This window comes from Actinophytocola sediminis (genome assembly GCF_054779715.1).
In genome coordinates this window covers 1-55,151 of sequence record NZ_BAAGXS010000073.1, presented here as the reverse complement: position 1 = coordinate 55,151, position 55,151 = coordinate 1, and the positions used below count along the sequence as shown (strand labels likewise).

Sequence of the window (55,151 nt, the reverse complement as noted above, 5' to 3'; positions counted from 1 at the left end):
CGAGGGCACGCAGGGAGATCGTGCGTTCCTGCTGGACCACGGACGCGAACTCGACCAGCGGGTCGATCGCCTGCCCGAGGTAGTCGGAGAAGTTCCGCGCCTCCACGCTCTCCGAAATCAGCAGGCCGCCGACCGAGGCACCCGTGACCAGCAGAGCGGCGCTGGGGATGAGCACGATCGCGAGCACCCGGTTGCGGATGCTCGTCGTCGATCTCCGGCGCGAGAACACCCGCCGCCGCTGTGGGCCCGCGTGGGATTCCTCTGCGGTTGATACACGCAACTGTTCGCCCTGTCCGCTGATTTCATGGCATCGGCATGTCCCGGCGCCGGTGACGGCAAATCAAACCACACACTGATCGGTTACGAAACCCAGGTACTGACTCAGAAGTTGTTACCCCGCAAAGCGAAAGTATTTTCACAGGTAGAGCAGCCGGGGGTCAGCGTCGCGCGTGGATCGCGGCCAGCATCACCGGCAGCGGATGATCAGTGACAACGGCGCGAACGTTGTCACGCAAGGTGTTCGCGACGGCCGCGTCGGATGAGACGTCGACACTGTGGACGATCTCGGTTCCCGCAGGTACCTCGTCTGCGCGCCATGCCGCCAGTGGCGATACCGCACGCGCCCACAGGGTGAGAAGCCGCAGGTCGTCGTCGTCCACTTCGGACACCGCGCGCAGCGGAAGCTCTCCCTGCCACACTTCACCAGTGTCACCACTCACGGTGACCGTATCCCCGGCGAGGGCGGTCACCGTGCCGTCGCCGCAACCGACCACACAGGGCACCCCGAGTTCGCGGCTGACCACGGCCGCGTGCGAGGTCGCGCCACCGATCTCGGTCACGATCGCGGCGGCGGCGAGCATGCCGTGCAGGTCGTGCGGGCTCGTCGTGTGGCGGGCGAGCACCACCGCCGCACCGTCGGCGGCCAGGGCCTCGGCCTCGTCCGGATCGGTCACCACGACCCCGGCGCCCACCCCGGGGCAGGCCGGCATGCCGTGCGCCAGCACGGTGGCCGCGGCGCGGGCGCGCGGATCCAGGCCGGGCACCAGCACGGCGCGCACCTGGTCCGCGGTCACCCGGGAGACCGCCTCCACCGTCGAGATGAGACCTTCCCGACCGAGTGCTGCGGCGAACGCGACCGCACCTCGCGGGGAACGCTTCGCCGAACGCGTCTGCAGCAGCCACAGCCGGCCACTCTCCACTGTGAACTCGATGTCCTGCACGTCGCGATGTCGCTGTTCGAGACGCCGCGCGTGGTCGAGGAGCTGGGTGTGCACCTCGGGCAGGAGCTGGGCGAGCGCCGCCAACGGCTGGGGCGCGCGCCTACCGGACACCACATCCTCGCCCTGGGCCCGGGTCAGCCACTCACCGAACGGTTCCGGCTCACCCGTGGACGGGTTCCGGCTGAACAGCACGCCGGTCCCGGAGCGCTCGTCGACGTTGCCGAACACCATCGCCTGCACGGTCACCGCGGTGCCGGCCTCGTCGTCGAGCCCGTGCCGGCGCCGGTAGGCCACCGCCCGGGGGGAGCGCCATGACCGGAACACGGCCGCGATCGCGAGCCGCAACTGGTCCCACGGATCGGCCGGGATGTCCGCTTCGCCGACGACATCACCGACGATCTCGGCGAAGAGCTCCTCGAAGCGGCGCCGAGTGTCGTGTGCGTACTCCGCGCCACCGGTGCGGGCAAGGCCATCCGCGATCTCCTGGTTCAGCCCCAGGTTGAGGATCGTGTCCATCATGCCGGGCATGCTGGTGGCCGCGCCGCTGCGCACGGAGACGAGCAACGGCGCGTCGACCGAGCCGAACGCCTTGCCGGTTTGCCGCTCCAGATGGCGCATTCCGGCACGGATCCGCGCCCACTCCGCGTCCAGCACACTGTCGCCGGCAACCAGGAACTCCCGACACACCGAAGTGGACAACGCGAACGCTGGCGGCACCGGGAACCCCGAGGAGATCATGCGCGCGATACCGGCCGCCTTGCCGCCGACGACCACCGGGTCCGGCTCGACGGAGCCGTCGAGGATCACTACCCTCGTCGGTCCGATCGCTGTCACGCTCATGTCCGCTCCTGTGCTCGGGTTGCCTGAATCCTGCTCGCAGCAAAGAAGTGCGGGAGCGTACTCGCTCAGGGACCGAGGAGGAACCACCCATGCCCGCCGATCTCGCCGACCCGGTGCTGCACGTTCTCCGCATCAAGGGACGTGCCACACCCGAGTCACTCGCCGCGGTACTCGACACCACTCCGGAGCGGGTTTCGGCCGCGCTGCTGGAGCTCGAGGCCAGTGGTCTGGCCGAGAACACCGGAAAGCCCCGGCTGGGGTGGAAGATCACCGCGGACGGCAGGGTGGCCGCGGAGAGCCGAATGACCGACATCAGCCCGAGTGTCCGCGCCCTGGTCGCCGACCGCTACGAGACCTTCCGGGTACTGAACGACGAGCTGAAGCAGTTGTGCGCGGACTGGCAGGGCCGCACCGAGGCCCAGACAACCGCGGACTTCGTCGCCCCGCTTTCGGTGATAGACAAGGGAGTTCAGCAGATCCTCGCGGAGATCACGCAGGGAGCGGCCCACTTCGCCGGGTACAGCGCGCGGTTCACCCGCGCGTACGACCTGTTCGCGTCCGGTTCGGACAGTCACCTGACGGGCGTGCTCGTCGACTCCTACCACACCATCTGGTTCGAGTGCCACGAGTGCTTCTTCATCACCCTTGGCCGCTCGCGGCAGGCGGAGGAGGCGCCCTGACCGGCGCGGTGCTCTCATTCTCAGAATTTCTCGTTTCCAGAAGCTCTCGTTTCCGGAATCGCTGACCGAACAAACTGACCGAACAGAACGGAACGGGAAAACGCAATCCGCGAATGCCGCTTCGTCACGTCCGCAAGTCGAAATCGGCATCCAGATCGGCGTCCAGATCGGCATCGTGGACGAGCAGGGCGATGTGCACGCGGTTGTCGAGGTCGAGCTTGGTCAGGATGGCCGAGACGCGGAGTCCGAGGGCACCCGCTGCGTCCGGTGACCGGCTCGCTGGCATTCTCAGGAGTCCCGGCGGGACAGCGTGAGCCAGCCCGCGGTGAGCGTGGTGCCGAGGTAGACGGCCAGCGTGACCACCGCGCCGACGGGAGTCAGCGTGGGCTCCGGGGTGTAGGCGCCGACCAGTTGTTCCGGCAGCCCCAGCAGCGACACCGACAGCACCCAGTCCCGCAGGTCCGGGGGCAGGAAGCCGGAGGCGAAGGGAATGACGAACAGCAGGCCGAGGCTGGCGACCAGGCCCGCCGCGGTGGACCGCAGCGCGGTGCCAAGGCCGAGCGCGACCAGGGCGACCACCGCGGTGGTGACCGTCGTCGCCAGCGCCATGGGAACGGCGTCGCCGAAGCTGTCCCACGGGCGCAGCGGCGCCGGCTGATCGGCGGTCAGCGACCAGGTGATCGCGGCCAGCCCGAACGTGGCGACCAGGCCGACCGCGGTCGCCGCGCCGCCGACCACGACGATCTTGCCGACGAACAGCCGCCGGCGCAGCGGAACGGCAAGCAGGCTGGTGCGGATGAGCCCGGTGCCATACTCGGTGGTGACGGCCAGGGTGGCCAGGGTGGCGATGGCGAACTGCACGAAGGGCAGGACCAGCGACGACATGTCGGCGTCGGAGAAGTGCGTGCGTTGCTCCGCGGTGGCCGAGGCGAAGTCGTTGGTGAGCACGGCGGTGCCGAGCGCGCCGAGCGCGACGGCCAGCAGCACGAACCCGAGGGTGAAGTAGGTCGACCGGACGGTGCGCAGCTTGTAGCTCTCCGCGGCGATGGTGGCGTTCATCGGTGGGACCCCTGGGTGTGGTAGTCGGCGTGGTTGTCGGTCAGGTGGAAGTAGGCGTCCTCCAACGAGGCGTGGCCCGCGGTGAGGCGGTCGACGGTGCCCTGGGCGAGCAGCCGACCCTGGCCGATGACCACCAGCTGGTCGGCGGTGTTGGCCATCTCCGACATCAGGTGGCTGGAGAGCAGCACGGTGCGGCCCTCGGCGGCCAGCGACCGCGTCAGCTGGCGGATCCAGCGGATGCCCTCGGGGTCCAGACCGTTCATCGGCTCGTCGAACAGCAGCACGCCGGGGTCGCCGAGCAGCGCGGCCGCGATGCCGAGGCGTTGGCGCATCCCCAGGGAGAAGCCGCCGACCCGCTTGCCGGCGACATCGGATAGGCCGACCTGGGCCAGCACCTCGTCGACCCGGCGGCGCGGCAGCTGTCCGGCGCGGGTCAGCACGCCCAGGTGCGCCGCGGCGCTCCGGCCGGGGTGCACGGCACCCGCGTCCAGCAGGGCGCCGACCTCGCGCAGCGGTTCGGCCAGCTCGGCGTAGTGCCGGCCGGCGACCAGCGCGTCGCCGGAGGTGGGGGTCTCCAGGCCGACGATCGCCCGCATGGCGGTGGACTTCCCGGCGCCGTTCGGCCCGAGGAAGCCGGTGACCTGGCCCGGGGTGACGGTCACGGTCAGCCGGTCGACCGCCAGGGTGGCGCCGTAGCGTTTCACGAGTTCGCGTAGTTCGATCATGCCGACAACGATCGCGAATTCGCCGGCGCGGCTCATCGGAGCACGGTCGGGTCCTGGCTCTCATACCGTGGTCTGAGCCGACCCCGCCGACGCACGACAAGGCCGCGGACCTCAGCGAGGTCCGCGGCCTGATGTGTTGCCCTATAACGCTGCCCTATAACGCTGTCAGCGCAGTGCGACCGCCAGCAACCGGCACACGAAGCCACAGTTCGCGTGCTCGATCCCGGCCGTGGTCCTGATCCAGTCGGCGTACGCCGCGGCGTCGGTCCACACCCCCGGTCCGACGCAGTTCGGATCGGTCTCCGCGTCACCGTCGCGGCTGGTGACACCGGTCAGTTCCCAGCGTTCGCCGTGGTACCGCAGCAGCGGGCCGCCGGAGTCGAGGACACAGCTCTGGGCCTGCTCGGTGGGATGTTCCACGCACAGGTCACTCGCCGCGTCGATCCCCGTGCACCGCTCGTCGGCGACGATCTCGGTGTCCAGCTCCCGCAGGGTGGCCGGCGGTTCCGGGCATTCGGCGCCGTCCTCGCAGGTCATGCCCCACCCCAGGGCACGGACCGGGGAGCCAGGCGCGCCCAGGTCCCCGGCGATCCCGATCGGCTCGTGGTCGACCGGCTCGTCCAGCCGGAGAAGGGCGATGTCGTGGCGCAGGTCGTCCGGGTCGGCGGTGTAGTCGGGGTGGGTGACGATCTCCGCGACCCCGCGCTCGCTGCCGCCCTCCTCGATGTCGGTGCCGCCGACCTTGACGGTGAGCCCGTCGACGGGGACATGCGTGCAGTGTCCCGCGGTCACCACCCAGTCCGGGGCGACGAGCGCGCCACCGCAGTAGTGCACCCCGTTGGGGTTGCGCAGGGTCACGATGAAGGAGTAGTCCTCCGTGGCCTCGGTGCCGCCGATGATCGCGCCCGCCGGCGGCGCCAGCACCGTCGCGAGGACCGCCATGCCCGCGGCCAGCCCCGCGATCGTCAGTCCCCGGTTTCCCGGCCGGCCACGGTGTTCGGTGAGTTCACGTCGTTCGGTCATGTGGACAACAGTCGCGGATCGGCGGGGTGCCGACATCGGAGCACAGGTGGGTCATGGGTTTCATACCGTGGTCTGAGCCGGGGCGCGGCGGGCACTGGCTAACGTCTCGCCATGACCCACGACCTCCGGCCACCGCTGTACATGAGGATCCGGCCCGTACTCCAGGTCCTCACCGATGTGGCGATCGCCGTGGTGCTGTCCCTCATCGTCATGATGGCGACGGCCATGCCGACCTCGCCGGCCGAGGAGTCCCCACCGCTGGCCATTCTCACCGGGGTCGCCATGGGCATGCCGCTGGTGCTGCGCCGCCGCTGGCCAAGCACGGTGCTCGCGGTCGCGGTGGGGGCCAGCATGGTGGTGCTGGCACTGGGCTGGTTGCTGCCGAACGCGGGCATCGTGCCCGACGGCATCCTCGCCTTCGCGATCTACCCGGTGGCCGTGACGGCGTCCGCCCGGCGGGCCGTGGCCGCGTTGTTCCTGTCCGTCGGCGGGATATCCGCCGCGGTGATCTTCGCCGTGCCGCGCCAGCCGGAGCCGAACTGGAGCGAGTCGCTGACCATGCTCGGTACGCAGATGATCATCCCGATCGCGGTCTGGGTCGTGGGACGCGCGATACACGCCCGCCGGGACTACGAGTCACGCGCGGTCCAGCAGGTGCTGACCGACGAGCGGCTGCGCATCGCGCGCGACCTGCACGACGGCGTCGCGCACAGCCTGAGCCTGATCACCGTGCAGGCGTCGGTGGCCGGCCACGTCGCCGACGAGCAACCCGAGCAGACCCGCTCCGCCCTGTCGGTCATCGAGACCACCAGCCGCGAGGCCGCGCGCGAGCTGCGGCGGATGCTCGGCCTGCTGCGCGTGGTCGACGACGACTCGCCGGAGACCGCGCGGCTGGACCCCGCGCCGACCGCCGACCGGCTGGCCGAGCTCGCCGACCACGCGACGTCGGCCGGGGTCCGGGTCAACCTGCGGGTCGGCGACGGGATCGACGCGGTACCGTCCACGGTCGGGCTCGCGGTCTACCGCATCGTGCAGGAGTCGCTGACCAATGTGGTCAAACACGCCGCGCCGACGCGTTGTGTGGTGCGGGTCGACAACACTGACCACGCCGTGGAGATCGAAGTGACCGACGACGGCGGCCGCGCGCCGGCCGACCATCCCCCGGGCCACGGACTGGTCGGCATGCGCGAACGAGTCGCCCTCTACGCGGGCGAGTTCACCGCCGGGCCGCTGCCGGGGCACGGATTCCGGGTCTACGCGAGGCTTCCGCTGGAGGCGGTGTCCACATGACCGACGCTGTAACCAACGCTATAACCAACGCAATGACCAACGTACGCGTGCTGATCGCCGACGATCAGCAGTTGCTCAGGGCCAGTTTCGCGGTGCTCGTCGGCGCCGCCGCCGGGCTGGAGGTGGTCGGCGAGGCCGGCGACGGTCTGCAGGCCGTCGAGCAGGCCACCGCGCTGCGGCCGGATGTCGTGTTGATGGACATCCGGATGCCCAACCTCGACGGGATCGAGGCGACCAGGCGCATCTGTGGGGCGCCGGCGACCGCGGCGGTGAAGGTGCTCATCCTGACCACCTACGACCTGGACTCCTACGTGTACTCGGCGCTACAGGCGGGCGCCAGCGGATTCCTGCTCAAGGACACCCCGGCCGGCGACCTGCTCTCGGCGATCCGGGTCGTCGCTGGCGGGGAGGCGTTGCTGGCGCCGACGGTGACCCGGCGCCTCATCGAGGAGTTCGCCCGGCAGCCGCAGCCGCGGCAACGGCCCACCCGTTCGCTGAACGGCATCACGGCCAGGGAGCGGGAGGTGCTCGGGCTCGTCGGCCGAGGGCTGTCCAACCACGAGATCGCCGATCACCTCGTCGTCAGCATGGCGACGGTGAAGACCCACATCGGGCAGCTGTTGGCCAAACTGCATGCCCGCGACCGCGCCCAACTGGTCATCGCGGCGTACGAAAGCGGTCTGGCGACCGTCGGATAACGCGGCCGAGGCACGGCTCAGTACGTCGCGCGGCGCAGGTCTTCCGCGAGTCCGGCCAGCCGAGGGTCGTCGGGGCCAACGGCGATCTGGAAGTGGGCCTCGTCGGCGACGGAGTGGTCGCCCGCCCAGGAGACCAGGCCGCGACATTCCGCGAGGATGGCGCGGATCGCCGCCAACTGCGCGGGAAAGAAACCGCCCCGCGTCCCCGCCGGATGCCAGCCGGGGCGGATGTCCACCGCCGTGCCGGCGGCGTGGTTGCTCTGATGGGCGGGTTCGAGCCGGTCGTGCGGGCGGAAGCCGACCACCTCGCCGGGCTGGAGCGTGCCGATCTCGTAGTGGTAGCGCCGGATGACGTGCCCCAGCACGGTCCGCACGTCCCCGATGCACAGGGCGACCGACTGCCCGGTGCCCTCGACCGCCCGCGTCCAGATCGCGCCGCCCGCGTCCGCGGCCCGCTCGATCGGCCACCCGTTGGCGCTGAGCGCCCCCGTGCGTACCCTGGCCAGGGCGTCCCGCGCGGCCTGGTCGGTGGCCACCTGGCCCGGTTGCGCGCCCGCCACGCCCGCCAGCGCCGGGGAGACGACCGCGGCAGCGGCCGCCCCCAGACCCACGCGCAGCATCGTTCGCCGGCCAACACCGTTCGCGATGTCCATCGTCAACACCTTCCGAGGAGGAACCGGTCGCCCGACCCCACGTGGTCAACCCGCCTCGCGCAACGGCTTGTGGTACTTCTCGAACACGCGGTAGAGCCCGATCAGTTGCCTGCCGTAGTTCTCCGCCGCGTCACCGGTGCCGTTGTAGCGCGCCAGCACCCGCCGCGTGTCGTCCTCGCTGAGGTTGACCTCCGGGCGGGGCAGGCCGATGTCGTTCGCACCCTCGATCAGGACCAGCGGCACCGTGCTGATGTTGTAGATGTTGTCCTCGTGCAGCTTCGTCCACACCGCCATCCGGTCGGCGTCGTTGGCGAAGTCCATGATCTGCCCGCCGATGACGCCCGCGCGGATGCAGTGGTTGCGCGCCCGGATCGCGGTCTGGGCGAAGATCTGCCCCAGACCGGTACTGCTGTCGTCCTTCAGGCCGAGCCGCACCGCGTCGTCGGCGGGCGGGTCCAGCACGTTGAACTTGCGGATCTCCCACAGCAGCGGGCACTGGATCAGCGCCTTGCGGACGCGCAGGGTGCGCGCGAGCGAGGTGATGAGCCCGTCCGCGCCAAGCGTGGCGTCGTAGGCCTGGGTCGTGGACCGCAACGTCAGTGCCTCCCCGCCCGGCCCGCCGGTCTCGGGGACGTTGATGGACTCCAGGTAGGTCTGGACGTCGCGGAGCATCGCGTCACGCATGCTCATGTCGAAGGACACGTCCAGGCCGAAGTAGACAGACGGAGCGAAGCTGTTCTGTCCGAGGTCCCGGCCGGAGGCGATGTTGTTGTCGATCTCGATCGCGCCGGTGCCCGAGCCGACCCCGATCGTGGCGATCTGGTCGAAGGCCCAGTCCACCGGCATCGGGTAACCGAGGTTCCCGGAGAACCCGGTGGACATGTCCGAGACGAAGCTGGCCGTGCTCAGCCCGGCCGCGCGGACCCGACTGCACACGTTCCTCGGCCCGTAGATGCCGATTGGGTACTCTGGGCCGTGCTCGTCCATGATCGTTTTGATGCCCTGGAAATGCGGGATGATGTTGTCGGTGACCTGGTAGTCCAACGCGTCGAAGTCCACGGCGAAGTAGATTCGGGTGCCCGCCTTGAAACCGTGGTGCCTTGCCCAGCTGATCGCCGCGAACGCGTCCCCCATCCCCTGCTCACGACGGAAGTAGCCCGCCTCACCACCGTAGGTCTGGTAGATCGGGAAGACCCGCAACCCGGCGGCGGCGATGGTCTCCAGTTCGAACGGCTGGATCATCTTGTTCAGCGACGAGCCGCTGACATTGCACAGATATCGTCCGACCACCTGGTATCCGGCCGCCAGCAAAGCCTGTGCGCGGGCCAAGGTCACCTCGGTCACCGTGTCCGACGCGGTGCCCCGGCGGGTCTCGTCCCCGCAGGAGACCAGCAGTGAGGCCCACGTCTGGTAGTCGCCGTCCCCGGTCGCCGGCAGCGCCACGAACCGCTGGAACTCCCCCACCCGGGTAGCCAGGTCGCCGGTGAACACGCTGGCGAAGCCGACCCCGGCGCGCTGGTTGAAGATCATGGCGGCGGTGAACAGCTGTACCCAGCGCCCCGACGAGCCGACCTGGAGCAGGTTGTTCCTGATCCCGGCCTTGGTACCCGGCCCGAACCGGCCGTTGGCCACGTCGTCACTCATCCCGATCTCGAACTGGATGGCCAGCAGCAGCGCCTTCTGCACGTCCCGCGAGAAGTGCCCGTCACAGGGAACGATGAAGAAGTCCCGCCGACCGACGTAGCCGCCGTTGAGCCATTGCTGCACCGCCCGGACCTCCGCGCGGCCGTTGTTGACCACGACGTAGGGGTCCATGTTCAGCAGGCCCTTGAACACCTTCGGGGTCAACCCATCCCCGGGAAAGGCACCCGCGACCCCCATGTCCTGCTTGAGCCGCGTGACCGACGCCGCGACCTCGCTGTCGTAGACGCCCTGGCGGGCGCCGCCGGGATATCCCTTGCAGTACAGGCCGTACGCCACGATGCGGTTGATGTTGCCGTGCGTGCTGCGCCCGTCGATGACCGGAAAGTTCTGCTGCAACAACGCAAGCGTCGTCGGCCCGAAGGAGTCCGACAGGGCGGTGATCCCGAGCTCGTGCTGCAACGCCCTGGTGAGCGCGTACATCACCGACCAGCCCGTCTTGCCGTCCTCCGCCAGCTTCGGGATGCCGGGAACGTCATAGGAGTTGATGAAGCGTTGTGCCAGCCGAACCATCTCGTCGGCCATGGGCTCAGCCCCGTCCGCGCGCAGCGCGGGACACGGCGAAGATCGAACTGATCATTGCTCCCCCAGATCCCCCGACCAGGACCCACACTGGACGCGATCAGTCTAGAAGTCCGCCGGCATCCCTTTGTAGGGCCAACAAGGTGACCTCTCCTCAGCCGCGGTTCCTGGCGGAGCGCCCAACCAGGGCGACCGCGACCGCGCAGAGCAGCGCGCCGCCCACTCCTGCGAAGAACAACGGGTTGACCCACCCGGGGACATCCGCGTAGGTCGTGCCGTCCACGAACACGCAGGTGTTCTCCAACGGCAGCAGGTTCGTTCGCATCTCACTGAAGTCGGCGCCCTCGTAGACGAGCTTCCGCGCGCACCTCTCGTCGACCTCGCTGATCAGGAAGTCGAGCAGCCCCAACGCGTACGCCCCGACCCCGACTGCCAACAACACCCACGCGCACACCCGGAGCACGGTCCGGGCACTCCCCGGCCACGCACTGGTCGTCATCCGAGTCCCCGTCTTCTCCCTGACCGGCACGACCCGCGGCCGGGAACACCCGTTCGGTCAACGCACCAGACGATATACACACCCGCCGCCGCTCCCCCGAACGGACGTACAGTTGTCACTTCGATCAGTGGCGAGGAGCGGCGACCGTGACCAGCACCAACGAGCGATTCATCCGGGTGAACGATGTCGAGTTGTGCGTCCAGACCATCGGTGAGCCCGCCAACCCACCGATGCTCCTGATCGGGAACTCGATGCTCACCTGGCCGAACGAACTGTGCGCCGAACTCGCGGCCGGGCGGCGCTTCGTCGTCCGGTACGACCTGCGCGACACCGGACGTTCCACGACGGTCGACCCGGACGCGCCCACGTACACCCTGCGGGACCTGGTCGCCGACGCCGCCGGCCTGCTCGCCGCGCTTGGTCAGCCGCACGCGCACGTCGTCGGGTACGGGCCCGGTGGTTGGATCGCCCAACTGCTGGCGCTGGACTATCCGGATCTGGTCGCCTCGCTCACGTTGATCGCCGCTCGCGCGGTCGCGCCCGGTCCAGTGGACGCGGATCTTCCTGATCACGCGCCGGAGATGATGGCGCGGCTCTTCGGTGCGCCGCAGCCGGACTGGTCGGACCGGGCCGCCGTGATCGACTACCTGGTCGAGATGGGGCGGATCATGGCTGGCGCCGGCCGGTTCGACGATGGGGAGACGCGCGAGTCCGTTACCAGGATCTTCGAGCGAACGGTCGACGCGCTGCCGGCGGGTGTCGATCCGGCGACGATGCACCGGTCGAACCAGATGTCCACCGTGTTCGCCGCGCTGGACTCCGGTGACCGTTGGCGGGAGCGACTCAGCGAGATCACCGCGCCGACGTTGGTGGTCCACGGTGAGACCGACCCGTTCTTCCCGATCGGCAACGGGGAGGCACTCGCGAAGGAGATCCCCAACGCCACCCTGTTGCGGCTGCCGGAGACCGGACAGGGCCTGCCTCGTCGGATCTGGGGCCTCCTGGTCCCGGCGCTGCTCCACCTCAGCGAGTAGTCCGCCCACAAACGCATGCCGGTAGGGAGTTCACCCGATCGTGTGACAGTCTTGGTGCGTGCGAATGCGCAATGGCGATGGTGTGGAATTGAACGCCGAGTTCGGAGTTGACGTTGCCGACGGTGGGCTGAGCCTGGTTCTGGAGAGCGCGGGCGGGAAAGTGACGGGATCACCACACTCCCGCAACCACGACTATGTGCCGGTCCTGCGACTGCTGCTGTCGCGATTACGAAACAAACAAGCGATTCTGCTGTCCGCGACGGTGGTCTCGTCCCGCGTTTCCGGACTCACGGAGGCCCAACGCACGCTTGTGCACGGCCCGCTGGAGCTTGCTCAGGTGGCCGACGTGGAGAGCTTGCGTCGTGAGATCACCACCGCGCAGGGCCGCATCGGGCAGGCACCCGGTGCGACGAAGGAAGGCAACAACCGCAAGCGAATCCGGCTGCGGCTCGAGGTGCCGGGGTACGGCGCCGGCGATGCCAACCGGCTGGCCGCGGATCTCGTCAACCCACCCGACAGCACGGCGAACGAGGAACTGGCTCCCGAAATCGCGGACGCCGTCATCTTGGCGGAGCGGTCCGCGAACCATCGCCGGCAGTCGGGCCAGGGAATGCGACTCAGCCACCCGGATCGCGTCGCGATCGAGGTCCACTCGGTGGCACTCGCCAGTGATTACCTGAGAAACGAAGGCTACACAGTCAAGGACGTCGGCGCGGTCAAGTCGTACGACCTTGATGCGACCCGATCGGATGAGCACCTGTACGTGGAGGTCAAAGGCACCACCTCGCCCGGTGAGGAAATCATTCTCACCAGGAAGGAGGTCGAACTCATCAACATGGAGCATCCAGACACCATGTTGATCGTCGTCAGCAACATCCAGCTGGACCGCAGTGGCGACGCGCCACGGGCGTCGGGCGGAACGCTCCAGACGACGCACCCTTGGCTGATTGAGCGGAAGCGCCTGACACCCATTTCTTACCGGTACAGAGTCGGCTGAACGGGACCATTTCTGCCGTGTACGACGGCGACCTTGTCGGGAGGGACCCGATCAGCCTGCGCGCGGGGGCGTCGACGTGGAAGGTGGACCAGTTCGGCGTGCTCCTGCGGCTTGGTGACCCCGGCTCGAGCGGGTGCCCGGGTGCGGTAACCGGTCGTCCCGACTCCGCGTTCTTCGCTTCCGTTGTCGATGTCGCAGCGGAACTGCGCCGTTGACATCACGGAGGCGGGGGTGCGCGGCAGCTGGGGAGTGCGCGCATGTCACGCCGCTTCGAGCAGGGTGGTGTGGTGCATGGTGTTCCGTTGGGGGTGTTGGCGGGGGTCGATCCACGGAGGCGGGATGAAATGTGGCACGCCGTCGATCATGCGGGCGGTCCACTCGCCTCGGTGGAGCAGGGTGTGGTGGTAGCCGCAGACCAGCGCGGTGTTGTCGATCGCGGTTCGGCCGCCGTTGGCCCAGTGGACCAGGTGGTGGGCGTCGCACCACTCCGGTGGGCGATCACAGCCCGGCGCCACACATCCCCGGTCTCTGGCGATCAACGCCCGGCGCAGCGGACCGGTGACCAGACGCTGGCGGCGACCGACATCCAGCGGCTGCGAACCGCCGCGCATCACGATGGGAATGACATCGGCGTCACAACAGATGCGGCGGGCGGTCTGGATCGACACCGTGCTGCCGCCGTCCAGGTCCACCACCCCGGTGTTCCGGCGCAGTTCGGCGACGTCGACGGTGAGTCCGACCTGGGGGCGCACGCCACCGTCGATCGGCAGGCCGCCGGCGGTCAGCATCCGGCGGGCCAGCTCGACCAACGCGTCCGCGCGTCGTTTGGCCGCGGAACGGGGATCGTCGCGCAACGGCTTCGCCAGCGGCGACAACGCCGACCGCACCACCGCGGCACCCGCGGTGGACAACCGGCCCCGGATCCGGATCACCCCGGTGGCGTCCTCGACGAAGGACAACTCCATCCGGTCGGCCGCGTCGCGTTCCGAACGCAGGACCCCGTCCGGGTCGAGGTGGGCGCGGACCCGGACGGCCAGCTTGCCGAGTTGGGTCGGGTCGAACCGGTGGGCCTCCCCCACGAGTTGGTGCTCGACCCGGACCCGGGTCACGGGCGCCACCTCGTCGGGTAGCTCGTGCAGCGTGCGGCGGATGACCGCCAGTTGTTCCTCACTCAGGGCACCAGCACGCAAGGCGGCCGCGGCCGCCGGGAACCGGGGCGGCACCGGGGCACCCGACAGCGTCGTCGAACCACACAGATCCGCCGCGTCCTCGACCCGACGTTTGGCCGCTCTCGGCGACAACCGCAGCAGCTGGCGCAACAGGACCGCGGTCGATGACACTCCCTGCCTGTCTGCCAGACCGCGAGCGTCGACCTCCCTGACCACGGCCAGCATTACCGCGTACAACCGCCGGGACCACGACTCGACCCGCCGCACCGACCCGAGCAACTCGTCGTCGGACAGCTGATCCCAGTCCCGATCCAGCAGCTCGGTGATGATCTCGTCCACCAGCGCAGATTATCGAACATGTGGGCGATGGCCCAGGTATGGCGGCGTTGCGGGAGGCGCCTTTCCCCCTAAAGGGTCTCTGGCTCAGGTTGTTGAGCGAGAGAAACGAGTAGGCTCACAGACAGGTACCCCGGACCCCGGTATGGATGTCACCTGACCGAGGGACCAGCCTTATGGCAAGTACCGATCCGATCCCGAACAACGCGCAGGTCGCCGGACCTCACCGCAGCACGGTCAGCACCATTCTGCGCGCCGTCGAGCTGGGGTTGTTCACCATGGCCGAAGCCGACGTGATGATCGACCGGGTCCGTACGCACCTGACCGCCTTACCGGCCACGCCGCCCGACCTGCCGTCGCTCGCCCGGCCGCCGCTGACCGTCACCGCGGAACTCGTCCCCCTCGGTGCCGTGGTGATCACGGTGCGTGGCGAGGTCGACCTGGCCACCGGCCCGCTGATGCACGACGCCCTGTTCGCCCACCTGCGGCAGTCCTCCGCGCCACTGGTCATCGACCTCACCGACGTGGGGTTCTTCGCGGCGGCCGGGCTCACCGTGCTGGTCGCCGCCCGTCAGGCGGCGGCGCTGACCGGGAACACCCTGTGCGTGGTCGCGCCCCAGCGCCTGGTCCTGCGGCCACTGACGATCACCGGGCTGGACCGCGAGCTCGACATCCACCCCGACCTCGCCCAGGCCCTGCTCCGGCTGAGCGACTAGGACAACCCCGCAGGCCCTTGGCCTCAGCCGCCGACGTAGGCGGCCAGGTGTTCACCGGTGAGCGTCGAGCGGCCGGCCACCAGATCGGCCGGCGTGCCCTCGAACACGACCTGACCACCGTCGTGACCGGCGCCGGGGCCGAGGTCGATGATCCAGTCCGCGTGTGCCATGACCGCCTGGTGGTGCTCGATCACGATGACCGACTTGCCGGCGTCGACCAGCCGGTCGAGCAGGCCGAGCAGGTGCTCGACATCGGCCAGGTGCAGCCCGGTCGTCGGCTCGTCCAGGATGTACACGCCGCCCTTGTCTCCCATGTGGGTAGCCAACTTCAGCCGCTGGCGCTCACCACCGGACAGGGTGGTCAGCGGCTGGCCGAGGCTGAGATAACCGAGCCCGACATCCGCCAGCCGATCGAGCACCGCGTGCGCGGCGGGCGTGCGCGCCTCCCCCGCGCCGAAGAACTCCTCGGCCTCGCTCACCGACATCGCGAGCACCTCGCTGATGTCCCGGCCACCCAGGTGGTACTCCAACACCGCCGGCTGGAACCGCTTCCCGTCGCACTCCTCGCACGTGGTGGCCACGCTGGCCATCACCGACAGGTCGACGTAGGTCACCCCGGCGCCGTTGCAGTTGGGGCACGCGCCCTCGGAGTTCGCGCTGAACAACGCCGGCTTCACGCCGTTGGTCTTGGCGAACGCCTTGCGGATCGGCTCGAGCAGACCGGTGTAGGTCGCCGGGTTGCTGCGCCGCGAGCCGCGGATCGGCGTCTGGTCCACCGACACCACGCCCTCCTCGGCCGGGATCGAGCCGTGGATCAGGGAACTCTTGCCGGAGCCGGCGACGCCGGTCACCACGCAGAGCACCCCCAACGGCACGTCGACGTCCACATCCCGCAGGTTGTGCCGGTTCGCGCCACGGATCTCCAGCACACCGGTCGGCTCGCGGACCTCCGGTTTGAGGGCGGCACGGTCGTCGAAGTGCTTGCCGGTCAGGGTTCCGCTGGCACGCAGTCCGTCGACCGACCCCTCGAAGCAGACCGTCCCGCCCGCGGTGCCGGCCCCCGGCCCGAGGTCGACGACGTGGTCGGCGATCACGATCGTCTCCGGCTTGTGCTCCACCACGAGCACGGTGTTCCCCTTGTCCCGCAACCGAAGCAGCAGGTTGTTCATCCGCTGGATGTCGTGCGGGTGCAGGCCGATCGTCGGCTCGTCGAACACATAGGTGACATCGGTCAGGCTGGAGCCGAGGTGGCGGATCATCTTGACCCGCTGCGCCTCGCCACCCGACAGCGTGCCGGCCGGCCGGTCGAGCGAAAGGTAGCCGAGGCCGATCTCCACAAAGGACTCGAGGGTGTGGTGCAGCTTCTCCAGCAACGGCGCGACCGCCGGCTTCCTGCGGCCACCGACCCACTTGGCCAGATCGCTGATCTGCATCGCGCACGCCTCGGCGATGTTGACCCCGTCGATCTTCGACGACCGCGCGCCCTCGCTGAGCCGGGTGCCGTCGCACTCGGGACAGGTGGTGAAGGTGACCGCACGGTCGACGAACGCCCGGATGTGCGGCTGCATCGCCTCCCGGTCCTTGGCCAGGAACGACTTCTGGATCTTCGGGATCAGCCCCTCGTAGGTGAGGTTGACGCCTTCGATCTTCACCTTGACCGGCTCGTGGTAGAGGAAGTTGTTCAGTTCCTTCTTGGTGTACTTGCGAATCGGCTTGTTCGGGTCGACCAGGCCGGACTCGGCGTACACCCGTACCGTCCAGAAACTGTCCGACTTCCAGCCGGGAATGGTGAACGCGCCGTCGGCGATCGACTTGGAGTCGTCGTAGAGCTGGGTGAGGTCGAGGTCGGACACCGTGCCCCGGCCCTCGCACCTCGGGCACATGCCGCCGGTGATGCTGAAGCTGCGGCGCTCCTTCACCGTCTGCCCGTTGCGCTCCATCTTGACCGCACCCGCCCCGCTGATCGAGGCGACGTTGAAGGAGAACGCCTGCGGCGAGCCGATATGCGGCTGCCCGAGCCGGCTGAAGAGGATGCGCAGCATCGCGTTCGCGTCGGTTGCCGTGCCGACCGTGGATCGGACATCGGCCCCCATCCGTTGCTGGTCAACGAGAATCGCCGTGGTCAGCCCGTCGAGCACGTCGACCTCTGGCCGCGCGAGGGTGGGCATGAAGCCCTGGACGAAGCTGCTGTACGTCTCGTTGATCATCCGCTGCGACTCGGCGGCGACCGTGTCGAACACCAGAGAACTCTTGCCAGAGCCGGAAACCCCGGTGAACACCGTCAGCCGGCGTTTCGGGATCTCGATGCTGACGTCCCTGAGGTTGTTCACCCGCGCGCCGTGCACGCGGATCAGGTCGTGGCTGTCGGCAGCGTGTTGTTGCGCGACCTTCTTCGTGGCCCTGCTCATCGGTTCTCCATCAGCTACTCCGGCTCAGCGCAGTTCCTGGATGCGGACCATGTTCCCCGAGGGGTCGCGGAAGGCGCTGTCCCGGATGCCGTACGGCTGCTCGGTCGGCTCCTGGACCACCTCGGCCCCGCTGGCCTGCAGCTTCTCGAAGGTGGCGTCGAGGTCCTTGGTGGCCAGGTTGATGCCGCCGTAGGTGCCCTTGGCCATCATCTCGGTGATGGTGGCGCGTTCCTCCTCGGTGATGCCGGGATCCGCGCCGGGCGGGGTCAGCACGATGGCGACCTCCGGCTGGCCGGGCGGGCCGACGGTGAGCCAGCGCATGCCGTTGTAGCCGACGTCCTGACGGAGTTCGAAGCCGAGGATGTCGCGGTAGAAGCGCAACGAGGCTTCCGGGTCGTCGTGGGGCAGGTAACTCTCGCGAATGGTGATGTCCATGGAGGTCACACTAGGTGCGGATCGAGAACCGGCGCTTCTCGATTCCTGATCGGTCTGGTCACCTGTTTGGCGACACACGGCGGTATCCCGACCGTCGCGCCGGTCGCCTCGCGCCGGTAGGCGCTGGGCGGCATGCCGACCAGCTCGGTGAAGCGGGTGCTGAAGGTGCCGAGCGAGGAGCAGCCGACCTCGAAGCACACCTCGGTGACGCTGAGGTCACCTCGACGCAGGAGGGCCATCGCCCGCTCTATCCGCCGGGTCATCAGGTAGCCGTACGGTGACTCACCGTAGGCGCGCCGGAACTGGCGGCTGAGATGCCCCGCCGACATGTTCACCCCACGGGCGAGTGCCTCGACGTCCAGCGGTCGCGCGTACTCCCGGTCGATCCGGTCGCGCACGCGGCGTAGCCGGGCGAGATCGCTCAGGCGCTCCGCCGCCACGGGTCTACTGGTCACGCCTGCGATGGTGCCACACGCCAGGACCAGCGGGAACGGCCCGCGGCACGCCGTCGGGCCCAACCGGTGCCGGCTCGGCGGGAGCGTTGGACTCGCGTGTCGGGAGCGTTGGACTCGCGAGGGTGTCCGCGTGTCGCCGCGGTGCTTGGCATGATGGGTGGATGGATCTCTGGCTGCGGCGGTACGACCGGCGACCCGATGCCGAGCATGTCGTGGTGTGTTTCCCCCACGCAGGCGGTCCGGCCACCCAGTTCCGGGCGCTGTCGGCCGCGCTGCCGGCGTCGGTCGAGTTGTTCTCGGCGCAGTACCCCGGCCGGCAGGACCGGCTGCGGGAACCGCTGATCGACGACGTGGTGACGTTGGCCGAACGGCTGGCACCGCTGGTGGCCGGGCTGGGGAACCGGCCGCTGGCACTGTTCGGGCACAGCCTCGGCGGGAGCGTCGCGTTCGAGGTGGCGCGCCGGCTCGCGGGCGGGTCGCCGGTGGCGCTGTTCGTCTCGGCCAGGCGACCGCCGTCGAGCCCGAGTGTCAAACGCAACCACCTGGCAACCGACGCGGACCTGATCAGGATCGTGAAAGCGTTGGGCGGCCCGGGTTCCATGCTGCTCGACGACCCCGACTTCGCCGAGATGGCCCTGCCAGTGATCCGCAGCGACTACCGGGCCGCCGAGCTGTACCAGTGCGCGCCGGCAGCCGTGGTCGACGCTCCCGTGGTGGCCGTGGTCGGCGACGCCGACCCGGAGGTGGACGCCGACCTCGCTCGCGGCTGGGCCGCGCACACCAGCGGCGAGTTCACGCTGAAGGTGTTGGCGGGCAACCACTTCTACCTCGACCAGCACATCCCGACGCTGGCCGGGATGCTGACCGACCAGTTGGTCGCCGCGAAGGCCTGACGCCCCGCACCCCTGAGCTCTGACCCGCCGGTCGCCGGCGTTGGTGTCGAGCCACCCGATCAAGTCAAGAATATTTGACACGAGGTCAGTTCCGCTTTACATTTGCCGTGTCAAAGTTGCTTTACATCGAGCTGGGGCGGACATGACACTCGAAGAGAAGAACTCGTGGATCATGGCGACGGTCTCGTTAGCCGGCTACGTCGTCTACCTGGTCATCGTGCTCAGCCGTGCCGGTGAGACACCGCTGGCGGAGGTGCCCTACGTGGCGCCGATGCTGTGGTCGGTTGGCGCGGCGATCGTGGTGACGATCGTGCTCAGCATCGCGGCCACCGCCGTCACCGCGCCCGACGACCGCCGCAAGGACGTGCGGGACCGGGAGATCTACCGGTTCGGCGAGTCCATCGGCCAGTCGTTCGTGGTCATCGGCGGGGTCGCGGCGTTGGTCATGGCGATGACCGAGGTGGGCTACTTCTGGATCGCCAACACGGTCTACCTGATGTTCGCGCTCTCCTCGATCCTCAGCTCGGTGGCCAAGATCTTCGCCTACCGCAAGGGATTCCACCCGTGGTGAAGCCGACAAGGGTGTCCAACTCGATCCGCGCACTGCGCTTCGCCGCCGGCGAGATGACCCAGGCGCAGCTCGCCGAACGGGTCGGCGTCACCCGGCAGACGATCATCGCGATCGAACAGGGCAGGTACTCGCCATCGCTGGAGATGGCCTTCCAGATCGCCCGGGTGTTCGCGGTGCCCATCGACGACGTTTTCCAGTACCCGGACGGAGAAAGCAGATGAAGGCGATCGTGCAGGACAGTTATGGCGAGACCGAGGTCCTGTCCATGGCCGAGGTGCCAGACCCCACGCCGGCCAGGGGCGAGGTGCTCGTGCGGGTGCACGCGGCCGGGGTCGACCCCGGCGTGTGGCACTTCATGGCCGGGCTGCCGTACCCGATCCGCGCGGCCATCGGGCTGCGCGCGCCCAGGATCCGGGTGCGCGGGCGCGACGTCGCCGGCGAGGTGGTGGCGGTCGGGCCGGAGGTGACCGAGTTCGCGCCGGGTGACGCGGTGTTCGGCGCCACCACCCACGGCTCCTACGCCGAGTTGGCGCGGGTGCCGGTGCGCACCTGCGTGGCCAAGCCGGCGAACCTGAGCTACACCCAGGCGGCCGCGCTCCCGGTCTCCGGCCTCACCGCGCTGCAGGCGGTCGGCGACCTGGTCCGGCCGGGGCACACCGTGGCGGTCCTCGGCGCGGGCGGCGGTGTCGGCTCGTACGCGGTGCAGCTGGCCGCCGCGCGCGGTGGGGAGGTCACCGGGGTGTGCAGCGCGGGCAAGCACGACCTGGTGCGCTCGATCGGCGCGACGCACGTGGTCGACTACACCACCACCTCCCTGGCCGACAGCGGCCGCTACGACCTGGTCATCGACACCGCGGGCCTGCGCACGCTGGCCGAGCTGCGCCGCGCGCTCACCCCGGCGGGCACCCTGGTGATCGTCGGCGGCGAGGGCGGCGGCCGGTGGTCGGCCGGCCTCGGGCGCGGCCTGGTCGCGGCCCTGCGCTCGCCGTTCACCCGCCAGCGGCTGACCGCCATGTTCTCCAAAGAGACCAAGGAAGGCCTGACCCGGCTGGCGCGGCTGACCGAGGCCGGTGAGCTGACCCCGGTCATCGACCGGACCTTCCCGCTCGCGGAGACCCCGGCGGCCATCCGCTATCTGATGGCCGGGCACGCCCGCGGCAAGGTCGTGGTCAGCGTCCTCGCGGACTGAGCACGAACAGGCGTTCGAATTATCCCCAGCGTCATCCACAGCTGTGGACAACTCTCCCCCCGCCGGGTGAACTACATAATGGCGCACATGACCGGCCGGTTCGTCGTCCAGCGCCATCGCGCCCGTCGCCTGCAATACGACCTGCGCCTGGAGTTGGGCGGGGTGCTGGTGAGCTGGGCGGTGCCCAAGGGTCCGACGCTGGACCCGAAGGTGCGCTCGCTGGCCGTGCACGTCGACGACCACGACCTGGACCACTTCGACTTCGAGGGCCGGATCGCCAAGGGCAGGCCGGGCGGCGGGGACGTGATCGTGTGGGACTGGGGCACCTGGCGGCACGCCGGCGACGACGATCCGGCCGCGGCACTGGCCGCCGGCGAACTGCACTTCGACCTGGCCGGCGAGAAGCTCGCCGGCCGGTTCGTGCTCATCAACACCACCCGGGGCGGCGCCAACGACTGGTTGCTCGTGCACAAGAACGACGAACACGCCCGCCCCGGCTGGAACCCGGAGGACCATCCCCGGTCGGTCAAGTCGGGGCTGACCAACGACGAGGTTTAGTCACCCCGCCTGTTGCGCGGCCGCCGGCCTGCCGGTGCAATGAAACGCATGACACCACGCGGTATCGCCACGGTGCTGCTGCTCGTGGCGGCCACCGTGCTGGCCGGCGCACCCGCGACCGCCGCCAGGTCCTCGCTGCTGGTCGCGACCGACACCGGGCTGGTGCGCGGCGCGGCCGACGGCGAGGTGCGCTGGCGACCGTGCAGAGCGACTTCGGCACCGCGCTGTCCACCTGCTCGCACGTGGACGCCTACCGGCGCCTCGCCGACGCCGGGATGCCGGTCTACGCCTACCAGTTCGCCGATCGCACCGCGCCGCCGCTGGTCGACGCCCCGGACTTCGACGAGGGCGCGGCGCACGCCAGCGAGCTGACGTTCCTGTGGCCCGGCCTGCTCGGCTCGCTCACCGAGCGACAGCAACGACTCGCCGACACCATGGTCGCCTACTGGACCGCCTTCGCCCACCGGGGAACGCCGAGCGTCCAGGGGGCGCCGCGCTGGCCGGCGTACGACCGGGCCGCGCGAACCCTGTCGCTGGATCTCGGCGAGCACGGCGTCCACCTCAAGGATGTCTCGCTGGCGAGCAACTGCGCGTGGTGGACGAACCCGACCGTCCACTAGAGACGACCCGGGGCCACACCGGCGGTGGCCCCGGGTCCCCTCTCCGCCGGCCCTCAGCCGACCCGGTTGGCGGCTCTGGCGAACGCGGCCCGCGCCCACCAGAACCCGCCAACGGTGATCACCACACACCAGCCGATCGCCAGCCAGCCGCTGTTGCCGATCCCGGTGCCCATCAGCAGTCCGCGCAGGGTCTCGATGATCGGGGTGAACGGCTGGTACTCGGCGAACTGGCGCACTCCGGCCGGCATCGAGTCGGTCGGCACGAACCCGCTGCCGAGCAGTGGCAGGAAGGTCACCGGCATCGGCCAGTTGCTCGCCTGCTCCGGACCCTTGGCCACCAGGCCGATCGCGGCGGCCAGCCAGCTCAGCGCGAAGGTCAGCAGGATGAGGATGCCCGCGGCCAGCACCCATTCCACCGGAGTCGCGTCCGGCCGGAAACCCATCAGCAGCGCGACCCCGACGACCGCCACGATGCTCGTCATCGTCTGCAGCACCCCGCCGATGACCTGTCCGGTGAGGATGGACGAGCGGGCGATCGCCATGGTGCGGAAGCGGTTCATCACGCCCTGGGTGGCGTCCATGGACACCGAGATCGCGATGGCGATGCTGCCGGAGGTCGCCGCCATCAGCAGCACGCCGGGCGTGAGGTAGTCGATGTAGCCACCGGGCGACCCGCCGATGCCGGCGCCAAGCGCGGAGCCGAAGACCCCGGCGAACAGCAGCAGCATCAGCACCGGCGTCGCGATCGTGGAGATCGGCAGTGACGGATAGCGTTGCGCGTGCTTGAGGTTGCGCCGCAACATGGTCATCGAGTCGGTCAGGGCATAGGTACTCATCGGGAAACGCTCCGATCGGTCAGTGCGAAGAAGACGTCGTTCAGGTCGGGGGTGTGCACGGCGAGCTCCTCGGCCTCCACGGACACGTCGTCCAGCCGGGCGAGCACGGTGCGCAGCGCGGAGACCCGGCCATCGGTCGGCACCCGCAGCATGAGGTCGCCGTTGTCGCGGTGGACCTCGCCGAGCGCGCGGGCCGCGGCGTCCAGATCGACCTCGTCGGTGAACCGGATGCTGATGTGCCCGCCCGGGATCATCCGCTTGAGCTGGGCCGGGGTGCCCTCGGCGACGATCCGGCAGCCGTTGAGCACGGCGATCCGGTCGGCGAGCTCGTCGGCCTCCTCCAGGTACTGGGTGGTGAGGAAGATCGTCACGCCGCCCGCGACCAGGTCGCGGATGATGGCCCACATCGTCTGCCGGCTGCGCGGGTCCAGGCCGGTGGTCGGCTCGTCGAGGAAGATCACCTCGGGGCTGCCGACCAGCGTCATCGCCAGGTCGAGGCGGCGGCGCATGCCGCCGGAGTAGGTCGTTGGCAGCTTGTCGCCCGCCTCGGTGAGGTCGAAGCGCGCCAGCAGGTCGGTGACCCTGGCCCGGCCGGCGGCCCTGGGCAGATGGTGCAGGTCGGCCATCAGCATCAGGTTCTCCGCGCCGGTGAGCAGGTCGTCGACGGCCGAGAACTGGCCGGTGACGCCGATCCGGGCGCGTACCGCGTCGCCGTCGCCGGTCACGTCGTGGCCGGCGACCGACGCCCGGCCGGCGTCGGCGGCCAGCAGCGTGGAGAGGATGTGCACGGTGGTGGTCTTGCCGGCGCCGTTGGGGCCGAGCAGGGAGAACACGGTGCCCTGCGGCACGTTCAGGTCGATGCCGTCGAGCACTACCTTGTCGCCGTAGGACTTGCGCAGTCCGGTGGCGGAGATCGCGGACATGTCTTACCCCTTGTCGTTGGTGTCCTGTGTGGACCGGCGGACGACGATGTCGCCGGTCTTGGTCCTGGCGCGCACCTCGACGGTGTCGCCGGCCTGCGGGTGGTCGCTGGGGGTCATCGAGTTGACGAACCGGCCGGACACGGCCTGCACGTCCAGCCAGGCCGACGAGCCCTCCCGGATGCCGATCTCCAGGTCGCCCGCGGCGACGTCGAGCTCGACCGTGCCGCGCACGACCTCGTTGATCCGGATGCTGCCGTTGGTCGACTTGGCGAGTACCGCGCTGCCGGCGTGGTCGACGAGCACATCGCCGTTGGTGGCGTTCACCCGCAGGTCGCCGCTGATCGCGCCGATCCTGGTGATGCCGGAGAGGTTCTTCACCACGGCGACGCCGTCGATCTCGGCGAGGCGGACCTCGCCGGTGCCGGTGGTCACCTCGACCCGGCCGGTCGCGTGCAGGACGGTGATCCGGCCGCGGCCGGTGTTCAGCCGCAGCGAGCCGGTCTCGTCGAGGGTGATCGCGCCGTCGAAGGTCTTGACCCGGCAGTCGCCGAGCCGGCCCTCGGTGGTGCAACCGCCGACGATGACGTCGGCGTTCACCGTGGAGCCCGCCGGAAGCTCGACGCACACGTCGAAGCACTCGGACCTGGTGGTGAACAGGCCCCGGCGCGGGCCCTTGATCCGGAGCCGGCCGTCGGCGTAGTCGACCGTGGCCACCTCGGCGGCCCGCACGTCGGAGGCGTTGTCGGGGTCGGTCGGCGCGAGAGTGACGACGGTGTCGGTGCGATCGCCGGCGATCACCGCGACGTTCGCGGCGACCGCCTCCACGGTGACCTCGATGGGCTCCGGCGTGGCGAATTCAGGCATGGCGCTACCCCAAAAGGTGTGGTGTGGGTTGTGGTGCTGGTCAGTGGGGCCGGGTCAGCGGACCCAGCCGGTGTAGCGCTGGCCGCCGGTCCAGCGGGCGCTCTTGGCGGCCGGTGGCGGCTCGCCCTGGGCGAGCGCGGTCATGGCGGCCCGGACGAGCCAGGCGTTGGCCGACATCCCGGCCGCGCTCGCGGCGTCCTCGACGCGGGCCTTGAGGCTTTCCGGGATCCGGAGGTTGAGCCGGGTCATGGCGCTGTCGTCGTCGCCGGGAGCCACCGGTGGCACCGTTGGTGCCACAGTTGGCACCGCGTCGGCGGCCGGCGGTGGGGTGACCACGAACTCGGCGTCCCGGCCGCGCAGCCGCACGTCGACCGAGCCCGGCGCGAGCTCCCGGGTGATCTCCTCCGCGGCCTCGGACAAGGCGGTGAGCAGCGTGAGCCGCACCGCCGAGACCAGCGGGCCGGTGAGCCGTTCGGCCAGCTCACGAGCCTGGTCACCGGCCGCGTCGGCGGCGACCGCGAACTCCTGCCGAAGCGAGTCGACGAAGGGCGTCAAGTCCATGGCACAACTATGGCACACCCATGGCACCCCCGCAACCCAATCTGGCACCAGAGTGGCACCCGTTGGTGCCAAAGTGCAGCGAAGGGTCCCATCGCTGCGCTGACCGCAGTGAAGGGACCCATCGCTGCGGTCGGACGGGGCCGGCGGGGGGCGGGGGCTGGCGGGGGTGGGGTTAGTGGTGGTCGAGGGTGGTTATGCGGTGGGCCAGTTCTACTCGGGAGCGGACGCCGAGTGCGGTGAAGATGTTGCGCAGGTGGTGGTCGACGGTGCGGGGGCTGATCACCAGCCTGCGGGCGATCTCCTTGTTCGTCTCGCCGACGGCCACCAGCCGGGAGATCTCGGCCTGCTGGGGGGTGAGCCCGGCCAGCGTGGCACCGGGCGCCTCGACGGTCTCGCCGGAGGCGCGCAGGCCGGCCTGTGCCCTGGTGGCCCAGTGGTCGGCGCCGGCCGCGCGGAACCCGCGCAGCGCGTCCCGGAACAGCGCCCTGGCGTCGCGGGTGCGGCGGTGACGGCGCAGGCGGTTGGCGTAGCCCAGCTGGGTCCTGGCCAGCTCCATCGCCGCGCCCGCCCGCTGGTGCCTGGCGATCGCGGCGCGGTAGTGGTGCTCGGCCTCGTCCAGGTCGGTGGCGAGCATGGCGTGGCAGCGGCTGGACAGTGCCAGCCAGGCGGCGCTGCCGCCGGCGCGGACCCAGTCGTCGAAGCTGGCGAGCACCGCGACGGCGCGGCCGGGCTGCTCAGCGCGCACGGCGGCCTCGACCCACTGCGGGGTGGCGAGCACCTGGATGGCCTGCTGGGCGCCGCTCACCCCGGCGCCGAGGGCGGCCAGCCGGCCGAGGGCGTCGCCCGGCCGGTCGGCGACCAGGTCGAGGCAGGCGCTGGCCCAGGAGGAGATCGCGCACGGCCGCCCGAGTGCCCGCTCGGCGATCCCCGGCGCCGCGATGTCCAGTTTGGACTGCGCGGTGGCCAGGTCACCGAGCAGCGCGGCGGACAGTGCTTGCAGGGAAAGGTGTTCGGTCCAGGTGTTGCGTTGCGCGCTGGCGACCGAGGCGGTCAGCCCTTCCTCGGCCGCGGCCTGCGCCGCCCGGTGCCGGTCAAGGCCGATAGCCGCGAGCGCCAGGTGCACCAACGCCCACGGCAGCACCGACCTGCGGGACCCGAGCCTGGCCCTGGACACCGCGGCCGACGCGCACTCGTAGGCGTGCTCGACGTCCCCGAGCGCGAACGCGGCCTCGGCCGCCCACACCGCGGCGGCGACGTCGGGCGCCGCCGCACCGAGCGCGACCGCCCGCCGCAACGGTTCGCCTGCCTCGCGATGGCGACCGGCGTAGGTGGCCGCACCTCCGACGAACAACGCCGTCATCATCTCCACCGCGCCACCGCCACCGCCACCGCCGCTGCCCGGCTGGCCGGCGACCGCGCGGCGGGCGAGGCCCCGGTAACCGGCCAGGTCGCCGCTGATCCGGCGGGCCTCACCGGCCAGCAGCCACGCGCGCGCCGCCTCGTCGGGGTCACCGAGGTGCTCGGCGGCGGTCGCCAGCTCGTGCGTGGCGATCGCCGGCTCGCCGTCCCGCAGCTCGATCTCCCCGAGCAGCAACGCACCGCGCGCCCGGTCCGCGCCGGCCGCCCGCGCCCGCGACAACAACGCCCGCGCCGACCCCGGCCGGCCTGCCTGCCAGGCCTGCTCGGCCGCGGCCAGCAACCGCGCCCCCCGGAGTCCGGTATGGACGGTCAACGCCGCCGCCCGGTCCAACAGGCTCGCCGCCGTCGCCGGCTGCGCCTGCGCGGCCGCCGCCGCCAACTCGTCGCCGAGCTCGGGGCTCGGCGTCGCGATGGTCATCGCCAGGTGCCAGCTCGCCAGCGGGCCGGTCAGCACGGCCGCCAGCCGGGTGTGCGCCCGCTGCCGCTCCCCCGGCGTGGCCAGCTGGTACAGCGTGCCGCGCACCAGCTTGCTCGGCAGCCGCACCGACGTGCCGGCGATGCGCAACAGCCCGGCCGCCAACAACTCGTCCACCTCGGCGTGCCCACCGCAGCGCAGCAGCGTGTCCAGCTCCACAGTGGACTCCGCGGCCACGCACACCAACAACTCGCGCGCGCCGGCCGACAGCGCGCCCAGCCGCGCCCGGTAGTCCGCGCACCGCTCCCCCACCAGCACCTCGGGCAACGGCGCCCGGCCGGCCACCTGGTCGGGCGTGAGCGCGGCGGCCAACGACACCAGGTCCAACGGGTTCCCGCCGGACACCTCGGTCAGCACCGCCCGCAGCCCGGCCGGCACCCGCCACTGCCGCAACAACGGCTCGCACGCCTCGTCGGGCAACGGCGACAGCCACATCCTCGGGATCTCCGCCATCGGGTCGTGCCCAGGGCGCACCAACTCCGGCCGGGCGGCGAACACCATCGACACCCGGTGCCCGGCCAGCCGCCGCGCGGCGAAGGCCAGCACGGCCAACGACTCGGTGTCCAGCCACTGCGCGTCGTCCACCCGGCAGCACACCGGCCCGTCGGCCGCGAGCCCGACCAGCAGCCGGTGTACCGCGCAGCGCAGTTGGAACGCGTCGGGCACCCCGCCGAGGCCGACCACCCGGCGCAGCTCGTCGGCCTGGTCGGCCGGCAGGCTGGCGAACCGGTCGGTCAGCGGCGCCAACAACCGGTTCAGCGCGCCGAAGGGCAGGTCACGCTCGGCGGCCATGCCCCGCACCGCCACCTTGGCGTCCACAGTGGACAGCACGGCGGTCTTGCCCATCCCGGCCTCGCCGAGCAGCAGCAGCGCCCCGCCGGCACCGGTCAGCGCGGCCAGCCGGCGCACCTCCACCGCCCGGCCGTGCAGGGCGGGGGTCACGACGTGCCGGCGAGCCGGTCACGCAGTTCGCGCTTGAGCACCTTGCCCGCCGCGGAGATCGGAATCTGGTCGGTGAAGTACACCTCGCGCAGCCGCTTGTAGGCCACCACCCGCTCGTTCACCGCCGCCATCAGGTCGGCCGAGGTCACCGACGGGTCGGCGGGCACCACGAACGCCACCGGCAGCTCGCCGACCGCGGCGTCCGGCTTGCCGACCACCGCGGCCGCGAGCACCGCGGGGTGTTCGGCGAGAATCTCCTCCAGCTCACGTGGGTAGACGTTGTACCCCTTGTACAACAGCATGTCCTTCAATCTGTCCACAATAGACAGATAGCCGTCCTCGTCCAGGATGCCGATGTCCCCGGTGTGCAGCCAGCCGTCCCGCAGCACCTGGTCGGTCGCCTCCGGACGGTTGTGGTAGCCGAGCATCACCTGCGGCCCGCGGATGCACACCTCGCCGCGCTCGCCCGTGGCCACCGGCTCGCCGTCGTCCCCGACCACCCGCACCTCGGTGTCGAAAGTCGGCAGCCCGACCGTGCCCGCCTTGCGCGTGCCGGAGCGGTGGATCGGCCCGAGCGTGGCCCCCATGGTGACCTCGGTCAGCCCGTAGCCCTCGCTGATCACGGCGTTGGGCGCGAGCGCGCGCAGCCTGCGGATCATCTCCACCGGCATCGGCGCCGCGCCGGAGCTGATCACCCGCACCGTCGACAGGTCGGTGGTGTGCACGTCCGGGCACGCCAGCAGCGCGGCGAACAGCGCGGGCGCGCCGCCGATCGTGGTGACCCCCAACCGCTGCGCGTCCGCGAGGTAGGCCATCGGGTCGAGCCGGTCGTGCAGCACGGTGGTGTATCCGGCCAGTACCAACGCGTTCAGCCCGGCGATCGTGCCCATCGCGTGGAACCACGGCGTCAGGTTGATCGCCACCGCGGTGCCCAGCCTGGTCGGCCAGTCCGCCGGATCGCCGACCTGGTCGAGCACCACGCCGCCGTACTCGTCCAGCGCGGGCAGCGACCCGGTGCCCCAACAGATGTACTGCAGGGAGTTGACCACGACGTTGCGGTGGGGCAGCCGCACGCCCTTGGACTCGCCGGTGGTGCCGCCGGTGTAGGCCAGGTGCGCGAGGTCGTCGTACACGTCAACGGCGAGCACCGGCGGCTCGCTCGCGTGCCCGTCACCGATGACCGGCACGTCGGCGGCGGTCACCGTGAGCACCGCGCCGGCGTCGGCGATCTGGCGCGCGGCAACGAGTTCCGGCAGCAGCGGGTTGACCGGCACGAAGGTCGCGCCGGCCAGCAGCGTGCCGTAGTAAGCGACCGGGTACTCCAGGCAGTTCGGCATCCGCAGCGCCACCCGGTCGCCGGCGGCCACGCCCCTGGCGAGCAGTCCGTTGGCGAAGCGGGCCGCCCGTCTGCCCAGTTCGGCGTAGGTCAACTGCTCGCCGGCGCGGGCGAAGGCCACCCGGTCGCCGTAGCGGCGGGCCGAGCCGGCCAGGATCGCGCCGACCGCGACCTCCGGATACACAAGGGATCCGGGGAGTCCCGGGGGCCAGCTCTCGTGGGTCCGGACGGGCATCGGGTCTCCCTCGGTTCAACGGTGAACGCCGGTCCTCCGATGAAACACTAGACCGATGTGTTTCACAAGACCGTCGGCTCCCTCGCCGGCACCCGCGTCTCCACCAGCGCGCCGATCAACGTCGACGCCGCCGCCAGGTCCGGCGCGCGGCCGACCAGGACGTCGGAGTAGAGGAACGCCTCACCGAGCCGGACGATCGCGTAGCACAGGCTTTCCACGCTGACCGCCGGCCGGAACCCGCCGCCGTCGATGTCGCGCCGCAACAACCCGACGTGCGCGGCCATCACCCGGGGCTGCACCCGGCCGTTGGGGTCGGTGAGCACCCGGATGCCGACCGTCGGCTCGTCGTTGAGCAGCTTGCGGAACCCCTGGTTGCCGGCGATGTCCGAGCGGTACTGGCGCATCACCGCGAGGCAGCGCAACTCGCCCGCGGCGTCGCGCACCCGGTCGCCGTTGGCCGCGCGCCAGTCCCGCTCGGCGGCGGCCATCGTGCGGTCGGCCATGTACCAGAGGGCCTCGCCCATCAGGTCCTCGCGGTTGCCGACCCGGCGGAACAGGGTGCTGCGCGAGATGCCGAGGTCAGCCGCGAACGTGCGGGTGTCCAGTCGGGCGCCCCGCCCGATCCAGCGCGCGGCGGCGCGCACGATCTCCTCGGCACTTGTGGTCACAGGCCGAAGCGTACGGCCGGGACCACCGCCGCACCGCCGGCGTCGGCCAGGACTGGCGATTCCACCGATGCGGCGACCACCCGCTCCTTGCCACAGTCGGTTACCGATCGCGTCCGCTGTGTAGCTCGACGACGAGCTGATTGGAGAAGGTGCGAGAGATGCGAACAACCCTGCGAAAAGGCGCGCGAGTCCTCACCGGGTTCGCCATGGCCGCCTCGGTCGTGGTGGGCACCGCCGCCACCGCGACGGCCCAGGAGAACCCGTTCGAACGCGGCCCCGACCCGACCGAGAGCCTCATCGAGGCGTCCCGTGGCCCGTACTCGGTGTCCGAGACCTCGGTGTCCAGCCTGGTCAGCGGCTTCGGCGGTGGCACGATCTACTACCCGACCAGTACCGCCGACGGCACCTTCGGCGCGGTCGCCATCTCGCCGGGGTTCACCGCCACCCAGTCGAGCATCGCGTGGATGGGGCCGCGGCTGGCCTCCCACGGCTTCGTGGTGATCACCATCGACACGAACTCGACCCTCGACCAGCCGAGCAGCCGGGGTGACCAGCTGCTGGCGGCGTTGGACTACATGGCAGAGGACAACGCGACCGTGCGCAACCGGATCGACGCCTCGCGCCTGGCGGTTGCCGGGCACTCGATGGGCGGCGGCGGGTCGCTCGAGGCGTCCTCGTCGCGGCCATCGATCCAGGCCGCGGTGCCGCTGGCGCCGTGGAACACCGACAAGTCCTGGTCCGAGCTGCGGACCCCGACGCTGATCATCGGCGGCGAGTCCGACTCGATCGCCCCGGTGGCCTCGCACTCGATCCCGTTCTACAACTCCATCCCGGCCTCGGCCGAGAAGGCGTACCTGGAGCTGAACAACGCGAGCCACTTCTTCCCGCAGACGCCGAACACGACCCAGGCGAAGTACATGCTGTCCTGGTTGAAGCGGTTCGTGGACAACGACACCCGCTACGAGCAGTTCCTCTGCCCGCCGCCCAACGACAGCGACATCTCCGACTACCGCAACACCTGCCCGCACTCGTAGGGAAACCGCCACCCCGCGAGGTCGAGCCGCGGTGGGCACCGCCGACCACTGGTCGACGGTGCCCACCGTTTCCATGCCAGGAGTACGCGTGGTGAGCGACGCGTGCCGGAGCGCACCGTCGACCGGGTTTCGCCGTGACCTGGACAGATGAAATTTCCTTGCATGACACTTCCGGGTCTGGTGAGAAACCGACGGGCGGGTCAGACTCTGCTGGTGCCCAGAAAGCTGCTCGCGATCGTCGCGATGACCACGTCCCTGGTCGTGCTGAGCCCGTTGCCGACGGCGCTCGCCGACGAGCTCGACCGCTCGGCTGCCACCTCCGACTCGAGCGACCACCCGACCGAGGCCATGCCGGCGGCCAGGGCCATGGCCGCCGCCGAGCCGCGAATCGAGACCGACGAGCGGACCCGGCCGGTCGCGCCGGGGGTCACCCTCCGGTCCTTCGACCGCTACGGCCCCGACGGCTACACCGCCACCCCGACCTGGCTACAGGCCGACAGCCTCGCGGTCGACCTGACCAAGGGCACCACCGTCGACTACCTGTTCCCCGGCCAGGTCGCGCACGGCGAGCCGCTGTCCGCGCAGGCCGAGCGGGTCGGCGCGGTCGCCGCGGTCAACGGGGACTTCTTCGACATCAACAACTCCACCGCCCCACTGGGCGTCGGCGTCCAGTCCGGTGAGCTCGTCCAGTCGCCGGACAGCTCGCCGACCTGGCGCAAGTCGGCGGCGATCGTCACCCCGGACGGGCTCGGCTCGGTCGGTGAGGTGTTCTTCGAGGGCACCGTCGACCTGCCGGGACCGGACGACCTGCCGTTGGCCGGGGTGAACAAGCCGACGCTGGCCGTCGGCGGCATCGAGGCGTTCACCCCGCTGTGGGGCACCTACTGCCGGTGCCGCGCCACCCAGGACGCCGCGGCGGTCACCGAGGTCGAGGTCGTCGACCACGTGGTCACCGCGGTGCGTGACCAGGCGGGCGAGGGCCCGATCGCGGCGAACACGCTGATGCTCGTCGGCCGCGAGGACGGTGCGGCCGCGCTCGCCACGTTGGCGGTCGGCGACCGGGTCACGGTCGACTACCAGGCGCGAACCGAGCAGGGGCAACGGATCCACGCCGCGGTCAACGGCCGCCAGCTGCTCGTGGTCAACGGCGTGCCGCAGCAGGCCAGTGCCGGCAACAACGTGCCGGCCGCGCCGCGCACGGCGATCGGCTTCTCCCGCGACGGCAGGAAGATGTTCCTGCTCACCGCGGACGGCCGGCAGTCGGCCTTCGCCGAGGGTCTCGGCCTGGACGAGCTGGCCACGATGATGGTCGAGCTCGGCGCCTACCACGCGGTGAACCTCGATGGCGGCGGCTCGACCACGATGGTCGCGCGGGAGCCTGGCTCGGCGACCGGGCAGGTGGAGAACCGGCCATCGGACGGCGCGCAGCGGCGGGTGCCCAACGGGCTCGCGCTGTTCGCGCCGCGCGGCAGCGGGCAGCCGCGCGGGTTCTGGGTGGAGCCGGTGCTCGACCCGGACCGCGCGTCCGGCTCGTCGACGGTCGCGCCGAGCAACCCCGAGCGGGTGTTCTCCGGGCTGACCCGCCGGTTGCGCGCCGCCGCCTACGACGAGACCTACGGTCCGGCCAAGGCGAGTCCGCGGTGGCGCGCCGAGCCGGTGCACGGCGCGGTCGACCGGGACGGGGTGTTCCACGCCCGGCGGCCGGGACGGACCGAGGTCACCGTGTCCGACCGGAACGTGCGCGGCGAGGTCGACCTGACCGTGCTGCCCCGAGTGTCCACTGTGGAGTCGACACAGGAGCAGGTCGCGCTCGGCGGCCAGGGCCAGCGCGCGGCGTTCGGCGTCGTCGGCGCGGACGCCGACGGCTGGCGCGCGCCGATCGAGCCGGCCGACGTCCGGCTGACCTACGACCGGGACCTGCTGGAGATCACCACCGGCGAGGACGGCCGGTTCACCGCGACCGCGCGTAAGGCGTCGGGCTCGACGCTGGTCACCATCGAGGTCGACGGCGTGCAATCGGTACTGCCGGTCACCGTTGGCCTGGAGGAGGCGGTGGTCGCCGACTTCGCCGATCCGGCGGCCTGGCGGTTCTTCGGCGAGCGGGCCACCGGCGCCGTCGCCCCGGGCGAGGGCCGGGACGGCGGGCCGGGCCTGCGGCTGACCTACGACTTCACGCAGAGCACCGGCACCCGCACCGGCGGCGCGCTCGCGCCGGAGGGGTTGACGATTCCCGGCCAGCCCAAGGAGTTGCGCCTGTGGGTGAACTCCACCGGCAAGGGCGAGTGGTCCTCGTTGCAGGCGTGGGACGGCACGGGGCAGTTGCTGCCCGCGTTCCGCTCCGACTACCTCACCGGCACCGGCTGGCAGCAGCTGAAGTTCACCGTGCCGGCCGGGACGGCGTATCCGTTGACGCTGCGCCGGTTCTACGCCGCGGAGACCGATCCGACCAGGAGCTACCAGGGTGACGTGGTGATCGACCAGCTCACCGCGATGGTGCCGCCGGAGCTGGCGGTGCCGCCGGCGGAGAAGGTGATCGACCCGCTGATCGTGCGGGAGGGTTCGGTGGCCGGCGCGAAGTGGCGGTTCGCGGTGATGTCGGACGCGCAGTTCGTGGCCAGGGATCCCGACAGTGAGATCGTGGCCAACGCGCGCCGCACCCTGCGGGAGATCCTGGCCGCGCGGCCGGACTTCCTGGTGATCAACGGTGACCTGGTCGACGAGGCGTCGGCGGCGGACTTCGCGCTGGCCAAGAGGATTCTCGACGAGGAGCTGGCCGGGCGATTGCCGTACTACTACGTGCCGGGCAACCACGAGCGGGCCGACGGCGGGCTGGCGAACTTCACCGAGGCGTTCGGACAGTCCCAGCGGACCTTCGACCACAAGGGGACCAGGTTCGTCTCGTTCGACACCTCGGCGTTGTCCTACCGGGGTGGCGACTGGACCCAGCTCGGTCGGCTGCGCACCGAGTTGGACCGGGCGGCGGCGGACCGTTCGGTGCGGTCGGTGGTGGTGCTCCAGCACGTGCCGCCGAGGGATCCGACGCCGGCGCGGGCAAGTGAGCTGTCCGATCGCAAGGAGGCGGCCACATTGCAGCGCTGGCTGGCGGACTTCCAGGCACGGTCAGGGAAGCGGGCGGCGTTCATCGGGGCGCACGTCGGCACGTTCCACGCGTCCCATGTGGACGGTGTGCCGTACTTCATCAACGGCAACTCGGGCAAGAACCCGTCCACCGGCGCGGCCGACGGCGGGTTCACCGGCTGGTCGCTGTGGGGCGTGCGGCCGGGTGGTCTCGCGGTGGAGGTCCGGCCGCACGTGGACGAGCTGAGCATCGACGCGCCGGCGAGCCTGCCGGTCGGTGAGTCCACTGTGGTCTCCGCGAGCCTGCTCCAGGACGAGCGGACGGTGCCGGTGGCCTATCCGGTGACCGCCGACTGGTCGGCGTCCCCGACCGTGCACATCGGGGCGGCCAAGGACGTCAAACACCGGCACGTGGCCAGGTTCGACCCGCTGACGGGCGAGCTGACCGCCCTGCGGCCGGGCACGGTGACCCTGGAGGTCCTGGTGAACGGCGTCCGCGAACGGACGACCGTCGAGTTGGTGGCGGCGGCCAGCGGCGCCGCGTGACGCCGACTCGCGGCCACCGCCCGGCGCGGGGCGGTGGCCGCGAGTCAGTCCGCGCATGAAAAACACCTCTGTCTCACGCCGCGAGCGATGACCGGCAAGTGTGATGACCGCCACTGTCGTCACGATTCGCGCAGCTGTGATGACTGACAGGTCGATACTCGGTGCCGTGATCGCGCGCGTGGTGACCCACGGGTCCCAGTTCGTCACCGATACGCGTATCTTCGACGCGCCGGGCGCCGACCTGTCCTTTCGGTCATCGGCGGCCAGCCACCCAAGCGCCAACCGGACCAGGGCATCGACGGTGATCACCTGGTTCGATCGTGCCGCAGGCGCCGCATCGACCAGACGCTCAGCGAGGTAAGGCTATGACGACACCGAATCCCAGCCAGCCGGTCGGCTCCGGGGCCTGGCTGGCTGATCTGCAACAACGGTCCGCCAAGCTCCAGGAAGACATCAACAACGCGGCCGTCACGCTCACCTCGTCGGACGAGGCGGTGACCGTCACGGTCGGCCCCAACGGCGCCCTGCAGAATCTCAGCCTCGGGCACCGCGCCGCCGGCCACAGCACGACCCAACTCGGCACCCTGATCATGAACACCGTGCGCGCGGCGCAGCGCAAGTCCGCGGAACGGGTGTCCGAGGCGTTCGTGCCCTTCGGCAACCCGGAACTGACCGAGCAGACCAAGAAGTTCATCACCTACGAGCCGCCGGCCGACGAGGCGGAGACCGTGGCGGCCGACGAGGTACCGAACGAGGACAAGTTCGTCCCGGCCGACCTGACCGAACAGCCGCCGGCACCAGAACCGCCGACCACGCAACCGGCAACACCGGCGGCGCAGCCGCCAGCAAGGGGACGGCGGGGGCGCCCGACCCAGAATGACCACGACGACGACTTGGAGCCATGGTGACCACGAACAACTCGTCGACCTCGTCCGGCGGCTCCGGCGGCGGCAGTGGGCAGGAGGGCCAGTTCGCCGTCGAGATCGAGCACCAGGTCAAGAAGCTGGAGAACGACGCCAAGCAGGAGGGCGTGCCCATCGTCGGCCACACCCTGGAGGGCATGGACAACGTCGGCGACGGCGGTGGCGCGGCCTCCGACCCGTTCACCCAGATCTTCTCCTCCGGGTTCGGCTGGTTGATCGACTCGATCGGCTTCCTGCGCGATCCGATCGACAAGCTGGACGGCGACTCCGCGGCCGTGCAGACCGCGGTCGACGCGATGAAGACCATCACCGAGAACCTGACCTATGTCGGGCACGGGCACCGGGAGGACATCCCGTCCCTTGACGACTGGGAGGGCGAGGCCGCCGAGGCGCACCGCTCGAGCATGAAGCAGCTCCAGGGGGAGATCATCGCGCTCGCCCGCGTGGTCGAGGGCCTTGGCACGTTGACCGCCGTGTCCGGCTCCATGGTGATCACCCTGCGGAAGATCGTCCGTGACCTGGTCGCCACCGCGATCGGCTCGATCGTCATCATCATGGTCGCGGCGATCGCGGCGGCCTTCTGGACCTTCGGCACCTCGGTCGCGGTTGGCGTCGCCGCGTCCATCGCGGTCGCCATCGGCGTCGCCATCGAGTCCGCCCGGCGCATCACCATGCTGCTGGAGGCCCTTGGCCGGCAGACCGAGCGGATGGGCGAGCTGGAGGCCATCGCCGAGAAGATCGCCGAGGAGCTCAAGCGGTTCGAGCAGGCCACCGGGCAGACCTCGTCCACTGGCTCGAGGCCGATGAACACCCCCGCCGGTTCCGGGCAGAGTTACGGCGCGCCCCAGGGCTACGGCGTGCCCCAGGGCACCGGCGCGACCCAGGGTTATGGCGGAACCGGGAACTACGGCTCGTACTAGGTCTCGCGGGCACAGATCTCCATGAGGCGCGCCTGACCGCGCGCATGGCATGAGCGGCAGGGAGGACATGAGATGACCCGCATGACCGGCATTACCGGCCAGACCGGCCAGGGCGCTGGCTTCACGGTATCCAGCGACATGATCAACAGCTTCGGCAACCGGCTCTCCGGCAGGTCCGAGGCGGTGACCACGGCCGCGACGTCGTTGGGGACAATCGAGGTCACCCCGGACATGTTCGGCCCGGCCGCGCAGGAGAACGGCTTCACCGCGGCCATGGCGCAAAGCACGCAACGGATCACCGACCTGTTGTCGCAGTCCGCGGAGGCCATCGAGATGGCCGCCACCGGCACCAAGCAGACCGCCGCGGAGTACGCCGAGATGGAGGCACAGAACACCTCGGGGCTCGGACAGGAGAACTTCGGACTCCCCGGTGAGGCGCCCCCCGGTTACGGCCTCGGCGGCGGCACGGGCCCAGGCGGCGGCTACGGCGGCGGCTATGACACCACCGGCGGCTACGGCGGCGGCGGGTATGGCGGCGGTGGCTACGGTGGCGGTTACGACACCACCGGCGGCTATGGCGGCGGCGGTGGCGGTTATGGCGGCGGCGGCTACGACACCACCGGCGGCTACGGCGGTGGCGGCGGCGGTTACGACACCACTGGCGGTTATGGCGGCGGTGGCGGTTATGGCGGCGGCCCGGGGATGGATCCCGCGATGGACCCCGCGTTTGGCGGACCCGCTGGCGGCCCAGGCGGTGGCTACGGTGGCGGAACGGGCCCGATGCCCGATCCCGCGATGGACCCGGCACTTGGCGGACCCGCGATGCCCGTTGGCGGCCCGGCCGGCGGCGCACCAGGGGGCGGACCAGGCGGTGGTGGACCAGCTGCCATCCCCACCTTCACGCCTCCTGAGGTACCACCGGTCAGCACGACCCCGCCCCCTGGTGGCGGCGGGGCGCCGGGGATGACCGATCCGGCGTCGACGATGCCCAACCTGCCGTCCATGCCGGGCAGCACCGGGCCGGCTTCCGGGTCGACGCCACAGATGCCGACGATGCCACAGATGCCGCCGACCCCACCGACCCCGCAAATGCCGGCGATGCCACAAATGCCGCCGACTCCACAGATGCCGACGATGCCGCAGATGCCGGCCGGCCCTCCTGCCAGCAACCCCAACTCGGTCCGCAACCAGGCGCCGACGCAGGAGACCCAGCCGACCAGGTCGTGGACCCCGCCGCAGACGCCGGCCCTGCCGACGCTGCCGGAAATGCCGTCCACGCCGAACTCGGCCAGTGAGCCGCTGCGCCCGGTCAACGAGCCGATCAGCCCGGCCAACCAGGGGACGCCACGCAACTGGTCGCCGCCGGAGGTTCCCGATCCGCTCTCGTCCATCCCTGATTCCAGCTCGCTCACCGTCCCCGCGATGAACGACCTGCCGTCGCTGCCCTCATCGCCGCCCATCCCGTCGTCCGAGTTCGGCGGCGGTGGCGGAGGTGCCGGCGGTGGCGGTGGCGGCTTCAGCGGCGGCGGCGGTGCCGGTGGTGGTGCCAGCGGCTTCAGCGGCGGCGGCGTCGGGGGCCCAGGCGGCGGCCCGCCGGTCTCCTCAGCCACTTTCGGCGCGGTGCCGACCGGCATGGCCGGTGCACCCGGCGGCGGGTTCGGGCCGACGGGGCCAGCGGGCGGCGGACCGTCGGGCGGCGCCCCCATGGGCGGTGGCGGCATGCCGATGGGCGGCGGCGGTGGCGGCGGTGGCCAGGGTGGCGACCAGGTCCGCAAGTCGGCCGCGTTCATCAAGGGCGAGGAGATCTTCAAGGCGCCGGAAGGAAACCCGCCGCCCCCGGTGATCGGTGCCACGCCGCCGCAACCCCGCAACCCCGCAGCCCCACCCAACCAGGGTCAGCAGTAACCCCGAGCGCACTGATCGCGAGGACACCGCATCGTGACCACCAACCAGCAGCCGGGGTCGACGCCCGGCGCAACATCCGGTTTCGACGTCGACATCAGCGCGTTGACCGCCCACCACCAACAACTCGGTGGGGTCGTCGAGCAGCTGGCGGAAGCGTTGCGGACCGCACTCGACACGCGCCTGCCAACAGAGGCGTTCGGGCCCTTCGGCGCCCCGCTCGCCGAGTCGATCACCCCGACGGCCGAGACGGCGCAGAGCGCGTTCGAACGGGCCGTCGAGTCGGTCGGCGCCAACCGGGACGGTGTGGACCACACCGTCCGCGCCTACGACGAGATGGAACGCACGAACGTCGGCCTGCTGCGCGGCGCGGTGGAGGCGGAATGACCGAGCAGCTGACCAGAACGGTCGAGCACGGCGAGCCCGCGCGCCGCGCCGACGAGTTGCACGAGATCAACGAGTCGGTGCGGCGCGGCGACTGGGCACATCCCGAGAGCGTGGTCGTGTCAGGCGGGGTGATGGCGCTCGGTTCCGCGCCGGATCCGGTGGAGGCGTTGTCGGGCACCAACATTCCCGGCCTGGTCGAACAGTTGCAGCCGTTGCGCGAGGCACAGAAGTGGTTCGCCGGGGATTCGGGCGCGGTCACCCAGTACGTGGAGAACTGGCAGCGCGTGGCCGAACTCGCCAGGACGGCCGGCGAACAGTTCGAGACCAGCGTGCGCACGCACACCGCGCAGTGGGCAGGCGACGCCGGCGCCCAGTACCAGGCGAGCGCCACCTCCCAGCAGGACGAGCTCATGGTGGTGGCCAAGGCCGCGGAGTCGATCGTCGCCCTGGTGACCGCCGCCGGCGACCTGGCCGGCAGTTCCCGAGCACACATCCAGGAGTCGGCGACCCACTGCGTGCACGACATCATCAACCGGCTGCCGGACTACTACAACGTACTCAGCTCCGGCCATCCCGCCTCGCTGAACTACGTGCTCGCCGACGTCGCGGCCATTGTCGACGGCTGGGCCTGAGGCGCGGCCACACCACTACCGGACGCGCTGCACGTCGCGATACTGGAGGAAGCAGAATTGGCAAGCACAGACGAGATCTCGCAGTTGATCGCGGAATGGCGGTCGGGAGTTTCCGAGCAGGCGCAACGGTTCGACGCCACCCGGCGGGCGATCGACGAGGTGTCGGTGACCGAGTCCGCCGCCGGTGGGGCCATCATGCTCACCGTCGGGTCCTCCGGCATTCCCACCGACCTGCGCCTCGGTGAGGATGTCGGCCGGATGAAGCCGGACCAGGTCGCCGCGCAGATCATGGCGTGTCTGCGGCGGGCCCAGGCGAGGCTGGCCGATCAGGTGAGCGTGGTCGTCACCGACACGATGGGCGACGCGGCCGGCGCCGACGCGGTCGCCGACGAGTACCGCTACCGCTTTCCACCGCTGGCCGAGGTCGACGAGGTTCCGCTGGCACCGTTGGAAGAGAACGCGAACTTCGGACTGTCCGACATAGACACCGAACTGGCGGCCACCCAGGCACCCGCGCCGCCACCCCCGGCCAACGTCCAGCCGGCCGTCCCCGCCGGTACGCAACACCGCGCACCGGCCAGGAAGCACGACGAGGACGAGGAATGGGAAACCCCGTGGTAGCCACCATCCCTGGACGCCCAGTTCAGTCCTGACGCCGCGAAAAGAGGCATCCCCATGCCACCACCAGGCCGCATCGGCCCCGCGCCCGGCTCGCGGAGCCCGTCGCCACAGCCCCGGCCACCCGCCGGGGCCTGGGGTCGCGGCGCGCCCCCGATCACGCCGGCTCCTCCGCCGCCAGCCGGAGCGTGGGGACGCGGCGCACCGCAGCCCCCGCCACCCGCCGGAGCATGGGGACGCGGCGCTCCCGGACGCGGCGCACCGCCGCCCACGGGCCTGCCACCGCTCCGGCCTCCCCCGGTCGCACCACCTGCCCAGCCCCCGGCCAACCCGTGGGGCCGCGGCACGCCGCATCCCTGGCAGACGCCGCCGCCGGGATATACCGGCAACTTCCCGCCCGCCGGCGTCTCCACCATCGGGAACAACACGATGCAGAGCGCGGGCGGACTCGGCCGGGCCGGTCAGTCGATGCAGCCACCCATGCACGGCGGCCCGCTGCCCGGGCGTGGTCAGCCGGTGCCCCTCCGGCCGGTTCCACCGCCGGTACCGGCGCCCGCCCCCGGCGGGAATTCCTGGGCGAACGTGGCCGGCTCGGGCGGGCCGCCCCCGGTGGTGCCGACACCTCCGCCCCGCTATCAGCCGACCGGCCAACAACAACGCCAACCGCAGCCACCCCGGCACCTCGGCGGCGAGACCAACCACAGCGGGGAGCGACTCACCGGACGTTCGGTGACCGCCCAGGAACGACACGACGCGTTCACCAACCCGGCCTTCCCGCCCGTGTGGCAGCCTGAGCGCGGTACTTTCCTGTACACCGGCCATAACGGCGTGCGGTTGGTCGTCGCCCAGGACGGCACGATCATCACCGACTGGCACCCGAGGGACTTCCAGGGCCGGGGTCGTGGCGGCGGGGGTCGTGGCGGCGGCGGGTACCAATGAGGTCCTAGAGAACCCACGAGGAACCGAAGGCGGTTGGCACAGTTCGTTGCCAACCGCCTTCTTCGTTCTCGCCAACGCCGCCATCGCGGTGGACGCGTGCGACGGCCCGAGCACCCACACTGGGCGGATGAACGGGACGATCACGCTCGGCTGGCCGCTCGCCGTGGTGCTCACGCTGCTCACCTCGGCCGGCGCGCTGACCGTGTGGCTCGGCCGGATCTCCTCCTGGCGCCCGGTCGCCACCGCCGCCATCCGCGCGGTCGTGCAGCTCGGCGCGGTGTCCCTGCTGATCACGGCGGTGCTCGCGTCCGGCTGGCTCACCGGTGGGTTCGTGGTGCTGATGTTGTCGATCGCCACCTACACCTCCGGGCGGCGGATCTTCGGCCGGCTCAGCGCGATCCCCGCCGCGGCCATCGCGACCGGTCTGCTGCCCGTGCTGGCCCTGCTGTTCGCCACCCGGATCGCGCCGTGGGAACCGGTGGTCATCGTGCCGATCGCGGGCATCCTCATCGGCGGTGCGATGACCGCGACCTCCCTGGCCGGCCGGCGCGCGCTGGACGAGCTGTCCACCCGGCGCGGCGAGTACGAGGCAGCGCTCGCGCTCGGTCTCCCGACCCGCGACGCGGCGCTGCTGCTCCTGCGGCCGACCGCGCCCCAGGCGCTCGTCCCGGTACTCGACCAGACCCGCACCGTCGGCCTGGTCACCCTGCCCGGCGCCTACGTCGGCGTGCTGCTCGGCGGCGGCGACCCGCTCCAGGCAGGGGCCGCCCAGCTCGTCGTGCTCATCTCGCTGCTGGCCATCGAGGCCGTGGCCGTGCTGGTGACCGTGGAACTCATCGCCCGCGACGGCTGACGCTACCTGCCCCGCAGCCGAACCACGCCACTGACCTGGTTCCTGGTAGCGAGCCTGGTAAATTAATGGCATGAGAACTGCCATTGACTCGGCGGGTCGAGTCGTGATCCCCAAGGCGCTTCGGGACGCGCTCGGCCTGACCGCAGGCCAACCCTTGGAGATCGCGGAGCGGGACGGACACCTCGAGATCGTGCCGGCGCCGACACCGATGAAACTCGTCGACGAAGGTGACGGTGTGGTCGCTGTCGCCGATGCCGATATGCCCCCACTGACCGCTGACATGGTTCGCGACGTCCTGGAGCGGACACGGCGGTGAAAGCTGTCGATTCCAGCGTGGTCATACCGGCTTTCGCCAGCTGGCACGAACACCACGCTGTCGCCAAGAAGGCCATGGCGAGCCAGCCTCGCCTCATCGCGCATGCGGCGGTTGAGTCCTACTCGGTCCTGACGCGCCTGCCTCCGCCACACCGAGCAGGTGCCTCACTCGTCCATTCCTTCATCACCGAACGATTCGTGGAGCCCTTCCTCACGCTGTCCGAGGTCGGTTACCAGGAACTACTCGCCATGGTGGCGTCCGGGCACATTCTTGGCGGATCAACCTACGACGCGCTGATCGCCTTCACCGCCGCCGAACACGAGGCGACCCTGATGAGCCTTGACCAACGAGCCGCGGCCACCTACGAGGCAGTCGGAGCCAAGGTTGAACACCTCACCGCCTGACGCGTGGGTCACACGGTGGTCAGTTCGCCGGCCAGTTCGGCGAGGACCTTCGGCACGTTGTTGACGCACAGGGCGTCCACCCCGGCGTCCAGCAGCTGCCTGGCGAACTTGACCCCGGGACACCACGCCAGGAACTCCCGCCCGCTGGCATGCACCAGGTCCACCACGTACGACAACGGCCGGTGCGCGGACTCCACCTCGTTGGGACGCAACGAACCCCAGTGCGGCGCGAGCACCTGCACATCCAGATGCCCGGCCATCGCGACCGCCTGCCCGATCGGAAAGTCCAGCCAGGTCAGCAGACCACGCGGCACCCCGGGCGCCAGCTCGCGGGCGATGTCCAACGCACCGGCGTCGAAGGACGAGATCAGCGTCGGCCGCCGCAGCGCCTCCCGCCGGACCACGTCCGCGAGCCGGCCCATGGTGGAGTCCGGCCGCGACCGGGTGGCGTCCTCCATCGACGACTTCACGTCGAAGTCGACGCCGACCGACGTCGGCAGCGCCTCCAGCAACGTCTCCAGGTCCAGCGCGTCGCCGGTGCCGGTGATGTCGGCGTAGAAGACGCCTTCCTCGGTGGCCGGGTTGTGCGCGACCACCAACCGGTCATCGCAGGTGCGCCGGACGTCGACCTCCACCCAGTCGATGCCGAACTCGACGGCGGCGAGAAACGAGGAGAGGGTGTTCTCCTGATGCCCGGCCACCGTGCCGCGGCCACAGCCGCGATGGCCGAGGAGCACCGGCCCCTGCCCGAAGACTCTGTTCCCGTCCATAGCGCGCCGACACCCCGCGCGCCCGGGAAAACTCAGGCGGCGGAGGTGACGGTCCTGCCCACCTCCACGTTCGCACGATCGAGGTCGCCGGCGAAGTCCACCTCCACGACGAAGAACTCGGAGATGTCCAGCGCCAGTACCCGCATCCCGGCCACCGCGATCGCGGTCTCGATCCCGCGCTCGAAGTAGTCGGCGTCGGTGCAGCCCTCCAGGTGCTCGACCAGCGTCGCCCGGTCGGACGACGCGACGTAGTTGATCCCGACGGCCTCACCGAGTCCGCCGACCACCGATTTTGACAGCTCCACGACGAATCCGTCGACCGACGCGGTGTACTTCACTTCCTCTTCGCCAACAGTTTCCGTGTTGACGCAGACGAAGCTCTGATCTTCCGCGATCACGGACGAGATCCGCTCGAGCAGCCGTGGATCGAACACGACGTCGCCGTTGAGCCACAGCACCCCGCCGGGCGGGCCGACCTGGAGTGCCCGCAGCAGGCTCTTGGACGTGTTGGTCTGCTCGTAGCGCTCGTTGTAGGCGAACAGCGCACCCGGCGCGGCGGCCATGATCTCCTCGGCACGGAAACCGACGACGATCGTCACCCGGAGGCCGTCGCCGAGGCCCTGGGCCAGGTTCTCCAGTTGCTGGCGCAGGATGCTGCGCCCGTCCACGAGCTGGGTGAGCGGCTTGGGATGCGGCATCCCGAGCCGCGTCCCCATGCCAGCGGCCAGAATCATGGCCTGTACCGCCTCCCCGGGATTTTGAGTGTTGGTCACGCCTGGGGACGAACAGTCGCTGTTGGGCACGTACCTGTGGCTGGGTTGCGTCACGTTCCCCTGAGGTGCGGTTGCGAGACCCTTGGGCTGCTCGGTCATGGGGTTGCTCCCTGCTGCGTGGATGGGATGGACGCCAGCTCGCCGAGGAGACGGTCGCGGGTGTGGACCGCGTCGTCGATCGCCGCCAGGAAGCGTGCGGTGCTCTCCCCCGGCGCGAGGTCGCCGAAGTAGTCGACCCTGGCGGACTGTCTCGCGCTCAGGTGGACGTCGTCGGTGAACCGTTCGGCGAGCGTCTCGGGGAGCACGGCGACCGTGCTGGTGTCGATCACGTCCGCGCACCGGCTGACCGGCGCGTCGGCGCGCAGCCGGGCGCGGTCGTCGTGGCGGTCGGTGATCAGCAGCGGGGCGTCGGCGCGCAGATAGAGGAAGTCGAGGCCGACCGAGGACACGTCGGTGATCATCAGATCGACCGCGGGGAACAGCGCGAGGATGTCGCCGGTGAGGCGCACCTCGTTGCCCGGCCGCCGGTCGAGCAGCCGGAGGATCTCGCGGTGGGCGGCGGCCATCGCCGGCAGCGGGCTGAGCGCGACCCTCGGGTGCGGCTTGTAGACCACCCGCGCGTTGGGCACCGACAGCGCCGCGGCGACGATCCGCGGCCCGAACGCGTCGACCGAGGTGTAGTTGTTGGACGCGTTCTCGCCCTCCCAGGTCGGCGCGTACAGGATGGTGCGCCGGCCGTCGCGGGTCAGCAGCGGTTCGGGGCGCAGGTCCAGTTGCGGGCGGCCGACGCGCACGAGCTTGGACTCGTCGAACTCGATCAGCGCGGCCCGGTGCCGGCCGACCGCGGCCTCGCCGGCGACGTACACCCGGTCGTAGGCCTTGACCTGGTTGGACACCATGCAGACCTTGTCGCTCTCGCCGTGGTTCACGTGCACGTGCAGCATCCGGCGTTGCATGAGCGAGTGGAAGTTGTGCACCGAGTTGTTGACGTAGAGGCATACCTTGAAGTCACTGCACTCGTAGAGCCCGACAACGTCGGGGAACGCCGGGGCGAACACACAGCGCAGCCGGGTCAGGCCGGGCAGTTCGGCGAAGGTCCTGCGGTTGCGCACGATGATCGTCACCGGATGGTGCTCGTCGAGCAGTTCGAGCACCGGCAACCACTGGCTGAGCTGGTAGAGCTTGCGCGGATCGTCGGCGAAGTAGACAGCGACCGCCCCGGGCACCGGATCGCCGGGCGTGTAGCCGGCAGGCGACGGGCCTCGTGGGGTGTCGAGCAACCGGCGGGCGTCCTCGCCGGTCTTCCTGCGCCTGCCGAACGAGAGCACGCGGCGACTCCAAAGGGGTGCGCGAAGGCGGCGGGGACCACCTGATGGTTGGGGGTGCGACGGCCAAGACCAGATGCCGTGCACATCCATCTTGGTGGGTCCGACGCCGTCTCGCCAAGTCCTGGATGCCGCAGAGAAACCTGAACTTTACCCGGCTGGCGTCCATTGTGGACGGCCAGGGAGCCACGTATCCTTCCATTTGACACAGGTTTCGTCAATCCGCCAAACCAGTTGGCAAATTGCCACAGGCCCAGAACCACCGAAAGACGGTGCCACGGCCGCGGAGTCCTCCCTAGCGTCCAAAGCGCCGCAGTTCATCCGTGTTGGCGAGGAGTAAACATGTTCAGGAAAACATTCCTGTCCGCCGCCGTCGGGGCCGCGATGATCATGGCGCCGGTGGCGACCGGGCAGGCCGCAGCCGCACCAGCACCCGAAAATCCGACGGTCGCCGCGGTGACCGTCTACTACGACGATTCCGGCGCACCGAGCTACCAGTCGCAGATCGCCCAGGGCGTGGCCAACTGGAACAGCACGGTGTCCAACGTCCGGCTGGAGGAGAACCCAGCCGCCGCGACCCTGGACTTCTACGAGGGCAACGACCCCAACGGGTCCTACGCCTACACCGACGGTCACGGCAACGGCTACATCTTCCTCGACCACAGCCAGATGGGCACGTACGCGCCGGTCCGGATCACCGCCCACGAGACCGGGCACGTCCTCGGGTTACCGGACAACTACTCCGGGCCGTGCTCGGAGCTGATGTCCGGTGGCGGCCCCGGCCCCTCGTGCACCAACGCGTCCCCGAACGCCGATGAGATCGGCCGGGTGAACACCTTGTGGGCCAACGGCAAGCAGGCCCCTGGCGTGCTCGCCAGGGTCGACGAGCCGACCATGGCCGCCGCCTACTGATCCACGGCCGCACGGCCACCCGGAACGGCGACCGCCCCCCCCTGGCGGTCGCCGTTCTTCTTCACCTATTGACAAAATTAGTTTTTACGTACAAAAATATCCTCTTGTGAGAGACGTACTGCACCTGGACGAGATCGAGCAGGCCGAGGCGCTGCTCAAGCCGCAGCGCGTCGAGGTGTTGCGGCAGCTGGCCGAGCCGCGCTCGTGCACCGAGGTCGCGGCCGTGCTCGACCAGACCCCGCAACGCGTCTACTACCACGTGAAACGCCTGGTCGACGCCGGTCTGGCGCGGCAGGTCGCGGAACGCCGGGTCCGGGGCATCAGCGAGGGCCTCTACCAGGCCACCGCGCACTCCTACTGGCTGTCGCCCCGGCTGGTCGGGCGCATCGGCGACCGCCGCACCCGGGACGCGCTCAGCCTCGGCTACCTGCTCGACCTGATGGAGCAGGTGCAGGACGACCTGGCCACGCTCGACCTGCCTGAACTGCCGTCGCTGGGGGTATCCGGAGAGATCCGCGTGCCGCCGGAACGACGCAAGGAGTTCCTCGACGACCTGCGCGACACCCTGCGCGACCTGTTCACCCGCTACGGCGGCGACGATGGCGACGCGTTCACGCTCGCGCTCGCCTGTTACCCAACCCAACCCAGCAACAAACCAACCGAGGAGCAACCGTGAACGACACCCTCACCCTGCGCGCCAGGGTCGACGCCCCGCCCAACACCGTCTGGCAGGCCCTCACCGCCGCCGGCGCGCTGCGCACCTGGCTCGCCGAGCACGCCGAGGTCGACCTGCCGGCGCGGCGCTTCGTGTTCTGGGGCCGGTCCACCCCGGACGGCCACGAGCCACGCCAACGCCTGCAACACGTGGACGAACGCACCATCCGTCTCGGCTGGACACTGTTCGGCACGGACACCACCGTGACCCTGCGTGTCGAGCCGACCGACGACGGCACGATCATCGAGGTCGCGCAGAGCGGCGTGCTCGACCACGCGGACGCGGTCGCCGAGCAGCGCGGCCTCGCGGTGCTGAACACCTTCTGGGGTCTGGCGATCGGCAATCTGGTGGAGTACCTGGAAGATCGCGAGCTGACCCCCAAGCCCGACTACACCTCGGCCGAACAGCGCGCCGAGCTCGACATCGCGGCGTCCCCCGAGGACGTCTACCACTCGCTGATGGACCCGGCCACGTTCCAGCGCTGGTTCGGCGTGGTGATCGACGTCGAGCCGAAGGTGGGCGGCCGATGGGCGATGGGCGGCTTCGACCAGCCGGGCGACGCGGCGAAGATCCTCGACCTCGAGCCGGCGCGGCGGGTGCGGATGGCCTGGCCGGACGGCATGGTGTCCAACTGGGAGCTCGAAGGCACGGTCGGGCGCACCAGGCTGACGTTCGTGCAGAGCGGGTTCGACGAGCCGCCGCACGCCGAGTGGACCGGTTGGCTGGCCGGCGCGGTCGAGCTGCGCCGATTCCACGAGGTGGCGAACTGGCGGCCGTTGTGGGTCAGCCTGGACGCCCCCGGCCTGCCGGACGGGCTGACCACCGTCGGCGCTGAGTGAAGGTCGAGGCCTGGCTGGACGAGCGCGTGGGACCGGGCCGTTCCCCGCGACGACCGAGGCGAGTTCGGCCGGGCTCCACTTGCGACACTGCGCGCCATGCACGACGAGAAATGGCTTTCCCTCGGGGATTGATCCCGTGTCATCATGCGGACGTGACCGAAGCCGAGTTCGATTTCGCGGGCACGTTCGGCGCGGACTATCTCCATTTCTACGCCGAGGCCCTGAACGACGAGACCAGCGACGCCCAGACCGAGCTCATCGCCACCGTGGCCGGGCTCGAACCGGGCGCCGAGGTACTCGACCTCGCCTGTGGGCACGGCCGGATCGCCAACCGGCTCGCCGCGCGCGGCTGCGCGGTCACCGGGCTGGACGCCAGCCCGCTGTTCCTCGACCGGGCCCGCGCCGACGCCGGTGCGCTCGGCGTCGAGGTCGACTTCCGGCTCGGCGACATGCGCGAGCTCGCGTGGACCGCGCGGTTCGACGTGGTGGTCAACTGGTTCACCGCGTTCGGCTACTTCGACGACGATGGCAACCGGCGGGTGCTCACCGAGGTGGCACGCGCACTGCGGCCGGGCGGCCGGTTCGTCGTCGAGCTGAACCACCTGCCCTGGCTGCTGCGTAACTTCCGGCCGTCGTCCGTGCTGGAGCTCGACGGCGACCTGCTCATCGATCGCAACACGTTCGACCCGCTGACCAACCGGGTCTCGGTCGATCGGGTCACGATCCGCGACGGCGTGCGCCGGAACACCCGGTTCTTCACCCGGCTGTACGCCGTCGCCGAGCTGCGCGCGCTGCTGCACACGGCCGGTTTCGCCGAGGTCACCGCGTTCGGCGAGGGTGGCACGCCGCTGACCATGGACAGCCGCCGGCTGATCGTGGTGGCCACCCGATGACCATCCGCGAGGCCCGCGCCGAGGACCTGCCCGTGCTGTGCGACATCGAGCAGGCCGCCGGTGAGCTGTTCCGCCCGATCGGCATGACCCTGGTGGCCGACGACGACCCGCCGACCATCGCGGAGCTGGCTCCCTACCAGCGCGACGGGCGCGCGTTCGTGTACGCCTCGGCCGACGACCGGCCGGTCGGCTACCTGCTGGTCGACCCGGTCGACGGGCACGCGCACATCGCGCAGGTCACGGTGCACCCCGACCACGGCCGGCGCGGCATCGGCGCCCTGCTGGTCGACCAGGCGCGGCGGTGGGCGCTGGCCAGGGGGATGACCACGCTGTCGCTGACCACCTTCGCCGACGTCGCCTGGAACGCCCCCTACTACGCGCGGCTCGGGTTCACCGTCCTGCCGGCGGGCGAGCTCACCGCCGGTCTGCTGGCGATCCGCGCCGACGAGGCGGCGCGGGGACTCGACCGGTGGCCGAGGGTCACGATGACCCGACCGGCCGACACCCCCTGGCTCTGACCCGCGGTCATCACCCGGCGGTCATCACCCGATGGCCTTACGTAGTGCTGGGTTTACCGACCAGCGAACTGGCTACCCGCTAGGACGAACGAGTCCACGAGACGGGTTTGAAAAGGTCCGCCCCGGGGTAGGGCTTGCCTTATGTGGCTAAGCACGTGCGCGGGGCAGGTGGCGCGATGAGGTCCGAGGCGTTCGGCGAGGAGAACCCTGTGCCCGGAGTGTTCTCGGTCAAGGTCGAGGAGTTCCGGCACGAGAGTCTGGGCGAGACCGTGGTCCTGGGTGTGGTCGGCGAGGTTGATCTGGTGACCGCACCGGTACTGGAGGAGTCAATCTCCACCGCGTTCGCCCGCGCGCCGGATATGGTGGTCGTCGACCTGAGCGAGGTGAGCTTTCTGGCCTCGGTGGGGATGAGCATTCTGATCGGCTGTAACGAGCGGGCGGGGAACACCCGGTTCCGGCTGGTCGCCTCGGGCGCGGCGACCTTCCGCCCCCTTGAGCTGACCGGGGTGGCGGACACCATCTCGATCTATCCCACCCGAGATCAGGCGCTGACGGAGGGCTAGAAGGTGGGGACTCCGGAGTGAATGCTGGGCAACAACCGCTATATGACAGCCAGGACGGCGACCTTCACTTCCGGGTGCCCGCCGCGGCCGCGCGGCTCACCGCACTGCGGCACGCGCTCACCGAATGGGCCGAGGAGAGCGACCTCACCGCGGAGGACCGCGAGGCGCTGACCCTGGCCAGCTACGAGGCGATGGCCAACAGCGTGGAACACGCCTATGCCGGACACGTGGAGGGCCTGCTCGACCTGCGGGCGGTGCGTGATCACGTGCGCGGGTGCGTCACGGTCACCGTCACCGACTACGGCACGTGGAAGCCGCCGCCGATCGACCCCGGATCGCGCGGCCGGGGGCTGCCGCTGATCCGGGGCCTCACGCCGACGGCGGTGATCACACCCTCCGAGCACGGTACGACCGTGAGCATGTCCTGGCCGACGAACGGCGAGGACTGAGCGGTCAGGCGTGCTTCTTGCGCTTGCCCTTGCCCGAGTCGTCGTCCGGCCAGGTGCCGGTGAGCCGCCGGTAGCCCACCGCGCCGCCGCGGTCGATGAACGCCCGCACCAGACCGAAGATCGCGCCCTGCACGGTCGCGGCGACCAGGATCTGTCCCCAGGAGCGCTCGCGGTCGGTCGCCTCCGGGGCCTGCCGGTCGCCGGTCGCCAACTGCCAGACCTTGCCGAACACCGAGCTCGCGGCCACCCCGCCGAGCACCCCGAGCAGCGTGCCGACCGGCTTGTAGATCAGCTTGTGCTTGTTCACCCGTCCTCCATTCGTCGCCAGCACACGTACCCCACCTGGCGACGCGCTACCCATCCGGGGCTAGCCGCGGCGGATCGGCACCGGGTGGCCGGCGAGCGCGCGCAGCCGGGCGGTCGCGCGCAGCCGCAGCATCGTCGACAGCCGCGCCGGGTCGGTGACCGTGCTGACCAACTCGGTGGCGACCTCGTAGACGACGCGGCTGATGTCGGTCGGCGACTCCTCCGGCAGCTGGGTCGTCAGCACGCGGACCGCGTTGTCCATGATCGTGATCAGCTGGTCGCCGGCGATCGCCCGTTGCCTGAAGTCCCTGGCCATCGCGAGCCACCTTCCTAACCGATTCAGTGGACCGACGGGCAGCCCACAACCAACCCCTGAACAGCGCTTTTCCTCACGGCAACAGGTGTGCGCGAACGCGGCCTCAGTGCCGCCCGACCACCCCGGACCGGATCGGTCCAGTCTGCCAGCGCGCCGCCCGGTTGCCGACCGCCGTCTTGGTGAACCGGCACAATCGCCTGATGCGTGCCGAACGTCTGATGACCCTGCTGTTCCTGCTGCAGCAGCGCAGGCGCGCGACCGCGGCCGAGCTGGCCGAGGCGCTCGCGGTGTCCGAGCGGACGGTCTACCGGGATGTCGCCGCGCTCGAGTCGGTCGGCATCCCGCTGTGGACCGAGCAGGGCCGGGCGGGCGGCATCCGGCTGATGGACGGCTGGCGCACCCGGCTCGACGGGCTCACCAGCAAGGAGGCCGTGGCGATCTTCGCGCTCGACGTGCCGGCGGTGCTGGCCGAGTTGGGCCTGGGCTCGGCGCTGACCGGGGCGCGGGCCAAGGTGCTCGCTACGCTGCCGGCCGGGCTGCGGGACTACGCCCAGCAGATCGGTGACCGGTTCCACCTGGACGCGCCCGGCTGGTTCCACCGGCCGGAAGAGGTCTCCCAGCTCGCCGCGGTCGCCTCGGCGGTGGCCGACGCCCGACGGCTGCGCGTGCGCTACGGCCGGGCGGACCGGACGGTCGACCGGCTGCTCGAACCGCTCGGGGTCGTGGTCAAGGCCGGTGTCTGGTACCTGGTCGCCCGGCCGGTCCCCGGAGACGTGCCGCGGACCTACCGGGTGGCCAGGATCATGTCCGTGGCCGAGGACGAGGTGTTCCAGCGCCCGCCCTTCGACCTGGTCTCCTGGTGGGCGGAGACCTCCGCCCGGTTCGAACGCTCACTGCTGCGCGAACGCGTCCACCTCCGCCTCAGCCCCCGCGCCCGGCGCGCGCTGCCCGAGGTCACCGACCCCGACGCCGCCGCCGAGGCCCTGGCCGCCGCCGGCCCCCCGGACGCCGACGGCTGGTGTGCCCTTGACCTGCCCGTCGAGTCCGAGCAGGTCGCCCTGTCCCAGCTCTGCGCACTTGGCGCGGACGTCGAGGTCATCGCCCCGCCCTCCCTACGCACCGCCATGGCCGCCCTCGGCCAGGCCATCACCGCCCGCAACACTTCCTAGCGCGGGGTCAGCGGTAGCCGGTCGCGTCGGCTGGTTTGCCGGGGCGTTCGACCTCCGCGATGTAGCGCCAGGCGTCCGGGCGGCTGCCGTCGGCGTCGGTGAAGTCGTAGACCTGGGCGAGGTGGCCGGCGGACACCGACTGGCCGGACCAGCGCGCCACGTCCGGGTCGGCGGCCAGCGCGGCGGCCGCCCGGCCGACGAACACCGGCGACTCGGAGATCACGAAGTGCGGCTGGTCGGCGGTCGCGTCGCGCCAGTTCTCCTCGGTCACGCCGAAGGCCTCCAGCATCGACTCCGACCGCAGCCAGCCGGGGGACAGCGCCACCGCGGTGCCGCCGAACTCGCGCAGTTCCACCGACTGGGCCAGCGCCATCCGCTGTACCGACACCTTCACCAGGTCGTAGAAGAACCCCGCGTCGGCGCGGTACTCGACGTTGGACTCCGTGGTGCCGTCGGTCATCTCGATCACCAGCCCGCCCGGCCTGCGGATCAGCAGCGGCAGCGCGAAGTGGCTGGTGATCGCGTGGGTGTCGATGCCAAGGCGCAGCATCCGCAGCCCGCCCTCGAGCGAGTGCTCCCAGAGCGGCTCGCCGAACTTGAGGTAGAGGTCCCCGCCCCACACGTCGTTGACCAGCACGTCCAGCCGGCCCCGCTCGTCGTCGATCCGCCCGATCAGCGCCCGCACCTGGTCGGCCTCGAGGTGGTCGACCCGCACCGGGACGCCGGTGCCCCCGGCGGCGGTGACCAGCTCGGCGGTCTCCTCGATCGTCTCCGGCCGGTTCATCTCCGACCGCTGCCCCCGGGTGGTTCGCCCGGTCACGTACACCGTCATGCCCAGCCGGCCGAGCTCGACCGCGATCCCCCGGCCCGCCGCCCTTGATCCCCCGGCGACCAGCGCCACCTTCGCATTCATCGTCATACCGCCACAATGACGGGCAAACATGACAGTCGCTGGCCAGATTTTCTGACCGGTTCTCGCTACCCTTTGTTATCCGGGTGGGCCATTCGGGTAGACAACCGACATGACCGCGATCTGTCGCTGACGTGGCTTTAATGTCAGGAACACAGGCCGCGCGGAGTGCGGCCTGTTGGCGTCAGGAGCGAGGCGAACGGATGGGTGGGGCTGGGTTTCGCGGCGTGCTGGCCGTACCCGAGTTCCGCGCGCTCTGGTCAGCGGAGCTGCTGTCGGTCGCCGGCGACCAGCTCGCGCGCGTCGGGCTGGCCGTGCTGGTGTACACCCAGACCGGCTCGGCCGGGCTGACCGCGCTCACCTACGCGTTCACGTTTCTGCCGGCGCTGGTCGGCGGGGTGCTGCTCGGCGGGCTGGCCGACCGCTTCCCCCGGCGCGAGCTGATGGTCGTCGTCGACCTGGTCCGCGCGGTGTTCGCCGGCCTGATGGCGATCCCGTCGTTGCCGTTGCCGGTGCTGTTGGCGCTGGTGTTCCTGCTCACGCTCGGCGGGGCGCCGTTCAAGGCGGCCCAGCAGGCGCTGCTGCCGACGATCCTGTCCGGCGAGCGGTACGTCGCCGGGCTCGCCCTGCGCACGGTCACCAACCAGTCCGCGCAGGTCGCCGGCTTTCTCGGCGGCGGAGCGCTGGTCGCGGTGGTCGAGCCGCACCTCGCACTCGGCCTGAACGCGCTGACTTTCGTGGTCGGCGCGCTCGTGGTGCTGACCGGAGTCACCAGCCGGCCGGCCGCACGGCGCGCCGGCGACGACCGCGCGGGCGGCGCGGCCAGGCTGATCTGGCGTGATCCCTGGCTGCGCGGGTTGACCGCGCTGTCGTGGTTGGCTGGCCTGTTCATCATCCCCGAGGGCCTGGCCGCGCCGTACGCGGCGGAGCTCGGCGTCCCGGTCGCCGCGGTCGGCCTGCTGATGGCCGCCGTGCCCGTCGGCAGCATCGCCGGCGGGTGGCTGGTCGCGCGGGTCGGCGAGGGCCACCGCGACCGGGCGACGTGGTGGTTCGCACTCGCGGCCGGGGTGCCGCTGGCACTGTGCCTGCTCGAGCCGCCGCTGGCGGTGGTCACCGGGTTGTGGGCGGTGTCGGGGGCGTTCGCCACCGGTTACCTGGTGCTCGCGCAGGCGGCGTTCGTGCTCGCGGTGCCCGACGGCCAGCGGGGAGCCGCGTCCGGGTTGGCCGGTGCGGGGGTGTTGTCCTCCCAGGGGGTCGCGGTCCTCGGTGCCGGCATACTCGCTGACATGACCAGCCCGGTACTCGCGGTCGCCGCCGGTGGAGTGGCGGGGATCGCGCTGACCGGTCTCATTGGGACGTCGTGGCGTCGCGCCCGTACCCGGAGGGGGCAGGTGCCCGTTGGCCCGGGCGGGCGCGAGACCGACGACGCTGTTCAGAGTGGCGAGTTCACCAGTCCCAACTCCGCAACATCGCACACACCACCTCTCAGGGAAACGACGGCCGAACACGGCGACGGACAGATCGGTCGACAACTCGGGGTCACCAGTCCCAGCTACGCATCGCGCGTTCCTCCTCTGCGGACAGCCACCGA

General features: G+C 70.6%; 60 protein-coding genes and 1 pseudogene (1 of these 61 running past the window's edge). 34 read left to right on the top strand and 27 right to left on the bottom strand.

The genetic code is table 11. The features are described 5' to 3' along the window. Both ACYVIP_RS33720 and ACYVIP_RS33715 read right to left on the bottom strand, forming a co-directional pair. A protein-coding gene (locus ACYVIP_RS33720) for a sensor histidine kinase (RefSeq protein WP_460403826.1) crosses the window boundary here: on the bottom strand, positions 1–229 show its beginning. It extends 2,231 nt beyond the left edge of the window; 229 of the gene's 2,460 nt are visible here — the first part of the coding sequence; the start codon lies at positions 227–229; its stop codon lies beyond the left edge, outside the window. A gap of 208 nt (positions 230–437) precedes the next feature. Continuing rightward, complete coding sequence (locus tag ACYVIP_RS33715) at positions 438–2,060, bottom strand: pyruvate, phosphate dikinase (RefSeq protein WP_460403824.1); 1,623 nt, start codon at positions 2,058–2,060, stop codon at positions 438–440. An 89-nt stretch (positions 2,061–2,149) separates the two neighbouring features. Between ACYVIP_RS33715 and ACYVIP_RS33710 the strand changes: the two genes are divergently transcribed. Continuing rightward, the gene (locus ACYVIP_RS33710) at positions 2,150–2,740 is read left to right on the top strand and encodes a hypothetical protein (RefSeq protein ID WP_460403822.1); all 591 of its coding nucleotides are present in this window, start codon (positions 2,150–2,152) and stop codon (positions 2,738–2,740) included. Positions 2,741–2,864: 124 nt separating this feature from the next. Here ACYVIP_RS33710 and ACYVIP_RS33705 read toward each other — a convergent pair whose 3' ends face one another. The 4 genes and pseudogenes from ACYVIP_RS33705 to ACYVIP_RS33690 all read right to left on the bottom strand — a co-directional run bounded on the left by ACYVIP_RS33705 (position 2,865) and on the right by ACYVIP_RS33690 (position 5,547). After that, positions 2,865–3,026, bottom strand: a complete 162-nt coding sequence (locus tag ACYVIP_RS33705) for a hypothetical protein (protein ID WP_460403820.1) — start codon at positions 3,024–3,026, stop codon at positions 2,865–2,867. 2 nt (positions 3,027–3,028) lie between these two features. Then, a complete protein-coding gene (locus ACYVIP_RS33700) occupies positions 3,029–3,799 on the bottom strand; it encodes an ABC transporter permease (RefSeq protein WP_460403818.1) in 771 nt (256 codons plus the stop codon). 68 nt (positions 3,800–3,867) lie between these two features. Further along, positions 3,868–4,524, bottom strand: a pseudogene (locus ACYVIP_RS33695) (ATP-binding cassette domain-containing protein); the annotation flags it as partial. A gap of 165 nt (positions 4,525–4,689) precedes the next feature. Then, a complete protein-coding gene (locus ACYVIP_RS33690; RefSeq protein WP_460403816.1) occupies positions 4,690–5,547 on the bottom strand; it encodes a S1 family peptidase in 858 nt (285 codons plus the stop codon). A 111-nt stretch (positions 5,548–5,658) separates the two neighbouring features. On the opposite strand from ACYVIP_RS33690, the gene ACYVIP_RS33685 reads away from it, so the two are divergent. Next, positions 5,659–6,837 (top strand): sensor histidine kinase, encoded by a 1,179-nt coding sequence (locus tag ACYVIP_RS33685; protein WP_460403814.1) that lies wholly within the window; start codon positions 5,659–5,661, stop codon positions 6,835–6,837. A gap of 32 nt (positions 6,838–6,869) precedes the next feature. Further along, on the top strand, positions 6,870–7,535 hold the full coding sequence (locus tag ACYVIP_RS33680; RefSeq protein ID WP_460403812.1) for a response regulator: 666 nt from the start codon (positions 6,870–6,872) through the stop codon (positions 7,533–7,535). A 17-nt stretch (positions 7,536–7,552) separates the two neighbouring features. On the opposite strand, the gene ACYVIP_RS33675 is transcribed toward ACYVIP_RS33680, so the two are convergent. The 3 genes from ACYVIP_RS33675 to ACYVIP_RS33665 all read right to left on the bottom strand — a co-directional run bounded on the left by ACYVIP_RS33675 (position 7,553) and on the right by ACYVIP_RS33665 (position 10,910). Further along, on the bottom strand, positions 7,553–8,188 hold the full coding sequence (locus tag ACYVIP_RS33675; RefSeq protein ID WP_460403810.1) for a M15 family metallopeptidase: 636 nt from the start codon (positions 8,186–8,188) through the stop codon (positions 7,553–7,555). A 45-nt stretch (positions 8,189–8,233) separates the two neighbouring features. Then, a complete protein-coding gene (locus tag ACYVIP_RS33670) occupies positions 8,234–10,414 on the bottom strand; it encodes a glycoside hydrolase domain-containing protein (protein WP_460403808.1) in 2,181 nt (726 codons plus the stop codon). Positions 10,415–10,565: 151 nt separating this feature from the next. Further along, a complete protein-coding gene (locus ACYVIP_RS33665) occupies positions 10,566–10,910 on the bottom strand; it encodes a hypothetical protein (protein WP_460403806.1) in 345 nt (114 codons plus the stop codon). 146 nt (positions 10,911–11,056) lie between these two features. On the opposite strand from ACYVIP_RS33665, the gene ACYVIP_RS33660 reads away from it, so the two are divergent. The 3 genes from ACYVIP_RS33660 (at position 11,057) to ACYVIP_RS33650 (ending at position 13,156) form a co-directional block, all read left to right on the top strand. Next, positions 11,057–11,944 carry an alpha/beta fold hydrolase gene (locus ACYVIP_RS33660; RefSeq protein ID WP_460403804.1) on the top strand — a complete coding sequence of 296 codons (888 nt, stop codon included), beginning with the start codon at positions 11,057–11,059 and terminating at the stop codon, positions 11,942–11,944. A gap of 64 nt (positions 11,945–12,008) precedes the next feature. Next, the gene (locus tag ACYVIP_RS33655; RefSeq protein ID WP_460403802.1) at positions 12,009–12,941 is read left to right on the top strand and encodes a protein NO VEIN domain-containing protein; all 933 of its coding nucleotides are present in this window, start codon (positions 12,009–12,011) and stop codon (positions 12,939–12,941) included. Positions 12,942–12,958: 17 nt separating this feature from the next. After that, the gene (locus ACYVIP_RS33650; RefSeq protein WP_460403800.1) at positions 12,959–13,156 is read left to right on the top strand and encodes a hypothetical protein; all 198 of its coding nucleotides are present in this window, start codon (positions 12,959–12,961) and stop codon (positions 13,154–13,156) included. A gap of 45 nt (positions 13,157–13,201) precedes the next feature. On the opposite strand, the gene ACYVIP_RS33645 is transcribed toward ACYVIP_RS33650, so the two are convergent. Continuing rightward, on the bottom strand, positions 13,202–14,449 hold the full coding sequence (locus ACYVIP_RS33645) for an HNH endonuclease signature motif containing protein (protein ID WP_460403798.1): 1,248 nt from the start codon (positions 14,447–14,449) through the stop codon (positions 13,202–13,204). Between the two features lie 173 nt (positions 14,450–14,622). Here ACYVIP_RS33645 and ACYVIP_RS33640 point away from each other — a divergent pair, with 173 nt between their 5' ends. Then, positions 14,623–15,162, top strand: a complete 540-nt coding sequence (locus tag ACYVIP_RS33640) for an STAS domain-containing protein (RefSeq protein WP_460403796.1) — start codon at positions 14,623–14,625, stop codon at positions 15,160–15,162. Between the two features lie 23 nt (positions 15,163–15,185). Here ACYVIP_RS33640 and ACYVIP_RS33635 read toward each other — a convergent pair whose 3' ends face one another. Genes ACYVIP_RS33635 through ACYVIP_RS33625 form a run of 3 tightly spaced genes read right to left on the bottom strand, consistent with a single transcriptional unit; the run spans position 15,186 to position 18,460 of the window. Continuing rightward, the gene (locus ACYVIP_RS33635; protein ID WP_460403794.1) at positions 15,186–17,570 is read right to left on the bottom strand and encodes an ATP-binding cassette domain-containing protein; all 2,385 of its coding nucleotides are present in this window, start codon (positions 17,568–17,570) and stop codon (positions 15,186–15,188) included. Between the two features lie 24 nt (positions 17,571–17,594). Continuing rightward, entirely contained in the window at positions 17,595–18,005 is a 411-nt protein-coding gene (locus tag ACYVIP_RS33630; RefSeq protein ID WP_460403792.1) for a VOC family protein, read from the bottom strand. Positions 18,006–18,010: 5 nt separating this feature from the next. Continuing rightward, on the bottom strand, positions 18,011–18,460 hold the full coding sequence (locus ACYVIP_RS33625) for a helix-turn-helix transcriptional regulator (RefSeq protein WP_460403790.1): 450 nt from the start codon (positions 18,458–18,460) through the stop codon (positions 18,011–18,013). Positions 18,461–18,621: 161 nt separating this feature from the next. Here ACYVIP_RS33625 and ACYVIP_RS33620 point away from each other — a divergent pair, with 161 nt between their 5' ends. From ACYVIP_RS33620 to ACYVIP_RS33595, 6 genes are all read left to right on the top strand, one after another. Then, positions 18,622–19,353 (top strand): thioesterase II family protein, encoded by a 732-nt coding sequence (locus tag ACYVIP_RS33620; RefSeq protein WP_460403788.1) that lies wholly within the window; start codon positions 18,622–18,624, stop codon positions 19,351–19,353. 142 nt (positions 19,354–19,495) lie between these two features. Next, on the top strand, positions 19,496–19,924 hold the full coding sequence (locus ACYVIP_RS33615) for a hypothetical protein (RefSeq protein WP_460403786.1): 429 nt from the start codon (positions 19,496–19,498) through the stop codon (positions 19,922–19,924). Continuing rightward, a complete protein-coding gene (locus ACYVIP_RS33610) occupies positions 19,918–20,145 on the top strand; it encodes a helix-turn-helix transcriptional regulator (protein ID WP_460403784.1) in 228 nt (75 codons plus the stop codon). The genes ACYVIP_RS33615 and ACYVIP_RS33610 overlap by 7 nt, the downstream gene beginning before the upstream one ends. After that, positions 20,142–21,113, top strand: coding sequence for an NAD(P)-dependent alcohol dehydrogenase (locus tag ACYVIP_RS33605; RefSeq protein WP_460403782.1), 972 nt, complete (start codon positions 20,142–20,144; stop codon positions 21,111–21,113). Before ACYVIP_RS33610 ends, ACYVIP_RS33605 begins: the two co-directional genes overlap by 4 nt. A gap of 87 nt (positions 21,114–21,200) precedes the next feature. Next, positions 21,201–21,671, top strand: a complete 471-nt coding sequence (locus ACYVIP_RS33600; protein ID WP_460403780.1) for a DNA polymerase ligase N-terminal domain-containing protein — start codon at positions 21,201–21,203, stop codon at positions 21,669–21,671. A gap of 200 nt (positions 21,672–21,871) precedes the next feature. After that, a complete protein-coding gene (locus ACYVIP_RS33595) occupies positions 21,872–22,291 on the top strand; it encodes a carboxylesterase family protein (RefSeq protein WP_460403778.1) in 420 nt (139 codons plus the stop codon). 53 nt (positions 22,292–22,344) lie between these two features. Here ACYVIP_RS33595 and ACYVIP_RS33590 read toward each other — a convergent pair whose 3' ends face one another. The 7 genes from ACYVIP_RS33590 to ACYVIP_RS33560 all read right to left on the bottom strand — a co-directional run bounded on the left by ACYVIP_RS33590 (position 22,345) and on the right by ACYVIP_RS33560 (position 30,550). Beyond that, entirely contained in the window at positions 22,345–23,127 is a 783-nt protein-coding gene (locus tag ACYVIP_RS33590; protein ID WP_460403776.1) for an ABC transporter permease, read from the bottom strand. Further along, the gene (locus ACYVIP_RS33585; RefSeq protein WP_460403774.1) at positions 23,124–24,050 is read right to left on the bottom strand and encodes an ATP-binding cassette domain-containing protein; all 927 of its coding nucleotides are present in this window, start codon (positions 24,048–24,050) and stop codon (positions 23,124–23,126) included. Before ACYVIP_RS33585 ends, ACYVIP_RS33590 begins: the two co-directional genes overlap by 4 nt. 3 nt (positions 24,051–24,053) lie before the next feature. Beyond that, on the bottom strand, positions 24,054–24,914 hold the full coding sequence (locus ACYVIP_RS33580) for a DUF4097 family beta strand repeat-containing protein (RefSeq protein ID WP_460403772.1): 861 nt from the start codon (positions 24,912–24,914) through the stop codon (positions 24,054–24,056). A 54-nt stretch (positions 24,915–24,968) separates the two neighbouring features. Next, entirely contained in the window at positions 24,969–25,475 is a 507-nt protein-coding gene (locus ACYVIP_RS33575; RefSeq protein ID WP_460403770.1) for a hypothetical protein, read from the bottom strand. A 172-nt stretch (positions 25,476–25,647) separates the two neighbouring features. After that, on the bottom strand, positions 25,648–28,311 hold the full coding sequence (locus ACYVIP_RS33570; protein WP_460403768.1) for a helix-turn-helix transcriptional regulator: 2,664 nt from the start codon (positions 28,309–28,311) through the stop codon (positions 25,648–25,650). Continuing rightward, positions 28,308–29,882, bottom strand: coding sequence for a class I adenylate-forming enzyme family protein (locus ACYVIP_RS33565; protein WP_460403766.1), 1,575 nt, complete (start codon positions 29,880–29,882; stop codon positions 28,308–28,310). Before ACYVIP_RS33565 ends, ACYVIP_RS33570 begins: the two co-directional genes overlap by 4 nt. Before the next feature lie 62 nt (positions 29,883–29,944). Beyond that, entirely contained in the window at positions 29,945–30,550 is a 606-nt protein-coding gene (locus ACYVIP_RS33560; RefSeq protein WP_460403764.1) for a QsdR family transcriptional regulator, read from the bottom strand. A gap of 158 nt (positions 30,551–30,708) precedes the next feature. On the opposite strand from ACYVIP_RS33560, the gene ACYVIP_RS33555 reads away from it, so the two are divergent. The 8 genes from ACYVIP_RS33555 to ACYVIP_RS33520 all read left to right on the top strand — a co-directional run bounded on the left by ACYVIP_RS33555 (position 30,709) and on the right by ACYVIP_RS33520 (position 40,593). Then, a complete protein-coding gene (locus ACYVIP_RS33555; protein ID WP_460403762.1) occupies positions 30,709–31,584 on the top strand; it encodes an alpha/beta hydrolase family protein in 876 nt (291 codons plus the stop codon). Positions 31,585–31,797: 213 nt separating this feature from the next. Then, positions 31,798–35,208: a phosphodiester glycosidase family protein gene (locus ACYVIP_RS33550; protein WP_460403760.1), complete on the top strand. Its 3,411-nt coding sequence runs from the start codon at positions 31,798–31,800 to the stop codon at positions 35,206–35,208. Between the two features lie 365 nt (positions 35,209–35,573). Next, positions 35,574–36,116: a YbaB/EbfC family nucleoid-associated protein gene (locus tag ACYVIP_RS33545; protein WP_460403758.1), complete on the top strand. Its 543-nt coding sequence runs from the start codon at positions 35,574–35,576 to the stop codon at positions 36,114–36,116. Then, positions 36,110–37,051, top strand: a complete 942-nt coding sequence (locus ACYVIP_RS33540) for a hypothetical protein (protein WP_460403756.1) — start codon at positions 36,110–36,112, stop codon at positions 37,049–37,051. The genes ACYVIP_RS33545 and ACYVIP_RS33540 overlap by 7 nt, the downstream gene beginning before the upstream one ends. Before the next feature lie 72 nt (positions 37,052–37,123). Then, positions 37,124–38,956, top strand: a complete 1,833-nt coding sequence (locus ACYVIP_RS33535) for a WXG100 family type VII secretion target (protein WP_460403754.1) — start codon at positions 37,124–37,126, stop codon at positions 38,954–38,956. A 33-nt stretch (positions 38,957–38,989) separates the two neighbouring features. Further along, positions 38,990–39,340: a hypothetical protein gene (locus ACYVIP_RS33530; protein ID WP_460403752.1), complete on the top strand. Its 351-nt coding sequence runs from the start codon at positions 38,990–38,992 to the stop codon at positions 39,338–39,340. Then, positions 39,337–39,972 carry a WXG100 family type VII secretion target gene (locus ACYVIP_RS33525; RefSeq protein ID WP_460403750.1) on the top strand — a complete coding sequence of 212 codons (636 nt, stop codon included), beginning with the start codon at positions 39,337–39,339 and terminating at the stop codon, positions 39,970–39,972. The genes ACYVIP_RS33530 and ACYVIP_RS33525 overlap by 4 nt, the downstream gene beginning before the upstream one ends. Positions 39,973–40,029: 57 nt before the next feature. Further along, positions 40,030–40,593, top strand: coding sequence for a YbaB/EbfC family nucleoid-associated protein (locus tag ACYVIP_RS33520; protein ID WP_460403748.1), 564 nt, complete (start codon positions 40,030–40,032; stop codon positions 40,591–40,593). Positions 40,594–40,747: 154 nt separating this feature from the next. Here ACYVIP_RS33520 and ACYVIP_RS33515 read toward each other — a convergent pair whose 3' ends face one another. Beyond that, on the bottom strand, positions 40,748–40,873 hold the full coding sequence (locus ACYVIP_RS33515) for a hypothetical protein (RefSeq protein WP_460403746.1): 126 nt from the start codon (positions 40,871–40,873) through the stop codon (positions 40,748–40,750). A 146-nt stretch (positions 40,874–41,019) separates the two neighbouring features. Between ACYVIP_RS33515 and ACYVIP_RS33510 the strand changes: the two genes are divergently transcribed. The 4 genes from ACYVIP_RS33510 to ACYVIP_RS33495 all read left to right on the top strand — a co-directional run bounded on the left by ACYVIP_RS33510 (position 41,020) and on the right by ACYVIP_RS33495 (position 43,102). Continuing rightward, on the top strand, positions 41,020–41,529 hold the full coding sequence (locus tag ACYVIP_RS33510; RefSeq protein ID WP_460403744.1) for a hypothetical protein: 510 nt from the start codon (positions 41,020–41,022) through the stop codon (positions 41,527–41,529). A 127-nt stretch (positions 41,530–41,656) separates the two neighbouring features. Further along, positions 41,657–42,382, top strand: a complete 726-nt coding sequence (locus ACYVIP_RS33505) for an ABC transporter permease (protein WP_460403742.1) — start codon at positions 41,657–41,659, stop codon at positions 42,380–42,382. A gap of 70 nt (positions 42,383–42,452) precedes the next feature. Then, a complete protein-coding gene (locus ACYVIP_RS33500; protein WP_460403740.1) occupies positions 42,453–42,698 on the top strand; it encodes an AbrB/MazE/SpoVT family DNA-binding domain-containing protein in 246 nt (81 codons plus the stop codon). Beyond that, positions 42,695–43,102, top strand: a complete 408-nt coding sequence (locus ACYVIP_RS33495; RefSeq protein WP_460403738.1) for a PIN domain-containing protein — start codon at positions 42,695–42,697, stop codon at positions 43,100–43,102. The genes ACYVIP_RS33500 and ACYVIP_RS33495 overlap by 4 nt, the downstream gene beginning before the upstream one ends. Positions 43,103–43,110: 8 nt before the next feature. On the opposite strand, the gene ACYVIP_RS33490 is transcribed toward ACYVIP_RS33495, so the two are convergent. The 3 genes from ACYVIP_RS33490 to ACYVIP_RS33480 form a co-directional block, all read right to left on the bottom strand. After that, positions 43,111–43,872 carry a glycerophosphodiester phosphodiesterase gene (locus ACYVIP_RS33490; protein ID WP_460403736.1) on the bottom strand — a complete coding sequence of 254 codons (762 nt, stop codon included), beginning with the start codon at positions 43,870–43,872 and terminating at the stop codon, positions 43,111–43,113. Positions 43,873–43,904: 32 nt separating this feature from the next. Beyond that, on the bottom strand, positions 43,905–44,606 hold the full coding sequence (locus ACYVIP_RS33485; protein WP_460403734.1) for a phosphocholine cytidylyltransferase family protein: 702 nt from the start codon (positions 44,604–44,606) through the stop codon (positions 43,905–43,907). Positions 44,607–44,740: 134 nt separating this feature from the next. Further along, positions 44,741–45,973, bottom strand: a complete 1,233-nt coding sequence (locus tag ACYVIP_RS33480) for a CDP-glycerol glycerophosphotransferase family protein (RefSeq protein ID WP_460403732.1) — start codon at positions 45,971–45,973, stop codon at positions 44,741–44,743. Positions 45,974–46,312: 339 nt separating this feature from the next. On the opposite strand from ACYVIP_RS33480, the gene ACYVIP_RS33475 reads away from it, so the two are divergent. The 7 genes from ACYVIP_RS33475 (at position 46,313) to ACYVIP_RS33445 (ending at position 50,859) form a co-directional block, all read left to right on the top strand. Then, complete coding sequence (locus ACYVIP_RS33475) at positions 46,313–46,882, top strand: snapalysin family zinc-dependent metalloprotease (protein WP_460403730.1); 570 nt, start codon at positions 46,313–46,315, stop codon at positions 46,880–46,882. Positions 46,883–46,988: 106 nt separating this feature from the next. Then, positions 46,989–47,558, top strand: a complete 570-nt coding sequence (locus ACYVIP_RS33470) for a helix-turn-helix domain-containing protein (protein WP_460403728.1) — start codon at positions 46,989–46,991, stop codon at positions 47,556–47,558. Beyond that, on the top strand, positions 47,555–48,436 hold the full coding sequence (locus ACYVIP_RS33465) for an SRPBCC domain-containing protein (protein WP_460403726.1): 882 nt from the start codon (positions 47,555–47,557) through the stop codon (positions 48,434–48,436). Before ACYVIP_RS33470 ends, ACYVIP_RS33465 begins: the two co-directional genes overlap by 4 nt. Positions 48,437–48,588: 152 nt before the next feature. Next, positions 48,589–49,329 (top strand): SAM-dependent methyltransferase, encoded by a 741-nt coding sequence (locus ACYVIP_RS33460; RefSeq protein WP_460403724.1) that lies wholly within the window; start codon positions 48,589–48,591, stop codon positions 49,327–49,329. Further along, complete coding sequence (locus ACYVIP_RS33455) at positions 49,326–49,847, top strand: GNAT family N-acetyltransferase (RefSeq protein WP_460403722.1); 522 nt, start codon at positions 49,326–49,328, stop codon at positions 49,845–49,847. Before ACYVIP_RS33460 ends, ACYVIP_RS33455 begins: the two co-directional genes overlap by 4 nt. 176 nt (positions 49,848–50,023) lie before the next feature. Further along, positions 50,024–50,410: an STAS domain-containing protein gene (locus tag ACYVIP_RS33450; RefSeq protein WP_460403720.1), complete on the top strand. Its 387-nt coding sequence runs from the start codon at positions 50,024–50,026 to the stop codon at positions 50,408–50,410. A 17-nt stretch (positions 50,411–50,427) separates the two neighbouring features. Next, the gene (locus ACYVIP_RS33445; RefSeq protein WP_460403718.1) at positions 50,428–50,859 is read left to right on the top strand and encodes an ATP-binding protein; all 432 of its coding nucleotides are present in this window, start codon (positions 50,428–50,430) and stop codon (positions 50,857–50,859) included. A 4-nt stretch (positions 50,860–50,863) separates the two neighbouring features. Here ACYVIP_RS33445 and ACYVIP_RS33440 read toward each other — a convergent pair whose 3' ends face one another. Together ACYVIP_RS33440 and ACYVIP_RS33435 are read right to left on the bottom strand one after the other, a co-directional pair. Then, positions 50,864–51,166: a DUF4235 domain-containing protein gene (locus ACYVIP_RS33440; RefSeq protein ID WP_460403716.1), complete on the bottom strand. Its 303-nt coding sequence runs from the start codon at positions 51,164–51,166 to the stop codon at positions 50,864–50,866. Positions 51,167–51,226: 60 nt separating this feature from the next. Then, entirely contained in the window at positions 51,227–51,481 is a 255-nt protein-coding gene (locus tag ACYVIP_RS33435; RefSeq protein ID WP_460403714.1) for a hypothetical protein, read from the bottom strand. A gap of 200 nt (positions 51,482–51,681) precedes the next feature. Between ACYVIP_RS33435 and ACYVIP_RS33430 the strand changes: the two genes are divergently transcribed. After that, a complete protein-coding gene (locus ACYVIP_RS33430) occupies positions 51,682–52,650 on the top strand; it encodes a helix-turn-helix transcriptional regulator (protein WP_460403712.1) in 969 nt (322 codons plus the stop codon). A gap of 7 nt (positions 52,651–52,657) precedes the next feature. On the opposite strand, the gene ACYVIP_RS33425 is transcribed toward ACYVIP_RS33430, so the two are convergent. Continuing rightward, entirely contained in the window at positions 52,658–53,563 is a 906-nt protein-coding gene (locus ACYVIP_RS33425; protein ID WP_460403844.1) for an SDR family oxidoreductase, read from the bottom strand. Positions 53,564–53,763: 200 nt separating this feature from the next. On the opposite strand from ACYVIP_RS33425, the gene ACYVIP_RS33420 reads away from it, so the two are divergent. Continuing rightward, on the top strand, positions 53,764–55,151 hold a 1,388-nt coding region (locus ACYVIP_RS33420), incomplete at its 3' end, for an MFS transporter (RefSeq protein WP_460403710.1).

Coding starts and splice junctions, on each gene's coding strand:
- ACYVIP_RS33545 (WP_460403758.1), top strand. CDS start 35,574: ATGACGACACCGAATCCCAGCCAGCCGGTCGGCTCCGGGGCCTGGCTG.
- ACYVIP_RS33680 (WP_460403812.1), top strand. CDS start 6,870: ATGACCAACGTACGCGTGCTGATCGCCGACGATCAGCAGTTGCTCAGG.
- ACYVIP_RS33430 (WP_460403712.1), top strand. CDS start 51,682: ATGCGTGCCGAACGTCTGATGACCCTGCTGTTCCTGCTGCAGCAGCGC.
- ACYVIP_RS33600 (WP_460403780.1), top strand. CDS start 21,201: ATGACCGGCCGGTTCGTCGTCCAGCGCCATCGCGCCCGTCGCCTGCAA.
- ACYVIP_RS33640 (WP_460403796.1), top strand. CDS start 14,623: ATGGCAAGTACCGATCCGATCCCGAACAACGCGCAGGTCGCCGGACCT.
- ACYVIP_RS33585 (WP_460403774.1), bottom strand. CDS start 24,050: ATGTCCGCGATCTCCGCCACCGGACTGCGCAAGTCCTACGGCGACAAG.
- ACYVIP_RS33505 (WP_460403742.1), top strand. CDS start 41,657: ATGAACGGGACGATCACGCTCGGCTGGCCGCTCGCCGTGGTGCTCACG.
- ACYVIP_RS33700 (WP_460403818.1), bottom strand. CDS start 3,799: ATGAACGCCACCATCGCCGCGGAGAGCTACAAGCTGCGCACCGTCCGG.
- ACYVIP_RS33485 (WP_460403734.1), bottom strand. CDS start 44,606: ATGATTCTGGCCGCTGGCATGGGGACGCGGCTCGGGATGCCGCATCCC.
- ACYVIP_RS33450 (WP_460403720.1), top strand. CDS start 50,024: ATGAGGTCCGAGGCGTTCGGCGAGGAGAACCCTGTGCCCGGAGTGTTC.
- ACYVIP_RS33540 (WP_460403756.1), top strand. CDS start 36,110: ATGGTGACCACGAACAACTCGTCGACCTCGTCCGGCGGCTCCGGCGGC.
- ACYVIP_RS33490 (WP_460403736.1), bottom strand. CDS start 43,872: ATGGACGGGAACAGAGTCTTCGGGCAGGGGCCGGTGCTCCTCGGCCAT.
- ACYVIP_RS33510 (WP_460403744.1), top strand. CDS start 41,020: ATGCAGAGCGCGGGCGGACTCGGCCGGGCCGGTCAGTCGATGCAGCCA.
- ACYVIP_RS33455 (WP_460403722.1), top strand. CDS start 49,326: ATGACCATCCGCGAGGCCCGCGCCGAGGACCTGCCCGTGCTGTGCGAC.
- ACYVIP_RS33435 (WP_460403714.1), bottom strand. CDS start 51,481: ATGGCCAGGGACTTCAGGCAACGGGCGATCGCCGGCGACCAGCTGATC.
- ACYVIP_RS33555 (WP_460403762.1), top strand. CDS start 30,709: ATGCGAACAACCCTGCGAAAAGGCGCGCGAGTCCTCACCGGGTTCGCC.
- ACYVIP_RS33665 (WP_460403806.1), bottom strand. CDS start 10,910: ATGACGACCAGTGCGTGGCCGGGGAGTGCCCGGACCGTGCTCCGGGTG.
- ACYVIP_RS33710 (WP_460403822.1), top strand. CDS start 2,150: ATGCCCGCCGATCTCGCCGACCCGGTGCTGCACGTTCTCCGCATCAAG.
- ACYVIP_RS33590 (WP_460403776.1), bottom strand. CDS start 23,127: ATGAGTACCTATGCCCTGACCGACTCGATGACCATGTTGCGGCGCAAC.
- ACYVIP_RS33425 (WP_460403844.1), bottom strand. CDS start 53,563: ATGAATGCGAAGGTGGCGCTGGTCGCCGGGGGATCAAGGGCGGCGGGC.
- ACYVIP_RS33500 (WP_460403740.1), top strand. CDS start 42,453: ATGAGAACTGCCATTGACTCGGCGGGTCGAGTCGTGATCCCCAAGGCG.
- ACYVIP_RS33705 (WP_460403820.1), bottom strand. CDS start 3,026: ATGCCAGCGAGCCGGTCACCGGACGCAGCGGGTGCCCTCGGACTCCGC.
- ACYVIP_RS33580 (WP_460403772.1), bottom strand. CDS start 24,914: ATGCCTGAATTCGCCACGCCGGAGCCCATCGAGGTCACCGTGGAGGCG.
- ACYVIP_RS33575 (WP_460403770.1), bottom strand. CDS start 25,475: ATGGACTTGACGCCCTTCGTCGACTCGCTTCGGCAGGAGTTCGCGGTC.
- ACYVIP_RS33630 (WP_460403792.1), bottom strand. CDS start 18,005: ATGGACATCACCATTCGCGAGAGTTACCTGCCCCACGACGACCCGGAA.
- ACYVIP_RS33690 (WP_460403816.1), bottom strand. CDS start 5,547: ATGACCGAACGACGTGAACTCACCGAACACCGTGGCCGGCCGGGAAAC.
- ACYVIP_RS33605 (WP_460403782.1), top strand. CDS start 20,142: ATGAAGGCGATCGTGCAGGACAGTTATGGCGAGACCGAGGTCCTGTCC.
- ACYVIP_RS33635 (WP_460403794.1), bottom strand. CDS start 17,570: ATGAGCAGGGCCACGAAGAAGGTCGCGCAACAACACGCTGCCGACAGC.
- ACYVIP_RS33685 (WP_460403814.1), top strand. CDS start 5,659: ATGACCCACGACCTCCGGCCACCGCTGTACATGAGGATCCGGCCCGTA.
- ACYVIP_RS33655 (WP_460403802.1), top strand. CDS start 12,009: ATGCGCAATGGCGATGGTGTGGAATTGAACGCCGAGTTCGGAGTTGAC.
- ACYVIP_RS33535 (WP_460403754.1), top strand. CDS start 37,124: ATGACCCGCATGACCGGCATTACCGGCCAGACCGGCCAGGGCGCTGGC.
- ACYVIP_RS33475 (WP_460403730.1), top strand. CDS start 46,313: ATGTTCAGGAAAACATTCCTGTCCGCCGCCGTCGGGGCCGCGATGATC.
- ACYVIP_RS33615 (WP_460403786.1), top strand. CDS start 19,496: ATGACACTCGAAGAGAAGAACTCGTGGATCATGGCGACGGTCTCGTTA.
- ACYVIP_RS33525 (WP_460403750.1), top strand. CDS start 39,337: ATGACCGAGCAGCTGACCAGAACGGTCGAGCACGGCGAGCCCGCGCGC.
- ACYVIP_RS33675 (WP_460403810.1), bottom strand. CDS start 8,188: ATGGACATCGCGAACGGTGTTGGCCGGCGAACGATGCTGCGCGTGGGT.
- ACYVIP_RS33565 (WP_460403766.1), bottom strand. CDS start 29,882: ATGCCCGTCCGGACCCACGAGAGCTGGCCCCCGGGACTCCCCGGATCC.
- ACYVIP_RS33670 (WP_460403808.1), bottom strand. CDS start 10,414: ATGGCCGACGAGATGGTTCGGCTGGCACAACGCTTCATCAACTCCTAT.
- ACYVIP_RS33715 (WP_460403824.1), bottom strand. CDS start 2,060: ATGAGCGTGACAGCGATCGGACCGACGAGGGTAGTGATCCTCGACGGC.
- ACYVIP_RS33620 (WP_460403788.1), top strand. CDS start 18,622: ATGGATCTCTGGCTGCGGCGGTACGACCGGCGACCCGATGCCGAGCAT.